Source organism: Actinoplanes subglobosus (genome assembly GCF_042650585.1).
Taxonomy (GTDB): Bacteria; Actinomycetota; Actinomycetes; order Mycobacteriales; family Micromonosporaceae; genus Actinoplanes; species Actinoplanes subglobosus.
This window is the reverse complement of record NZ_JBHSBL010000028.1, coordinates 57672-115165: the sequence shown is the minus strand read 5'-3', so window position 1 is coordinate 115165 and position 57494 is coordinate 57672. Positions and strand designations below refer to the sequence as shown.

Below are 57494 nucleotides of genomic sequence, written 5' to 3'. Positions count from 1 at the left end.
GGCCCACCCGGCAACGGCAAGAGCCACACCGTGGTGGCGGCCGCCCTCGAAGTCGTGCACAGCGGCGGTTCGGTACTGATCGCCACCCAGTCACCACACGCTGCCGAGGTCCTCGCGGCCCTGCTGGCCCGTTACCCCGGCCCCGAACCGGTGCTCTTCGGCGACACCACCAGCCGAGACCGCCTGGCAACCTGGCTGTCGGCGGGCGCCGACGAGGGCGTCAACTCCCGGCAATTGCGCGCCGACCGGCAGGCGGTCGAGCAAAACCTTCATCGTGTACGCGCGATCCGCACCGAAATCCGCGATCTCCTCCACACCGAACAGCTCGCAGCCACACTCCCCGCCTTCGAGCCGCTGCTGGCCGCCCTCACCACGGACGTACCCGGAGCCTTCGACGACACCGTCGACCTCCCCGAAGCCATCCGCCTGCTCGGCCCACCCCTACCCATCACCCACTTCCCAGCCATCCCTACCTCTCCCACGCCTTCCGCCTTTCCCACCACTCCCGCCTTTCCCTTGACCCCCGCGGCTTCCGCCTCCCCTGGCGACCGCATCTCCCCCACCACTTCGACCTCCCCCGCCGACCCCACCGGTTCCGCCTTCCCTGACCACCCCACCTCCCCCACCACGTCGACCTCCCCCACCGGTTCCGCCTTCCCTGACGACCGCACCTCCCCCACCACTTCGGCCTCCCCCGCCGACCCCACCTTCCCCACCGGTTCCGCCTTCCCTGACCACCCCACCTCCCCCACCACCCTGACCTTCCCTCCCGCGCTGCCGACTCCGGAGTTCACGCACGGTGGTGTTTCGGCTGGTTCGGCGGTCGATGGAGATGGGGGATCGGAAGCCAGGTATGCCGGATTCGCCGGTTTTGCTGGACGGTGGCGTCGGTGGCGGGCGGGCGTGCGGGCGAAACGGGGCCGGCGGATGTTGGGGGTTCGTCCGGGCGTACCACTGGGCCGGGTTTGGGAAGCTGTCGCTGCAGCGACCGCGCAGCGGGCAGCGGCCCGTCTCGCCGTGACCGGCGGTGGTGATCTTGACCGGTGGTGGAGCGCCCTGCATCAGGCCGAGGGCGCGTTGCGGGCATGCGCCGGGACCGCGATGCGGCATGCGAGCCGCAGCGAGAAAAGGTGGGACGCCGACGGCCGGCGGGCTGCGGCCGCACTGGCCACAGCCCTGCGGGCGGGTCGCAGCCGACGGCGGGAACTGCTCGCGCGGATGGACGCGGCGCCACTGGTCCGGGCGCTGCCACTGTGGATCGGCACTGTCGCCGACGTGGAGGATCTGCTGCCCGCCGCGCCCGGAATGTTCGATCTGGTGGTCATCGACGAGGCGTCTCACGTCGACCAGATCAGGGCGGCGCCGGTACTGGCCCGTGCCCGGCGTGCGCTGGTCGTCGGGGACCCACGGCAGCTGCGGTTCGTGTCGTTCGTCAGCGATGCCGGGGTGAGTGAGGTCCTCGACCGGCACGGGGCCGACGATCGTCTCGACGTACGCCGGGTCAGCACCTTCGACCTGGCCGCCTCGGCCGCACCGACGACCTGGCTGAACGAGCACTACCGCAGCGTGCCGCACTTGATCGGGTTCTCGGCGCGGCGGTTCTACGGCGGCCGGATCACGACGATGACCCGTACCCCGGCCGCCGATGCCGCCGACGCGATCGACGTCGTACCGGTCGGGGACGCGACGGTGAAGGACGGTGTCAACGCCGCCGAGGTAGCCGCCGCGATCGGCGTCGTCGAAGGCCTGGCCGCGGCTGGTTTCCGCAGCATCGGGGTGATCACTCCGTTCCGTGCGCAGGCCGAGGCCCTCGAGTCCGCGCTGGTCGCGGCCTTCCCGGTGGAACGCATCGAGGAGTTGGGCCTGCGTGTCGGCACGGTTCACTCCTTCCAGGGCAGCGAGGCCGACGCGGTCGTGGTGTCGCTCGGCCTGGTCGACGGCGATGCGGCTGGCCGGCGCCGGTTCGTCACCGATCCGCAGCTGTTCAACGTGATGATCACGCGGGCTCGTCACCGTCTGGTCCTCCTCTCCTCGCTGACCACCGCGGACGGCCTGGTCGGTGACTATCTGACCTATGCCGAAGGACCGGCCGGGGCATCCCGGGACGATGTGCCGCCGACCGGTTGGGCGGCGAGGCTGACCACCGAACTGTCACGACTGAACGTCCCGGTCCGCCCCTCCTACGCCGTCGGTTCGTGGCGTCTCGACCTGTGCGCGGGCCCGGCCGACAGCGCCGTCGGCGTCCTGTGTGGCGTCCACCCCGCCGGCCCGAACGCGCATCTGGCCCGCCAGTCGGCCCTGCACCGAGCCGGTTGGCGCCTGGTGGACGCGTTCCCGAGCCGCTGGGACGGCGACCCCCGCCGGGCTGCCCTGGAGATCGCCGCACTGGTCTCCCCCACCGCCGCCAACTGATCCACCCGCCCCGCCCCGCCCCGGCCCCGGCTCTGGCCCTGGCCCGGCCCGGTCCCGGCTCTGGCCCTGGCCCGGCTCTGGCCCCGCTCTGGCCCGGCCCGGTCCCGGCCCGGTCCCGGCTCTGGCCCGGCCCGGTCTCGGACAACGGTGCATTACGGTGGGGCATGAGGGCCTCCGCAGGTTCGGGGTAGGACGTCGCAATCCACACCGAACCCGAAGGCCCTCACCTATTCAAGATCTCCCGTCCCCAACCTCCGTGGTCAGAACATCTAGCCCGGCCCGGTCCCGGCTCTGGCCCTTGGCCCGGCTCTGGCCCTTGGCCCGGTCGCCCGGCGCGGCCGGGGCCGCCGATCCGCGATCCGGCTGGTCGTCACAGCCCGGCCGCCATCCACCGGCGATCCGTCTAATCATCAAGGCCGGGCCGCCGCACACCGCCGATCCGGCTGGAGCTTTCGCCGACAGGGGTCCTTCGGTCGTGGCGCCAGGGCCGACATCGGCCGTGCGGGAGTTCCGGCCGCACGCGGCACTGCGGTTCGGACGCGGGCGCCGGCGCCGCGCGACGGGGGCCGGTTGGGGGCTCGGGTCAGGGCCTGGGTGGTCGGTGGTCGAGGATGCGGGCGATGTCGGTGACGGCGGGCAGCCGGACGGTGAATGTGGTGCCGAGGCCTGGCTCGCTCGTCGCGGTGACGTCGCCGCCCTGGTCGGCGACGATGCGGCGGACGATGGTCAGGCCCAGGCCCGAGCCGCCGGTGGCGCGCTGGCGGGCCGGGTCGGCGCGCCAGAAGCGGTCGAAGACTCGGGCGACCTCGTCGGCGTTCATGCCGACGCCCGTGTCGTGGACGGTCAGGATCGCGTCGGGGCCGTCGCGGCTGACGCTCAGCTCGACGCGGCCGCCGGCGTCGGTGTAGCGGATCGCGTTGCTCATCAGGTTACCGACGACCTGGCGCATCCGGTCCGGGTCGGCGCACACCTCGACGGGCTCGGGAGCGTCCACCACCACGTCGATGCCGGCGTTGCCGGCGACCACACGATGCGCGGTGGCGGCCATCTCGGTCAACTCGGACAGGTCCAGCGGCACCGGGTCGTAGCCCAGCTCACCGGCCTCGGCCAGCGCCAGAACCTGAAGATCGTCAAGGATGCGGCGCTGGAGCAGGGTCTCCTCGTGCAGTGACGCGAACAGCTCGGGTGACGGCTCGATCACCCCGTCGGCCAGGCCCTCCAGATAGCCACGCAGGTTCGACAGCGGGGTCCGCAGCTCGTGGGCGACATCGGCGACCAGTCGACGCTGCCGCTCCTCGCTGCGTTGCAGTGCCTCGGCCATCGCGTTGAACGCCCCGGACAGGCGGGCCAGCTCGTCCTCGCCGCGGGTCGGCACCCGCACGTCCAGACGGCCGGCAGCCAGCTGCAGCGACGCGCCGGTGAGCAGCCGCACCGGCCGGCTCACCCGCCGGGCGATGCCGGCCGTGCCGAGGGCGGCGAGCAGCAGCAGGGCGGCGACGCCGAGGAGCGCCGGTTGCTGGAGAACGTCCAGGTCCTGGTCCTGCCGGGCACCGAAGTAGATCTCCACGGGCGAGACCGACGGGCTCGACACCGCCCGCTGGAACCCGAGGAGCAGGCACTTGTCATACCCGGACCCGGTGAGCTCGCAGTCGCCCATCCCGGCCCACGCCTCGTCGCGCCACGTCACGTCGCGGCGGACCGCGGTGATCGCGTCACCGACACATTTCGGCACCGCCTTGATGCGCTCGTCGTCGAGGTAGGGCGGCCGCTCCGTGGTCAGCGTGGGCGCCCAGTCACCCACGTCGGCCATGCACCGCACCGCGATCAGCGCCGCGCGGTACTGCGCGGCCTGGATCAGCGCCCGCATCGACGGCGTCTCCGTCGCGGCTGCCGGCGCGAACAGATCCTCCGGCAGCTCGGGACGTCTCAGCACCGCGATCGGCCGGACACCGGACGCCTCCTTGCCCGCGGCCGTCAGTTTCGACTCGATCAGCGCACCGGCCTTGTGGGCGGCCAGCTGGACCGCCATGTCCAGCGCCGGGACCGGCTCGACGTTGCTGGGAAGCAGCTGGACCGGCCCGGCCGCCCGCTGCTCCAGGTTGTCGGAGTCGGTCAGCACGTCGCCGTCGTGGGTCTCCACCCGGATGTGCAGGCCGGTCCGGTCGGAGAGGTCGCCGACCACCGCGTCGATCCCGGCCCACTGACCGTTGAGCACCCCGAACAGCCGGATCGCGTCGACGATCTCGGCCTCGTGACGGTCCCGTGCCTCGGCGACCCTGGTCAACTCGCGGGAGGCCAGGCTCAACGTCAGCCACGCCGTCGCGCCGATCGCCGAACCGGCGACGACCAGCACCAGCAGGAAGATCCTCAGTCGGAAACTCACGGCTCGGCCATCCGGTAGCCGCGGCCGTAGACGGTCTGCACGTATCGCGGATCGGCCGGGTTGACCTCGATCTTGCGGCGCAGGTTGACGACGTGGGCGTCGACGGTGCGCTCGGACACCTCGTTCTCGAAGCCGAACGTCTTGTCGAGGATCTGGCCGCGGGTGAACACCCGGCCCGGTTCACGCGCCAGCAGTTCCAGGATGCCGAACTCCTTGGCCGTCAGCCGGACCGGGGCGCCGTCCACCCGTACCTCGAATCGGGGTGCGTCGACCTCGAGCCCGCCGACCCGCAGGATCTCGGAACCCTCGTTGCCGCGCGTGCGGCGAAGCAGCGCGCGGATCCGCGCGGTGAGCTCGCGCGGGCTGACCGGTTTGCTCAGGTAGTCGTCGGCGCCGATGTCCAGGCCCAGCAGCATGTCGTTCTCCGCCGAACGGGCGGTGACCAGCAGGATCGCGACGTTGGCGAGAGCCGCGTCGGCATCGGCACGCAGGATCCGGCAGACGTCGAGGCCGTCGACCTCCGGCATCATCCAGTCGAGGACGACCAGGTCCGGACGGCGCGCCCGGGTCTGCTCCAGAGCGGCCCGGCCGTCGCCCACGGTCAGCACCTGATGCCCCTCCCGTTCCAGGTAGAGGCGGATCAGCTGCGCGTGCTTCGGGTCGTCGTCGGCAACGAGGATGCGGGCGGTCACGGGTCGAATTCTGTCCCAGCCTGTCCAGGCCGACAAAAAATGCGAGAAACCGATGAAGATCAGATCCCGGATTCGTGCCGCGCACATTCTCGGCATCTTCCGCACAGGTTCTTCACAGGTCGAGGCCTACGGTCGCCTCCTCGAATCGTTGAGGAGGATCTTTCGATGTGTGGCCTGAGCGCTTTTGTCAGCAGCCGCCCCGACCCGGGGCCGCTGGACGCCACGTTCCGCGAGGCCTTCGCCGCCGCTCTGGCGACCCTGCACCACCGTGGTCCGGACGACACCCAGATCGAGTATGGCGACGGGTTCGCGTTCGGCTTCAAGCGCCTCGCGATCATCGACCGGGAGCACTCGGTCCAGCCGCTGCACTACGGCGACCGGTGGACCGTCGTCTTCAACGGTGAGATCTACAACTACCGGGAGCTGCGGGCCGAGCTGATCCGCGAGCACAACGCCGCCTTCGCCACCGAGGGCGACAGCGAGGTGCTGGCCGCGGCGTTCCACTACTGGGGCGAGGCGGCGCTGCCCCGGCTGCGCGGCATGTTCGCCTTCGTGGCGTACGACCACCGCACCGGCACCCTCCACGCGGCCCGCGACGCCTTCGGGATCAAGCCGCTCTACATGCTGGAGACCGCCGACGGGCTGTATCTGGGCAGCGAGCGCAAGGCACTCGACCCGTTCGCGGCCCCGGCCGGCGCAGCCCTGGAGACCGAGTCACTGGCGCACTACCTGACGTTCCAGTTCGTGCCCGACCCGATGACCCTGCACCGGCACATCCGCCGGCTGCCGCCGGGCCACCGCATCATCTGGACGCCGGGTGGCGGAGTGCGGATGCACCGCTGGTTCCGTCCGTCGCTGCGGCCGCTGCGGGTCCAGCCGGAGGCCGCCTACCAGGCGATCCAGGACGCGCTGACCGCCAGCGTCCGCAAGCACATGCACGCCGAGGTTCCGGTCGGGACGTTCCTGTCCAGCGGTGTCGACTCCTCCGCGATCGCCGCGCTGGCCGCCCGGGAGAAACCGGACCTGCACGCCTTCACCGCCGGGTTCGCCGCACAGGGCTACTCGGAGATCGAGATCGCCCAGGACACCGCCGACCAGCTCGGCATCCGGCTCACGCCGACCGTCGTCACCGACGAGGACGTGCTGACCCACCTGCCGCGGATCGTTCAGCTGCTCGACGACCCGGTGGCCGACCCGTCGCTGATCCCGCTGTTCTTCCTGGCCCAGACCGCGTCCCGGTTCGTCACCGTCGTGCTGTCCGGTGAGGGTTCCGACGAGTTGTTCGGCGGCTACACCATCTACCGGGAGCCACTGTCGCTCGACCGGGTCGACCGGCTGCCCCCGGGCATGAAGCGCGGCCTGAAGCACCTGGCCGAGGTGCTGCCCGAGGGGGTCAAGGGCCGGTCGTTCCTCGAGCGCGGCACCACACCGATCGAGCAGCGGTACTACGGCAACGCGCGGATCTTCGACCCGGACGAGAAGGCCCGGGTCATGCGGTTCACGTCGCAGCCGCACACGGCGATCACCGCGCATCTGTACGCGGAGACCGCCGACGTCGACCACGTCGCATCGATGCAGTATGTGGATCTGCACACCTGGCTGCCCGGCGACATCCTGGTCAAGGCCGACCGGATGTCGATGGCGCACAGCCTGGAGCTGCGGGTGCCGTTCCTCGACCAGCAGGTCTATGCGGCTGCCGCCGGCCTGCCGACCGATCTGAAGCTGCCGCCCGGCGTCACCACCACCAAGCACGCGCTGCGTGAGGCGATGAAGGGCATCGTGCCCGAGTCGGTGCGTTCGGCCAAGAAGCTGGGCTTCCCGACCCCGACCCGGCTGTGGCTGCGTGGCCCGATCGGTGACTGGGTGGACCACCTGCTGTCCACCTCCCAGGCCGGTGACCTGCTCGACCTGGAGTATGTGCGGGGGCTGCTCGCCGAGCACCGGGCCGGCGGCGCCGACCGGTCGCGCAAGGTGTGGACGGTGGCGATGTTCTGTCTGTGGCACGCGATCGCCGTGGAGAAGTCGATCGTGGTCGACAGCCCACTGCCCAGCCGGGTCGTGCCGGCTCAGCGTCACGAGCCAGGCCTGTTCCAGATCGCCGGCTGATCGCCGTGACCCGGTGCGGCGGCCCCCAGCCGGCCGCCATCCGGCGTCACGTCGCGCCGGGTCACGGTTCAGCCCGGACCTGCTCTCGGCCTCGGTAAAGGTCTCGGCCTCGGTTGCAGGAGGACCGGCCGGGGCCACGGTTTCCGGCAAACCGGTCCGTGTCCTGGTCTCGCGTGAGACCGGCCAGGTCTTGATCTCGCGTGGAACCGGCCAGGTCTTGATCTCGCGTGGAACCGGCCAGGTCTTGATATCGCGTGGGACCGGCCAGGTCTTGATATCGCGTGGGACCGGCCAGGTCTTGATATCGCGTGGGACCGGCCAGGTCTTGATATCGCGTGGGACCGGCCAGGTCTTGCTGTGGCGGGGGCCAGGTCGAAGGGTGGCATTTCGGGCTCATTCGTCTGGGTCGCCGTTTCAAGGACCGGCCCGGTGGCGGGGAGTCGACGGCCGCGCAGCCCTCCCCGCCGCCGGGTCAAGTAGTGGTGTTTCCCTCGTGGTGCCGGGTCCGCGGCCGCCACCCTGGTGCTCCCCCGGCAAACGGGTGGCGGCCGCGGATCCGGCATGATCGGCGTGTGACCGCTCTCCGACTGGCCATGATCGACGCGGCGGCTGATTCCCGGTCCGCGGCCTGGGACGTCGTCTGGCACGAGACGATCGACCAGGGTGAGGCGGTGATGGGCAGTGAGACACTGCTGCCGTGGCTGGCGACGGTCTGCGCCGGGTTCTCGATCAGAGAGCGGGAGAAGGCCCTGGTGCTGGCCGGGCTGATCGCGGTCGACACGGTCGATCCTGAGCGGGGGCGTTACGCGGGCGAGATCGCCGTGCTGCGGGCGCTGACCGTCGAGAATCTGGTGGCGGGGGCTTCGGACGAGCGGATGTTCGTCTACCTCCAGCAGGCGGTTCTCGGGTTCGATGGGGATGACACGTGGGGTCGGCGGCTCGACCTGATCAACGACGGTGAGGCCGGCGTCGAATGTCCCTCGTGTGAGGCGGAGCTGCTGTAGTCGCTGGACCCGGCCGACTCCGAGATCGAGCCGGACCTGTCGCCGGATCTTGCGTCACATCTGCACGCCGAGGCGATGGCGGCCGGGTTTCCCGAGGTGGCGGCCGCGATCGGCTTGTTGTTCGGGCGCTTCCGCTGCCCGGACTGCGACACCGACCTTCGGATCGCGGAACGGGTGGCCGCATGAACGCCGACCAACCCACCGGCGGCGCGGCCCAGCCCGCGGACCCGAACGAGCTCGGCGGCCCGGGCCGGAAAGCGAGACCGGAATGGGACACGAGCCCGGAACAGGACACGAGACCGGAACAGGACACGAGACCGGAACAGGACACGAGACCGGAACAGGACACGAGACCGGAACAGGACACGAGACCGGAACAGGACACGAGACCGGCGTGGTGGCACGGACTTCGGCGGTCGGCGGCGGCGCGGGGGCCGGTGGATGCGTGGCTTCAGCCTCGGGTCGGGCTTCGGTGGGAGGTCGCTGAGCAACCCGTTGACGGGCCGGTAGCGAAACTCGGCGGGCAGCCGTACTGGCTGGAGGAACCGTTCTGGCCGGTTTCGGCGTGGCTCCGGACGCCTATGGTGTTCATCGGGCAGTTCCCGCTTCCGGGGGCGGAACCGCGGATGGCCTATCTGTTCATCGCCGACGATCCGGACGGTGTCGGGCTGACGATGGAGCCCGAAGAGGGTGACAACCTGCTCCTCGTGCAGCCGGGCGGGCGGCTACCGGCGTTCTCCCGTGGGCTGCCGCAGCGGACCGGGCCGTCGCTGTGGCGCCGCGGTGAGCGGTGGACCGACCGTGTGCCGGTCGAGTTGCGGGTGCGCGCGACGGAGCACGTGGACGAGGACTGTTACAGCTGGGCCGGTGGGCGGCCACGTGGCTGGCAGTCGGACTTCGTCGAGATGCTCGATGAGCGGTGGCGGTTCTTCTTTCAGATCGACGGGGCCGAGGGAGTCGGTGGGGATGCCTATGCGCTCAACTTCGGCGGCGGAACCGGGTACGCGTTCCTGAGCAGTGACGAGCGGGAAGGCCGGTTCTTCTGGGACTGCGTCTGAGCCTGCAGCAGGGCGGTATGACGTGGTAGAACGTAGGCGGCCGGCCGGGCAAGATCCGTGACGGGCCTCGTGGTCCGCCATCGTGTGGACGGTCGTGGTCTCCGCCCCGGCGCAACACCGACGTAGAGATGGGTGACATCCCGCCGGTTTCCGCGGAATCCTGCCCGGCCGCCAGCGATGAGTTCGGTGGGCGGCGGCGGTCCATCACATCATGGGGATCTCTGCGGTTCGGTTCGCGGTCGGTCCGGCGATCACGCGCACCGACATCCCGGCCCTGTGTGCCCAGCTGGCCGATCTGCTCGGCGGACACGGCGAAGACGGACACGGCGAAGACGGACACGGCGAAGACGGACGAAGTGGGAACGGACACGGCGAAGACGGACGGAGCGGTAACGGACACGACGGTGACGGCGGCAGGCACGGTGACGGCGGCAGGCACGGTGACGGCGGACACGACGGCGGCAGGCACGGTGGCGGCGGACACGACGGCGGCAGGCACGACGGTGACCTGGTCGAATGCGATGTCGGCGGCCTGTGTCAGGTGGATGTGGTGGCGGTCGAGGCGGTGGCCCGGCTGCGTCTGACGGCCCGCCGCCACGGCCGGCACCTGGTGGTCGTCGGTGCCGGGCCGGACCTGATGTTGCTGTTCGCCCTGCTGGGCCTCACCGAACTGCTCGTACCCGGGTCGGACACCGACGATCCGTGACAGGTGAAGCCGGGGCCGGAATCGAGCAGGTCAGCCCAGCGACTCGGCCGGTGGCAGGTGGGGCGGCAGGCCGAACAGCGGGAACAGGCGGGCGGTGTCGAGGAAGTTGTTGACGCCCGCGATACGGCCATCGGTGATCTCCAGGACGATCAGGGCCCACGGGTCGTGGCCGGTGCCGGTGAGGCTCGCACGGTACTGACCGAAGGCGGGCAGGCCGCTCGCGACGACCGGGATCAGGCGCGAACCCTCGCAACCGCTGCCGGTGCCGGACATCCACGCCGTGATGTCGTCGTGGCCACGCAGCCACAACGCCAGCGGCGGCATCGACACGGTGGCGTCCTCGTGCAGAAGTGTGGTGAGGGCGCGCAGGTCGTACGCCTCGAAGGCTTTGACATAGCGGGCGAGAAGCTCGCGCTGATCGGCATCGAGAGGCCGGAAGGTGTCGCCCGCCGAAGGCGTGGCGGCCGCGAGGGTGGCGCGGGCCCGTTGGAGGGCGCTGTTGACGCTGGCCACCGACGTGTCGAGCAGGTCGGCGACCTCCTGGGCCGACCAGGCCAGCACCTCCCGCAGGATCAGCACCGACCGCTGCCGCGACGGCAGATGCTGGAGCGCGGCGACGAACGCGAGGCGGATCGACTCGCGTTCGGCGATCAGGTTGGCCGGGTCGGAACCCTCGGGCAGGACACGCTCGTCGGGGACCGGGCCGACCCAGATCTTCTCCGGGTGCACGGCGCCGGGGTCGGTGGCGTGCCCGGACGAGGCGGGGCCGAGGTCCATCGGCCGGATCCGCCGCTGGGCGCTGTCGACCATGTTGAGGCACACGTTGGTGGCGATCCGGTAGATCCACGACCGCAGTGACGAGCGGCCCTCGAAACTGTCATGGCCGCGCCAGGCCCGGATCATGGTCTCCTGCACGGCGTCCTCGGCCTCGAAAGCCGACCCGAGCATCCGGTAGCAGTAGCCGATCAGCTCGGGCCGGAAGCGCTCCAGCTGGGCTTCTATGGGTGGGCCGGTCACCGCGTCAGTCACGCGCCCGAACCTACCCCGGATTTTTCACCACGGCAGCGATGAGTTTCCGGTACGCCCCGGGTCTACCCGATGTAAGCAATGAGGAAGATGCGCGAGGGAGCCGACATGAGCTATGCCGAGGTCAACGGGATCAACCTGTACTACGAAACGCACGGCACCGGCCGGCCGCTGATCCTGCTGCACGGCGGGCTCGGCTCGGGTGAGATGTTCGCCGCGTCGCTGGCCACGTTCGCCGGGAACCACCAGGTTTTCCTGGTCGACCTGCAGGGCCACGGGCGGACCGCGGACATCGACCGGGCGATCGACTACCACCTGATAGCCGACGACATCGCGGCGCTGATCGACCACCTGGGTCTGGACCGGCCGGACGTGGTCGGGTTCTCCCTGGGCGGCGGTGTCGGCCTGCAGCTGGCGATCCGGCACCCGGAGAAGGTCGGCAGGCTGGTGTCGGCGTCGGCCGGGATCCGGCGTGACGCCTTCTTCCCGGATCTGCTCGCCCAGCAGGCGCAGGTGGGCGCGGCGGCCGCCGAGTTCATGAAGGACACCCCGATGTACGAGCTGTACCAGCGGGTGGCGCCGCGGCCGGAGGACTTCCCGCGGCTGCTCGACAAGATCGGCGAGACGATGCGCAAGGACTTCGACCACACCGAGGACGTGCGGGGCCTGCGCGTGCCCACCCTGATCATGGGCGCTGACGCCGACATGGTGCCGCCGAGCCACTTCGTGGAGATCTTCAACCTGCTCGACGGTGGTCTGCGGGACGGCGGCTGGGGTGGCGAGGGCCGGCCGAAGGGCGGGCACGCCCTGGCGATCCTGCCGGGCACCACCCATTACGACATCATCGACTCGCCGCTGTTCGCCGCGACCGCCCTGGCCTTCCTAACCGAGAAGGCCTGAGCCGAGAGCGGCGTCGAGGGTGCCGGTGAACTCGCCGGCCGGAATCCGGGCGGTGTGGACCCGGTCCCGGTCCGGGTGGTCGGGCCGCCAGAAGCTGAAGAGCAGCACCAGGTTGTCGCCACCGTCGAGATAGGCGTAGAGGATCACACCGTCGGTCGTCGGGCCCCACTGCATCAGCCAGCACTCCTCCCGGGATCCGGTCTGATCGTCGTGGAGCCGTTGGAACGCCTCGGCCGGCTCCAGGCCCGGGTAGGGGTTCGGCGGCAGCGCCCTGCGGCGCATCTGGTCGGCCGACGTGCGGATCGAGAACCTGAACGACGGCAGGTAGGCGATGTTGTCGTCGTAGGTCAGCAGCTGGCCTCCGGCCCACAGATCGACGGCCCGCAGGTCCGGCGCATGCCAGAACGGCCCGGCCTCGACGGCGAAGGTGGCCCGGTCACCGAACAGCGGCCGCAAGTCTTCGGTCATGCCGTCAGATCGTGCCGCACGGATGATCCGGCCGCGACCGCGGCGGCCGCTCCCTCCGGATGTCCCAGGTCATGCCGGGATCATGCCGGAGGGGTACGACAAGAATCGTCAGCCGACGTAGTCACGCAGGTGCTGGGCGGTCAGCGTGTCCGACTTGGCGACCAGCTCACCGGGGGTGCCGGTGAAGACGACGGTGCCGCCGTCGTGGCCGGCGCCCGGGCCCAGGTCGATGATCCAGTCGGCGTGGGCCATGACGGCCAGGTGGTGTTCGATGACGACGACCGTGTTGCCGGTGTCGACGAGCCGGTCGAGCAGGGCCAGCAGCTGGTCGACGTCGGCCAGGTGCAGGCCGCTGGTCGGCTCGTCGAGCAGGTAGGTGGCGACGCCGCTGCCCATGTGGACGGCGAGTTTGAGGCGCTGCCGCTCGCCGCCGGACAGGGTGTTGAGGGGCTGGCCGAGGGTGATGTAGCCGAGCCCGACCGCGTTGAGGCGTTCCAGGATCGCGCGGGCCGCCTTCTCGGTGAAGAAGCCGAGCGCCTCGCTGACCGGCATGGCCAGGACCTCGCTGATGTCGCGGTCGCGCAGCTTGTACTCCAGGACCTGGGCGGTGAAGCGTTTGCCTTCGCACTCCTCGCAGACCCCGGCGACACCGGCCATCATCGCGAGGTCGACGTAGACCAGGCCGATGCCTTTGCAGTGCGGGCAGGCGCCTTCGGAGTTGGCACTGAACAGGGCGGCTTTGACGCCGTTGGCTTTGGCGAAGGCGGTACGCACGGCGTCGAGCAGTCCCGTGTAGGTGGCCGGATTGCTGCGCCGAGAACCGCGGATCGCCGACTGGTCGACGACGATCACCCCGTCACGCTGCGGCAGCGATCCGTGGATGAGCGAGCTCTTGCCCGAGCCGGCGACACCGGTGACGACGGTCAGCACCCCGGTCGGCACGTCGACCGAGACGTCGCGCAGATTGTGGGTGGACGCATTCCGAATGGGAATTTGTCCGGTATGCGACCTAACCGTGGCTTTCAGCTCGACGCGGTGCCCCAGGTAACGCCCGGTCAGTGTGCCCGACGCACGCAACGCGGGCACGTCCCCCTCGAACTGGATCCGCCCGCCCCCGGGCCCCGCCCCGGGACCGATGTCCACCACGTGATCGGCGATCGCGATGGTCTCCGGCTTGTGCTCGACGACCAGGACCGTGTTGCCCTTGTCCCGCAGCCGCACGAGCAGGCCGTTCATCCGCTGGATGTCGTGCGGATGCAACCCGACGGTGGGCTCGTCGAAGACGTAGGTGATGTCGGTCAGGCTCGACCCGAGGTGCCGGACCATCTTGACCCGCTGCGCCTCCCCACCGGACAGCGTCGCCGACTCCCGGTCCAGCGACAGATAGCCCAGACCGATCTCGACCAGCGAGTCCAGGGTCTGCCGCAGGTTCGCCACCACCGGGCCGACCGATGGCGCCGTGATCCCGGCCAGGACCGCCGCCAGATCGCTGACCTGCATGGCCGAGCACTCGGCGATGTTCCGGCCGTCGATCGTCGACTCCAGCACGGCCGGTTTCAGCCGCGTTCCCCCGCAGCCGGGGCATTTCGCGAACGTGGCCGCCCGGTCGATGAACGCCCGGATGTGGGGCTGTACCGACTCACGTTCCTTCGTCAGGTACATCCGCTGCACCTTCACGACCAGTCCCTCGTACGTCGTGTTGATGCCGTTGACCTTGATCTTGATCGACGGTTTGTAGAGGAAGTCGTCGAGCTCCGCCGCGGTGAAATCGCGCACCGGCTTGTCCGGATCGAACAGCCCCGACTCGGCGAAACCGCGCACATACCAGCCGTCGACGCTGAAGTTCGGAACCGTGATCGCACCCTCGTTGATCGACTTCGACCGGTCGACGAGCTGGTCGAGGTCGAGGCTGGAGACCTTGCCGAGGCCCTCGCAACCCGGGCACATGCCTTCGGCGTTGAACGAGTAGGCCAGCGCGCTGCCCGCACTCGGCGACCCGAGACGACTGAAAATGATCCGGAGCATGGTGTACGCGTCCGTGGCCGTCCCGAGGGTGGACCGGGCGTTCGCGCCCATCCGCTCCTGGTCGACGACGATCGCGGCGCTCAGATTGTGCAGGGCGTCCACGTCCGGCCGGGCCGGACTGCCCATGAACGACTGGAGGAACGCCGAATACGTCTCGTTGATCATGCGCTGCGACTCGGCGGCGATGGTGCCGAACACCAGCGACGACTTGCCGGAACCGGAGACCCCGGTGAAGACGGTCAATCGCCGTTTCGGGATGTCGAGCGAGACGTCCTGAAGATTGTTCTCCCGGGCCCCGCGGACCTGGATGACATCGTGGCTGTCAGCGATGTGGGTCACGAACAGACAGTAGCCACGATTGCGGTCAGAACAGGACCGCTATCCGGCCCGGCGCCGGGCCCGGCGGGCCGCCAGCTCATCGTTCTCATCCGGGGCGGCAGCGGCGCCGACCGGCTGCGGACCCGAGACGGGCTCCGCCGGCAGATGCGACAGCGAACCCTGGATCTCCTTGAACGCCCCGCCGATCGCGATGCCGAACACGCCCTGACCACCCTGGAGCAGGTCGACGACCTCCTCCGGCGAGCGGCACTCGTAGACCGTCGTGCCGTCGGATATCAGCGTGATCTCCGCCAGATCGTCCACCCCGCGCGACCGCAGCGTCTCGATCGCCCGGCGAATGTTCTGCAACGACACCCCGGCGTCCAGCAACCGCTTCACGACCTTGAGGACCACGAGGTCACGAAACGAATAGAGCCGCTGCGTCCCCGACCCCGAAGCGTCACGGACACTCGGCACGACCAGCGTCGTCCTCGCCCAGTAGTCGAGCTGCCGATAGCTGATCCCGACCGCCTGACAGGCGGTGACCCCGCGGTACCCCAGCTCGCCGTCCTCGCCGACGAGAGGGCCTTCAAGAGGTTGCTCGTGCACGCGACTACCTCCCCGCGCCCATGATCAAGATCTAGGCGGTGTGCCGGTTCACCTGGACTTCACGAGCGTATATCTCAATCACAGCCGAAACATGGAGGTAACCGCTCGACACGCCGCGCACGGACGAACGGCGCCGGTCGATGTCAGCCGGCGAAATCCTCGGGCCGCACCTGGTCGAGGAACTCGCGGAACTTCTCCACCTCGTCCTCCTGCTCGTCGGGGATCACGATCCCCGCCTCGGTGAGAACCTGCTCGGCACAGCGGATCGGCGCACCCACCCGCAACGCCAGCGCGATCGAGTCACTCGGCCGCGCCGACACCCGCAGATTGTCACCGATCAGCAGATCGGCGTAGAAGACATTGTCCTTCAGCTCGGTGATCTCGACCGCCTTCAACGGCGCCTTCAGCGCCGCCAGGATGTCGCGCAGCAGGTCATGGGTCAACGGCCGGGCCGGCTTGACCCCCTGCTGCTCATAGGCGATCGCCGTCGCCTCGACCGCACCGATCCAGATCGGGAGGTAACGGTCACCGTCGACCTCCCGCAACAACACGATCGGCTGGTTGCTGGGCAGCTCCACCCGGACCCCGACCACGCTCAGCTCACGCACCGCCGCCTCCGTGTCGTCATCGTCTCGGCTGCCGCGCAGCCGCCCTAACCTGCACGGTACACGCACACCACGGGTGTCCGATCCGCGCGGCAGCGGGTTCAGCGACCCAACTCACCCCGTAGACCCGAACGAACCAGCGCGGCATGCAGCCGCTGCGAAAGCGCCTGCAGCTCACGTGCGGTCTCGGCGGCACGCGCCCGCGCCGCCGGGTCCTGCTGACGTGCCAGCGGCGCCAGCAACTGTGTGAACAGGCCCACCTCACGGTCCGCGGCATTGCGGAAAGCACGCAGGTGACGAACCTCCAGCCCGTAATGGGTGAGACCCACCACGGCCTCCACGATGATCACCTGGTCAGCGTCATACCAGCCCGGCGGACGCGCCGTCACCAGACCGATCTGCTCCAGCTCGGCCAGCAACGCCTCATCGACACCGGTCCGCTCGACCAGATCCGCATGCGGGATCCGCGAGTCCGCCGGATCCTTGGCCTGAGACGCCCCCACCGCCACCAACGTGGGCCGCTGCGGAACCACCGGCTCCTTCTCCATCCGGTCCAACTGCTCCCGGATCACCCGCAAGGGGAGGTACTGATCGCGCTGCGCGGTCAGTACGAACCGCAACCGGGCCACATCGTTCCACGAATACTTCCGGTACCCGGAGGCGGTGCGTTGCGGGTCGACCAGACCCTCCGCCTCCAGGAACCGCAATTTCGAGATCGTGGTGTCGGGGAACTCGGTGCGCAGATGGGCCAGCACCTCCCCGATGCTCATCAGCGCACCCTCACGCCCGTCCTGAGGGCGCGAAGCCCCCGGGTCACGCGCCGCCGCCCCCGACGCCGTCACGCCCGGCCCTCGCCCTCCGGCCGCGGACCGGCGATGAACACCAGACGGAACTTGCCGATCTGGACCTCGTCGCCATTGCTGAGCGTCGCCGCTTCAACCCTTTCCCGGTTCACATACGTACCGTTCAGCGAGCCGACGTCGCGAACAGTGAACGTCCCGCTGTCGCGGTGGAACTCGGCGTGGCGGCGCGACACCGTCACATCGTCGAGGAAGATGTCACTGTCCGGGTGCCGGCCACTGGTCGTCACATCGTGATCGAGGAGGAAGCGGGCGCCGGCGTTGGGCCCACGGCGCACCACCAGCAGAGCCATCCCCGGGGGGAGCGAGCCGGCCATCCGGCTCGGAACCACGTCCGTCTCGGGTCCCTCCAGCACCTCGTCAAGGGCGCCAAGGTTCAGCGTGGACGTGACGTCGAGCGGGGGGAACTCGTCGTCTGGGCGCGTCATCGGACCACCTCACGGATCAGTTGGTCGTCGCCTCCCAGCGAGGCCAGCAACGTTGCGGCCCCGCCGGGGCCATTTCGGCCCGACGCACGACTATCGGTTTCAAAGGAATAACAGTTCTTCGTGTGCTCCGCGAGCCTAGTCAGCGCCAATATCGCTGGGCAACCGGACTCGCGGAAGAACGAATGGACGGGCATGAAATGCCCGAGGGCGTCAGCTTTCGGTCAGAGCCCGGTACGCCGCCGCATCCAGCAGGGCCGCCACCGACGCCGGATCGTCCGGCGCGATCTCCACCAGCCACCCGGCCGCATACGGCTCGCCGTTGATGATCTCCGGCTCATCGGCCAGCGTGGCGTTCTTCGCCACCACCGTGCCGGAAATCGGCGCGTAGATCTCCGAGACGCTCTTGGTCGACTCGATCTCACCGAGCGAGTCGCCCGCCTGCACCACCGTGCCCTCATCGGGCAACTGCACGTAGACGATGTCACCCAGCGCGTCCTGCGCGAAATGGGTGATACCCACCCGCACGGGCCCACTGCCGTCACCGGCGACCCACTCGTGCTCCGCGGTATACCGCAGATCCTCAGGAATCAACGCTTCCTCCGTTAATCACGACACCGGACGTGCGTACCGCAAGGCTGCTGCCTTACGCACCGCGGTCACCTCGACCAGGGAACGCGAGTCCATGGTCACGCTACCGCCGCCACTCTTCGCCGACGCCACCACCCCGCCCGGGATCTGCAGCGCCGTACTCATCGTGCTCGCCGGGCCGATCACCAGAAGATGGAACGGACCGGTCAACTCCTCACCGTCCGCGATGATCCCACCACCCGACGCGTCGACGAAGAAGCTCGACGCGACAAGCCGCACCGCCACGTCGTTCGCCCCGTTGAGCTGCATCACCTCACCACCGGCGCCCCGCAGCTCCTGCACCGTGTTCAGCACGTCCGACGCATCCACATTGCTCAGCGTGATGTCCAGACCCGGGCCACGACCCCGCTCCGTCCCCGCCAGCAGACCCAGATCCTGACTGCGCCGCTCAGCCTCCGCCAGAGCCGCCTCACGGCCTCCGACCTCGGAGTTCAACTCCTGTTTACTCTGCTCCAGCGCCTGGATCTGCGACAGCAGACGACTGTCCTCCGACTCCAGATCACTCAGGATCCGGACCAGGTCCTCCTGCCGTGTCGCCGCCAGCCCGTCATCGGAGTTGTTGCTGCGCAACTGCACCACCAGCGTGAAACCGAGCAGCGCCAGCAACACCCAGATCAACGTCCCGGCCGGAGCCGGCCGCCGGATCCGGGGGCGATCAAGATCACTTCCGGAAATCGACAGATCGGGTGACTCACCCGTCCGAGGCGCCACACCCCCGAGATCAAGATCACCATGGGGTACGGCCGGAGCAGCGCCGTCCTCAGCCTGCTCCACCCCGCCGCCCGCCACCACGGTATCGGCGACCGACCCAGGCTCTCCCCCGGCCCGCCCCGCATCGACCTCAGGCACCGGTCTCCCGCTCGCCGCGCCGCCGGCCACTCTGCTTTCCAGCCCAGCGCCCGCGCCGCCGGCCACGCCGCTCTCCGATCCGGCGCCCGCGCCGCCGGCCACCCTGCTCTCCAGCCCAGCGCCCGCGCCGCCGGCCACGCCGCTCTCCGGCTCGGCGGCCAGGTCCCGGCCCGCCAGCGGAACGGTCGGCTCCTCGTCGGCCTCCGGCCCCACCGTCGGTCCGCGGCCGGACAGCGAGACGGTCGGCTCCTCCTCGGCGGCCGGCCGGATGCTGTCGTCAGGATCGGTCATCACGCGTCCTATGCCCGGAAGAGGTGACGTCGGATCGCCGCGACGTTACCGAAGATCCGCACGCCGAGCACGACCACGACACCCGTCGACAGCTGACCGCCCACACCCAACTGGTCACCGACATACACGATCAGGCCGGACACCAGCACGTTCGAGATGAACGACACCACGAACTGCTTGTCGTCGAAGATCCCGTCCAGCTTGGCGCGCACCCCGCCGAACACCGCGTCCAGCGCCGCCACCACCGCGATCGGCAGATAGGGCACCAGTTCCGGCGGCACGGACGGCTCGAACAGGATGCCCAGCAGGACACCGACGAGCAGGGCGAGTACGGCGATCATCGGCCGCCTTCCGTCACTGACGAATCCGGCACAGGCGACCCCGCACCGGACGAAACGTTCGCGGAACCCGACGGAGCGGGCGCAACACTCGGCTCGGCGGACCGCAGCTTCAAGCCGGTCGCCGCCTCCAGCGTCACGTCATCGGCCTCAGCGGAATCGAACGAGATCCCGAACCGCGCCGACAACGTGTCGAAGAACTGACCCGCATAACCCGCACGGAAATCGTCAGCCAGATCATCCGGCCCGATCGCGACGATCTCGTACGGCGACCCGACCGGCCGGATGTCCACCAGGATCGCCTCACCGGCCTGCCGGATCCGCGACGTCGCCGTCAGGCGCTGCCCGTTGATCGTGATCGCCTCGGCGCCGGACTCCCACAACGCGTTCGCCGCCAGCTGCAGATCGGTGTCCTTCACCTGCGCCTCGGTCCGCCGCTCCCCGGTCACCGCGTCCACCGACGTCGGCCCGTCCGCCAGCGTGATCCGCGCCCCCGAGCCACGCACCCGCGCCAGGCCGGTGACGGCCTCCAGGTCACGCAGCCGCGCCACCGCCTCGCCACCCAGCTCCCGGTCCCGCAGCGCCGCCACCTCCTCGGTCAGCCGCTCCACCCGCTGCTGCAGCTCCTCGGTGTGCTCCCGCCGGTTCTGCACCTGGCCGATCAGCTCGTCACGCGCCTGGGTCCGCGCCGGCTCCTCCGCCATCGTCTGCCGGTAGGCCACCACCAGCAGAAACCCGATCACCGCCAGCGTCAGCGCCGCCGACACGCCCGCCACGCGCCGCCGCGCACCGGACCGCGGGCCCTCTTTCGCCCGCCGCGCGGCCGCATCGGCATATCCCGGGTCGAGCGGATTCTGGAACAACTCGGTCAGGAAGTCCGGAGCGTAGGTCCGCTTCCCCGAATTACCGTCCGGATCGGGCGGGCCACCGATGCTGCCCAGCCCCTCCCACGACCCACTCGGCTCCCGAAGGGCCCGGACCGCCGGCTCGCCACCCGAAGGCCGCCGGCTCGTCCCGCCATCGGCCGGGTGGTCGCTCACGACGAGCCCTCACGGTCGGCGCGCAGCACACGCACCGCCTGGACCACGTAGAGGGCGGCCGCACACCAGTACAACCCGAGGGCCCACCAGGACAGGCCCCAGCCGACCGGCCCGACCCACCACTCGATCGACGGCGCCGCCTTGGCCAGCAGGATCAGCGGGAACGACGCCAGCAGCAGGAACGTCCCGGTCTTGCCGACGTAGTGAACCGGCGGAGGCCCGTAACCGTGGCGGCGCAGAATCAGCAGCACCACCCCGAGAACCGCCTCACGCAGCAGCAACGCCCCGGTGAGCCACAGTGGGATCACCTCACGCACGGTGAACCCGAGCAGCGTCGCCACGATGTAGAGCCGGTCGGCGAACGGGTCCAGCAGCTCCCCGAGCCGGCTCACCGAATTCATCCGGCGGGCGACATAGCCGTCCACCCAGTCGGTGGAGCCGCCGATCATCAGCACGATCACCGCGGCGATGTCGTTCTCCACGCCGAGGAGCAGGTAGAGGAAGAGCGGCACACCGAGCAGCCGCAGGAAGCTGATCGCGTTGGGCAGGGTCCAGATCCGATTCGAGGACTCGATGGACGGCGCAGGTTGCTGCGACATCACGACTTCCTCTCCCCCTCGGCCGAGGCCCCCGCCCGGCTCATCCGCAAGCCGGGTCCGGCTGCCGCCGCCTCCCCGGGCGGTGGTGCGCAGACGTTCCCGGTCGCTCGCCGAGCAACTATAACCAGCCGCGCCGCCCCACCTGACGCGCAGTCACACGGGCCACACCCGGTAATGCATCCTAGGAGGCTAGCCTCCAGAATTCGCCACCGGCCGGCGGGCCGGAATCAGTGCTGGCGGCGGCCCCGGCGGGCCCGGACGTAGTCGTCGATCACGTAGCGGCCCAGCTCGGCCGGGTCGGGGCTGAAGACCCGGCCGCCGTTGCGGTGGGCCACTGCCGCGACGAAACGCTGGAGGCCCGGGTCCTCGCCGAGCATGAAGACGTTCAAGGTGGCGCCGAACCTGGTCAGCAGGTCCACCTCGTGGATCGTCGCCTGGACCGTCTCGGGCAGCGGTGGCCACCAGAACACCGCCTCGCCGTCGGGCTCCAGATGGGAGGTGGGTTCGCCGTCGGTCACCACCAGGATCACCGGCTCGGCACCGGGATGGCGGCGGACGTGGCGGGCGGCCAGTTTCAGGGCGTGCTGGAGGTTGGTGCCCTTCTCGATCGTGGGCTCGATGGCGGCCAGCTCGCCCTGGGAGAGCGTCTGGGCATACCGGCCGAAGCCGATGATCTGCAGGGCGTCCTGTGGGTACTTGGTGGCGACCAGGTGGGACAGGGCCAGGGCGGTCTGCTTCATCGGGCCCCAGCGGCCGTCCGCGTACATCGAGTAGGAAAGGTCCACACAGAGCGCGACCGCCGCCGAGGCACGGCGCTCGGTTTCGGCCACCTCGAAGTCGTCGGGCTCCAGCCGTACCGGAAGAGTGGCGGAACCACCGGCGGCCCGGCGCCGGACCGCGTTGCCGATGGTGCGGACCACGTCGAGGGGTTGATCGTCGCCGAACTCCCATCGGCGGGAGGAGCCGATCAGGTCGCCGGCCGCCCCGGCGTCGCGCATGTCGTGCTGGCCGCGCTTACCGGCGACGTCGTGGAAGATCGCGGACAGGGCGGTGCTGCCGAGGCGGCGCAGAGCCTTCGGGGAGAGGGTCAGGCCGTCGGCGTCAAGGTGCACCCAGCCCTGACGGCGTAGTTCGCGTTCGAGGTCGCGCAGGCGGCGCAGGTCGTCGGCGGCACCCCGGCCGAGCTGGCGTTCGACGGCCTCCACGTCGACGTCGTCGAGGGTGGCACCGGGGTGGTCCTGGCCGAGCTGGTCGATCAGCTCGTCGAGGTCGGCGATCTCCCCGAGCGCGGCGGCGGCGTCGCCGTACCCGAGGTCGGCCGGGCCGCGCATGCGTTCGCCCCGGCCCCAGTTCAGGTTCGGGCGGAGGGAGCGCAGGTTGTCGGTGAGCTCGGCGAGCTGCCCGGGAAGAGGGCCGTCGCCGAGCGCCTGAGCCATGAGTTGTTGCAGCTCCTCGCGCTGTTGCGGGCTGAGGGAGCGCATCAGCCGTTCGGCGGCGGCAGCCTGCCGGGCCAGGGAGTCGATCAGCTCGTCGACGTTGCGCGGATCGTCGGGGAAGAAGCGGCCGTGGCGCTCCATGAAGTCGCGGAACGCGTCGTCGGTGTCCTCGCCGCGGGCGTGCCGGCCGAGCAGGTCGTTCAGATCCCGCAACATATCCGATATTTCAGTCATGTCGCCCTGTTGCAGCGCCTGCTTCATGCCGGCGAACCGCTGCGAGACCACCTCCTCCCGCAACCCGGCGAGGATCTGCTGATAGATGTCCCGCGCCTCGTCCGAGGACCACTGATAATCCGACAGGTCGGAAACGGCTTGAGAGACCGAGCGGGGCAGATTGTCGAGCATCGCCTCGTGGAACCGGGCCGTGTCGTCGTCGCGGGCCGCCAGGGCGTCACGCTCGGCGGCCAGCGCCTGGTCGAGCATCTGCCGCGCCCGGGTGACCGCACCGTCCAGGTTGCCGCGCCGCAGCGCCTCCCGCCGCAGCCGGCGGGCCCGCTCCCGTAGCGCGTCCAGCCCGGCGCCGTCGCGGGGGCCGCGCCGGATCAGGTCACGCAGCGCGTCGCGGAGGCTGTCGCCGGCGAGCACCCGTTCCCCCATCTCGTCGACGGCGGCCCGCACGTCGTAGGGCGGCGCCAGCGGATCGGGCCCGTCGCGCCAGGCCCCGTACCGGAAGACATTCCCGCTCACGGCGACACCCGGCGAGCAGCGACGGCGGACACGGTGGGAAGTGACATCGGCCGCTCAGCTCCCGTAGAGAGTGCGGCCGTCGTCGGTCAGCTCCTTGGCCAGCCTGCGGGTCAGGTGCAGGCCCTCCAGAGCGAACTCGATGCCCGAGGCCGCCTGCCCCGGGCTCGGCGCGTCACCGAGGCCGAGACGGTCGAGGACCTTGGCCAGGCCCGGGACCGTACCGATCTGGGCGAGCAACTCCTCCGCGCTGACCAGGTCACCGGTCTGGATGATGGCGCCCTCGGCGACCAGGTCGGTGAAGCCGGACAGGTCGAGGCCGGCCAGGCGGGCCCGGAACGTCTCGGCGGTGGCGACGCGCAGCAGGTGGCCGAGGATCTCGGTCTCCCGCCCCTCCTCGCCGCTCTCGAACTCGACCTTGCCCCGCAGCGTCGACGTCACCGACACGGTGTCGCAGACGCGGGCGACGGCCTCACGCTCACCGCGCAGGCCGGCCCGGCGCAGCGCGGACGCGGCGACGGTCTCGGCGGCGGCGATCGCGAAACGGGCGGACACCCCGGAACGGGCGTCGACCGACGGCGACTCCCGGACACCGCGCGTGTAGCGGGCCAGGACCTCGACCAGGAAGTCCGGCAGCTGGGCGACGAGCGCCGCCTCCTGCTGGATGAGCGCCGTCTCCAGGGCGAGGTCGACCGGGTAGTGGGTCCGGATCTCGGCGCCGAAGCGGTCCTTGAGCGGGGTGATGATGCGGCCCCGGTTCGTATAGTCCTCCGGGTTGGCCGACGCGACGAGCAGCAGGTCGAGCGGCAGGCGCAGCTGGTAGCCGCGGACCTGGATGTCGCGCTCCTCCAGCACGTTGAGCAGCGACACCTGGATGCGCTCGGCGAGGTCGGGCAGCTCGTTGACGGCGAAGATGCCCCGGTTGGTGCGCGGCACGAGACCGAAGTGGATGGTCTCCGGATCGCCCAGGGCACGGCCCTCGGCCACCTTGATCGGGTCGACGTCGCCGATCAGGTCGCCGACGCTGGTGTCGGGGGTGGCCAGTTTCTCCCCGTAGCGCTCGGACCGGTGCAGCCACCCGATCGGCAGCTGGTCACCGGCCTCGGCGGCGCGACGGCGGGAGGCCGGGGTGAGCGGGTGGTAGGGGTGCTCGTGCAGCTCGGAGCCCTCGATGTAGGGCGTCCACTCGTCGAGCAGGCCCACGAGCGCGCGGATGAGCCGGGTCTTGCCCTGGCCGCGCTCGCCGAGCAGCACCATGTCGTGGCCGGCCAGCAGCGCGCGCTCGACCTCGGGCAGCACGGTGTCCTCATAGCCGACGATGCCGGGGAACCGTGGCTCACCGGAGCCGAGCCGGGTCAGGAGGTTGTCACGCAGCTCCTCCTTGACCGTCCGGAACTCGTGGCCGGTGGCACGCAACTCACCCAGCGTGCGGGGCAGATCGGCGGGCGGGACGGGTGTGATCGCGATGGGCGCCTCTGTCACCGCACGAACGCTACCCCTCCCCTGTGACAAACCACGACTGTGCGGGCGGACACATCCAGGGCCGCGCGATTGGCTCTGGTCGCGGTCCCGGCCGCGCGGCACGCTTCCCGGCATGACGACCGACATTCAGAGGTACGCCGCATTCGCTCACGATCCGGCCGGAGGCAATCCGGCCGGGGTGGTACTCGACGCGAGTGCCCTGGACGACGCCGCCATGCAGGCGATCGCGGCCGACGTCGGCTACTCGGAGACAGCGTTCGTTACCTCGCGTGACGGCGACCGTTTCCGGGTGCGCTACTTCAGCCCGCTGGCCGAGATCCCGTTCTGCGGTCACGCGACCGTCGCGACGGCGGTGGCTCTGGGCCCGGGCGAGCACCTGTTCGCCACCAACGCCGGCGACGTGCCGGTGGTCGTCGACGAGGCCGGGACGGCGACGCTGACCAGCGTGGATCCGCACGTCGCCGACCTGGGGGCGGACGATCTGGCGGCCCTGCTGGGTGCGCTGCGCTGGAGCACCGGTGACCTGGACCCGCTTCTTCCGCCGAAGGTGGGTTTCGGTGGCGCGTACCATCCGATTCTCGTCGTGAAGAGCCGTGAGCGGCTCGCGGATCTGGACTACGACGTGCCCGCCCTGAAGGCTTTGATGACCGAGCGTGACTGGACCACGGTGCAGCTGGCGTTCCGGGCGGCGGAGGACGAGTTCGATGTGCGGAACCCGTTCCCGATCGGCGGGGTGTACGAGGATCCGGCGACCGGCGCGGCCGCGGCGGCGTTCGGCGGCTACCTGCGCGAGCTGGGCCTGGTGGCGCCGGACGCGACGATCACGCTGCGGCAGGGCGACGACATGGGCCGGCCGAGCCGCATCACCGTCCGTCTCGATCCGGAGATCAAGGGGGTCCGGGTCAGCGGCGCGGCCGTCCCGATCAGCTGAGGCGGGCGGTCAGGTACGACGCGCCGGGCTGGACCCCGACGACCGTGCCCGACGGGTAGCGCAGCGTGTGGTCCCGGTCGGTGGAGATCAGCACCACGCCGATCCGGTGGCCGGCCGCGAACACGTGGTCGGTGCTCTGCAGCGCGAACCGGAACGTGTAGGGCTTCCCGGCGGTGATCGGCGTGGTCCGCGACGGCGAGATCCGGTTCCGCACGTCGATCCAGCCCCGGGTGACGACCTCGTAGTCGGACGGCGCCGTCACGTACTCCCGTTTGGCGAAGCACCCGGGGTCGCCCTCGATGCCGGGCCCGACGCAGTCCTGTTCGGCGAGGCTGCGCACGCGCACGAACCGGTCCGCGGTGCCGTAGTCGACGAGCAGCGCCGTCAGATACGGCGAGTCACCGGCGACGTCGGCCCGGATGCTGACCTCCGGTGTCCCGGAGAGCCGCACGTCGGTGGGGAGCGGCGCGGTCAGGTGGGCGAACCGGTTCGCGTCGGCGGTGTCCGGGGCCGCGGCCAGGGACTCGGCGGTACGGGAGGTGTCGTCCACGAAGGTCTGCCGGGGCCCGGAACCGAGCCGGAGCGTGGTGTCGCGGCCCTCGATCGGCCAGGACGGCGACGTCACCCACCGGTGGGGTGCGACCTCGACGTCGGCGGCCGGCTCCCGCATGATCCCGGTGTCGATCCGGTAGAGCCACTGGTCGAACCAGCGGTGCAGGGTGTCGAGCCACACGTCCCGGCGGATGTTGAACGGGTCGGTGTGCCCGGCCTGGTGCAGCCAGATCTTGCGGGGCACGTGGTGCCGGCCGAGCGCGTCCCACCACTGTCCGGCGTGCAGGGTGCGCACGTTGAAGTCGTGCAGCCCGTGCACCAGCAGCACACTGGCCCGGACCTTGTCCGCGTCGTCCAGGTAGTTCCGCTCGTCCCAGTACCGGCTGTAGTCGCCGGTCTCCCGGTCCTGCTCCCGCTCCAGCCGGGCCATCTCGCCGGCGCAGACCTCCGGATCGGCACGGGTGAGGACGGCCTTGGCCAGGATGTCGGTGTCCTCGCCCTGGAAACCGCCGGGCGCGACGACCCCGCCGTTGGCCCGGTAGTAGTCGTACCAGCTGCTGATCGCCGCGATGGGCACGATCGTCTCCAGGCCGCGCACGCCGGTCGCGGCGACCGCGTTCGGCAGGGTGCCGTTGTAGGAGACGCCGATCATGCCGGTCCGGCCGGTCGTCCAGCCGGCCCGCACCGGGGCGCCGGCGGCGTCGAAGCCGGGTGCCCGCCCGTTCAGCCAGTCGATGACCGCCTTCATGCCGAGGGTCTCGTTGCGGCCACCGGAGGTGGGGCAGCCGTCCGAGCCGCCACTGCCGAGACTGTCGGCGAAGATCACGGCGTAGCCACGGGGCACGAAGTAGTTGTCGAGGTAACCCGCGAAGGTGATGGTGTCGGCGCGGTTCACCGCCGACGAGAGGGCCGCCGTACCGCCGTCGCGGTCGACGTCGTCGTGGTTCGGGATGTCGTTGAGTCCCGCGTAGTACGGGCTGGGCTGGAAGATCACCGGCACCCTCGTCGTGGTGTCGGGCCGGATGATCCGCACGGCGACCCGGTCGGGACGGCCGTCGAAGTCGCTGTCGACCGGGGTCTGGACCCAGACCTGCTCCCGGATCGCGCTGGCGTAGTCGTGGACCGGCTGGGTCCCGGTCGCGGCGTGGGCCGGTGCCGCGGCGATGACCGCGGACCCGGCGAGAACCATGAGAACCGTGAGGCTCCTGGCGAGCAGTCGCATCGGCACAACCTATCGCCAAACGTCGATGTCAGGGGGTGCACCTAGACTCGGACCCGATGAGCGCCACACTGATCGCCCGGCAACTCACGGCGGGCCACGGGGACCGCACCCTCTTCACCGAGCTCGACCTGGTCGTCGCGCCGGGTGATGTGATCGGCCTGGTCGGGGTGAACGGCGCGGGCAAGACGACGCTGCTGCGTACCCTCGCCGGGGTGATCCCGCTGGAGAGCGGGGGCGTCTCGCTGAGCCCTCCCACCGCCAACGTCGGTTATCTCCCGCAGGAGCGGGAGCGCCGGCCGGGTGAGAGCGTCCGCGACTTCCTCGGCCGCCGCACCGGGGTCACCGCCGCGCAGGCCGCGATGGACGCCGCGGCCGACGAGCTGAGCCGGGAGGTGCCGGGCGCCGACGACCGCTACGCCGCCGCGCTGGACCGCTGGCTCGACCTGGGTGGTGCCGACCTGGAGGAGCGGATCGCCGAGGCCGATCTCGGGTTCGCGCTGGAGCTGCCGATGACCGCCCTGTCCGGCGGCCAGGCGGCCCGCGCGGGGATGGCGTCGCTGCTGCTCAGCCGCTACGACGTCTATCTGCTCGACGAGCCGACCAACGACCTCGACCTGGACGGGCTGGCCCGTCTCGAGGCGTTCGTGACCGGGCTGCGGGCCGGGGCGGTGCTGGTCAGCCACGACCGTGAGTTCCTCACCCGCACGGTGACGAGGGTTCTGGAGCTCGATCTGGCACAGAGCCAGGTCAACCTCTACGGCGGCGGCTACGCCTCCTACCTGGAGGAGCGCGACCGGGCCCGCCGGCACGCCCGCGAGGAGTTCGAGGAGTATGCGGACCGGAAGGAGGACCTCCTCGAGCGGGCCCGCATGCAGCGTGCCTGGGCCGACAAGGGCGTGCGCAACGCCCGCCGCAAGGCCACCGACAACGACAAGATCGCCAAGGCGTTCCGGGCCGACTCCAGCGAGAAACAGGCGGCGAAGGCGCGGCAGACCGACCGGATGATCGAGCGGCTGGAGGTGGTCGAGGAGCCCCGCAAGGAGTGGGAGCTGCGCATGGAGATCGCCACCGCGCCCCGCTCCGGCGCGGTCGTGGCCACGCTGCGCGACGCGGTGGTGCACCGGGGCGACTTCACGCTGGGCCCGGTGACGCTGCAGATCGACTGGGCCGACCGGGTGGCGATCACCGGCGCCAACGGTTCCGGCAAGTCCACGCTGCTCGCGGCCCTGCTCGGCCGTCTCCCCCTCGACGCGGGCGCGCAGCATCTCGGCCCCGGCGTGGTGGTCGGCGAGGTCGACCAGGCGCGTGGGCTGTTCCTCGGCGGCGAGCCGCTGGTCCGGGCCTTCGGCGCCGCGGTCCCCGACTGGCCGGACGCGGACGTGCGGACCCTGCTGGCCAAGTTCGGCCTCCGGTCCGCGCACGTGCTGCGCCCGGCCGTCACCCTCTCCCCCGGTGAGCGCACCCGTGCCGCGCTCGCGCTGCTCCAGGCCCGCGGGGTCAACCTGCTGGTCCTCGACGAGCCGACCAACCACCTCGACCTGCCGGCGATCGAGCAGCTGGAGTCGGCACTGACCTCCTACACCGGCACGCTGCTGCTGGTCACCCACGACCGCCGGATGCTCGAGGCGGTCGCCACCGGCCGCCGCCTCGAGGTCGCCGGCGGCCGGGTCACGGGCTGACTTTCGGCAGCTTCCCGACGGCGGCCCGCGCGGCGGCCTCCAGGTCTGCGATCTTGGGGGCCGCTTCGGACATCAGCAGGGCCGTGACGTGCGATTTCCCGGCGGCGGCGGCCAGGATGCGGCCGTTGACGGTCAGATTCATGGTGGGCACGGTCATCACGAAACTCACGGCCGCCGAGGCGTCACCGATCTTCGGAGCCGGGGTGTACGGGGTGAGCGCGAACTTGAGCTCCATGGGCAGCTGCCCCGACGCCCTGGTGAACGACGTGCAGCCGGGCAGCACCGAGGCGAGTTTCGTCACCGCCGCACGGGCCGCCGCGGCGCCCGGCTCGGCGAGGGTCTCGACGAGCAGTTCCTCCTCGGCGGGCCCTCGCACGTACTCCCGGTAGACGGTTCCGGCCGGGACGCCGGTGACCGCCCGTCCGCAGGCCGCGACCTCGGCCGGGATCCGCGCGAACAGGTCGTCGACGCCGCTGGTCTGCGGGGTGAACCCGGTCGGCACCTCGGTGGCGGTGAGCAGCGCCGTGGTGAGCGGATCGGGCTCGTCCGGTGGGGGCGGCTGGGTGCTGGGGCTGGGGCTGGGTGCGACGGTGGGCGGTCCGCCGGGTGGGTTCGCGAGTCCGGCGGCGGGCACGGCGAGCACTGCGGTGAACGTGACGGCGGCCGTGAGTGTGATGATTCGGGGCACGGCTCAAGCTATCCCCACAATTGCCCCTTTCGGGACAGAACGGGAGATTAACCGGCTGTGGTGAACGGACTGCTCAGCGGGCCCTCGTTCGCGGACCGGTCCAACCCGCTGACGCAGTAGGTGGCGGGGCCGGCCGGAGGCTTCGGGTCGGTCACGGCGGTGCCCGCCCGGCCCGTCGCCACCAGGGCGGAGGCACCCTTGCCGGTACGGTAGAGGGCCCAGCTCGTGCCACCGCCGTCGGCGACCGTCAGGGTGACCGCGCCGGTATCGGTCCTGGTCGCCGCGGTGATCCGGGGCGCGGCCGGCGGCGCCGCCGGGAGTCGCTGGATGCGTGGCGGCAGCGCCGGCGTCGCGTAGTGCTTCGCCCGGTAGCGGGTCGCCGAGCCGAGCTTGTCGCTGCGGACCGACGCGGCACTGTAGTGGACCTGCCCCTGCACGCCGAACTTCTCGTTCAACGCCATCTGCTTGTCGATCTCGGCCGGATCGCTCCAGTCGCCCTTCTCCCCGACCCGGTAGTCGCCGATGCCGATGTAGAGCTGCACACCGGTGCCCTTGACCGTTTTCGCCCACCAGGGCAGCACCTTGGCGTAGTCCGCCTTGTCGAACCCGATCGTCCAGTAGAGCTGCGGCACGATGTAGTCGAGCCAGCCCTCCCGCACCCACGTGCGGGTATCGGCGTAGATCGCGCTGTAGCTCTCCAGACCGTTGGTGTCGGAGCCCTCGCCGCCGTTGCGCCAGATGCCGAACGGGCTGATCCCGAACTTCACCCACGGCTTGATCTGGGCGATCCGCTCCTTCATCTCGCGGACCAGGGTGTTCACGTTGTCGCGGCGCCAGTCGGCGCGGGACTTCCCGGCGCCGTACTTCGCATACGACGCGTCGTCGGGGAACGGCTGGCCCTTGCCGTCACCCGGGTACGGATAGAAGAAGTCGTCGAAGTGGACGCCGTCGACGTCGTACTTCGTGACCGCCTCCAGCATCGCGTCCTCGACGAACCTGCGCGCCTCCGGATTGCCCGGGTCGTAGTAGAAGCGGCCCTTCGCACCCTTCGGATGCTCGATCCGCCACTCCGGGTGCAGCACCAGTGGATGGTTCGCCGGCAGCTTGGTCAGGTCGGTGCCGGCGCCGGACGGCGCGAACTGGGTGCCCCGGTACGGATTGAACCAGGCGTGGAACTCCAGGTTGCGCTTGTGGGCCTCGTCGACCATGAACGCCATCGGGTCCCAGCCCGGGTCCGCGCCGTCCAGCCGGCCGGTCAGCCAGTTGGACCACGGCGCGTAGTCGGACTTCCAGAACGCGTCGCCACTCGGGCGCACATGCACGAAGATCGCGTTGTGGTTCTGCGCGACGGCCAGGTCCAGCCACCTCAGGTACTCGGAACGGACCTGCTCCTGCGGCAGCCCCGGCTTGCTGGGCCAGTCGATGTTGTAGACCGTGGTGAGCCACATGCCGCGCAACTCGCGCGGCGCCGACACCGGCACGGCGCCGCACGACCCGGTCACGGTGCGGGTGGGCGCCTCGGCCACTGCCACCGTGTCACCGGACCGTGCGGGCGGCTCGTAGAAGGCGGCCCGCACCAAGCCGATCCCCAGGACCGCCGCCGTGAACAGGACCACCGACAGGAGCATCGCCACCCGCACCGGTGGGCGGCGCAGCAGACTCACAGCACCGACCGGTAGATCTCTAGGGTGTCCTCGGCGATCCGTGACCAGCTGAACCTCTCCACGGCGCGGCGGCGGCCGGCCTCACCCATCCGCTTCGCCAGCTCCGGGTCGTTCAGGACCCGGGTCAGGGTCGCGGCCAGGTCGGCGACGAACCTCTCCGGGTCGACGGGCGTACCCGTACCGTCCTGCACCTGCTCGATCGGCACCAGCAGGCCGGTCTCGCCGTCGGCGACCACCTCGGGGATGCCGCCGGTCGCGGTGGCGACCACCGCGGTCTCGCAGGCCATCGCCTCCAGGTTGACGATGCCCATCGGCTCGTAGACCGACGGGCAGACGAAGACCGTGGCGTGCGTGAGGACCTGGATGACCTCCTGCTTGGGCAGCATCTCCTGCACCCAGATCACGCCCCGCGGGTCACGCTTCTCCCGCAGCTCCCGGGCCAGCGTCTCGACCTCGGCGGCGATCTCCGGAGTGTCCGGCGCACCGGCCAGCAGGATGATCTGCGCCTCGGCGGGCAGCTCCTGGCAGGCCCGCATCAGATAGGGCAGGCCTTTCTGCCGGGTGATCCGGCCGACGAACACCACGCTCGGCCGGTCACGGTCGATGCCGAGCCGGTCGACCACGTCGGTGCCGTGATCGGGCTGGTAGAGCTCGGTGTCGATGCCGTTGTAGACGACGTGGATGCGGTCCGGGTCGACCGACGGGTACGCCCGGAGCACGTCACGCCGCATCCCGCCGGAGACCGCGATGATCGCGTCGGCGCCCTCGATCGCGGTCCGCTCGCAGAACGACGAGAGCGCGTAGCCGCCGCCGAGCTGCTCCGCCTTCCACGGGCGCAGCGGCTCCAGGCTGTGCGTGGTCACCACGTGCGGGACGCCGTGCAGCAGTTTCGCCGTGTGACCGGCGAAATTGGCATACCAGGTGTGACTGTGCACCACGTCGGTGCCCTCGCAGCCCTGGGCGATCGCCAGGTTGACACCCATGGTGCGCAGCGCGGCGTTGGCCTGGGCGAGCTCGGCCGGCTCGGGGTAGGCCGTCACGCCCGGCTCGTCCCGCGGCGCGCCGAAGCAGTGCACCCGGACGTCGGCGAGCCCGCGCAGGTCACGGGCCAGATATTCCAGGTGGACCCCGGCGCCGCCGTAGACCTCCGGCGGGTACTCACGGGAGATCAGATCGGCGCGCAGTCGGGAGTCCGTCACGACTGGAGCTTAGCCGCCCCTCCTCAGGTCGGCCCGTGCCGGTGACGATGGGTGCGGTCGTGAGACGGCTCGACGACTGGCTGTGGTCCGGCTTCCTGCTCGGGGGCGTCGCGGTGACCGCGGGCGCCCTGACGCTGCCCCAGCCGGGCAGTGAATGGCTGCTGGCCGCCCTGGAGGCGTGCGCCGCGCTGGCCGTCGTGGCCGGGATCCGGCGCTACCGGCCGGAGGGCGCGCTGTTCTGGTGGCTGATGGCGGGCGGCCTGTTCTGTTTCGCCCTGACCCACCTGGCCGGCCCGCGCGGCCCCGGCCCGGTGCTCGACCAGGTCATGCTCGGAGCCGCCTTCCTGCTGGTCACGGCGGCGACGGTGGTACGGGTGAGGGCGTGCTCGCAACCCGCGCACCGCCGGGCCAACCTGCTCGACGGCGCGATGGTGCTGCTCGGCGTGATGGCCGGCGCCTGGTCCCTGGTGATCGGCCCGGTTCTCGCCGAACGCTGGCACCACCCGACACCCGCCGCGGTGTTCGGCCTCTTCACGATCCTGACACTGCTGCGGGTCGCGGCGGCCGCGGTGCTGCTTCTGGCCGGCGACCCGCGCAACCGGGCCCACCAGATGGTCGTGGCCAGCACCTTCATGCTGTTCGCGGCAGACGCGTCGTACGCCGCCTCGGACCGCCCGCCGACCGTCTGGCACATCCTGGTCTGGATGACCGGCCACCTGATGATCGCGTCGGCCGCCCTGCACCCGTCGATGGCCCGGGCCGAGCGCGGGCGCAACCCGGAGACCCTGTCCCGGACCCGGCTCGCCCTGTTCGCCGCGGTGACCGCGTTCTACCCGCTGATGACCGGGCTCAACGCCCTGCCGATCATGAGGGCGGGCCCGCCGCCGGACCAGCCGCCGCCCGGGGAGAGCGGCCTGCACATGTTCATGCTGCCGATGCTGCTCGGCGTCGGTGTCAGCGTGCTGCTGGTGCTGCGGATGGGCATGCTCGGCAACCTGGCCGAGCGCCGGGCCCGGGCGCTGGACGTGGCCCTGCGCGCGCAGGAGGCGCTGCGGGCCGAACTGGAGCACCGGGCCACCCACGACCCGCTGACCGGTCTCGGCAACCGGGCCGCGCTCACCGAGGCGCTCACCGAGGCCGTCTCCCGGCCGCCGGGCGAGCGGGGCTGGCTGCTGCTGCTCGACCTGGACGGGTTCAAGGAGGTCAACGACACCCTGGGCCACCCGGTCGGCGACGAGCTGCTGGTGGCGCTGGGTACCGGGTTCCGGCGTACCGTCCCGGACGGCCTGGTCGCCCGGCTCGGCGGTGACGAGTTCGCGGTGATCGTCGACGGCGGCGCGCTGGACACCGCGGACGCGCTCCTGCACGCCGCCGCCCTCGACCACCTGCTCGCCGGGCAGCCGGTGCGGGTCACCGCCAGCATCGGGGTGCTCGCCCTCGACGACGTGCACACGTGTGCCGAGGCGCTGCGCGACGCCGACGTGGCCCTCTACGCCGCGAAGGCCGCGGGCCGTGGTTGCTATCGGGTTCACACTCCGGAAAGCGACCGGGCCGGCACCCGTACCGCAACCGGCGTCGGGTGACATGGCGACGTGCACATCCACCGCTTCCCGGCCTGGCAGCTCACCCTCGTGGGTGGCTCCGTCGCCGTGCTCGCCCTGCACGCGTCGGGCGGCCCGTACGGCTGGCTGATCCTCCAGGCCGCCGGCACGGCGGTCCTGTTCCGGGCCGCCCGCCGGCACCGGTGCGGCTGGTGGCTGTTCTCCCTGGCGAGCGCCTCCGGGACGCTCGCGTCGCTGTGGTGGACGGTCCGGGGCGGCGAGCCGGCGAACACCCCGATGGGCCTGACCCTGGCCGTCCAGTACGCCCTGCACGCGGCCGCGGCCGTCCAGTTCAGCCGGCTCCGCAGGCCGGGCGGCGCGGCCGAGGCCGGCGCGGTGGTGCTGGCCCTGGCCATGCTGGCCTGGTCGTTCATCGTCCTGCCCTACCTCGGCCGGCCCGGTTACCGGATGGTCGACGACGCGCTGGCGGTGCTCTACGCGGTCCTCGACCTGATGATCCTGGCGACCGCGCTGCGTGCCGCGGCCGGCGCCCGGCGGGTTCCCGGACTGCTCGTCGCCGGCGGCGGCATGCTGATGATCACCGCGCACCTGGTCTACGCCGCGACCGCCGCCGAGGGCACCCGGCCGTTCCTGCCCGGCGGGCTGCCGCACCTGGTCCTGCAGTTCTGGTGGGTGCTGATCGTCGCGGCCGCCCTGCACCCGCGGGCCGCGCAGGACCTGGCCGCCGACCCGGCGCCCGGCCGGATCACTCTGATCGTGATGTACGCCGCGGCGGTGGCCAGCCCGCTGCTGCCGGCGATCGCCAACCCGTCCGCGGTGATCATCGTCCCGGCGCTGCTGACCGCCGCCCTCTGCGGTCTCCTGCTGCTGCGGATCGTGGTGCTGGCCCGGCTCGCCCAGCGGCGGGCCCAGCAGGCCCGCGCGGCCCTCGACGAGCAGCAGGTGCTGCAGCGACGGCTGGCCTACCGGGCCGGGCACGACGCGCTGACCGGGCTGGCCAACCGCGACCTGCTCATGGAGCACCTGGGCCGGGCCGCCGCCGGGGACCGCCCGTACGCGCTGATCCTGTGCGCGCTCGACGGCTTCAAGGAGATCAACGACACCTACGGCCACCACGTCGGCGACACCGTGCTGCGCCAGGTCGCCGGGCGGCTGCTGCTGTTCGCGCCCGAGGTGGAGCTGGTGGCCCGGCTGGGCGGCGACGAGTTCGGTTTCCTGATCACGGCCGGCACCGACGCCACCGGCCTGGCCGGGCGGGTCGTGACGGCGGTGTCCGCCGCGCCGTACGCCGTCGACGAGCGCCGCATCCACCTGACCGCACGGGCCGGGCTGGCCGACGGGGTGCCCGGCAACGACGCCGTCCTCGGTGACGCCGACCTGGCCCTGCGCGCGGCCAAGCAGGCCGGTGGTGCCCGTACCGCCCGATTCGACGAGTCGCTGCGCGCCGAGCAGTCGGAGCGGACCCGGATCGCCGCCGGGCTCCGGCAGGCACTCGCCGACGGCACGCTGTTCATGCACTACCAGCCGGTCGTCGACGCCGCCACCGGCCGGGCCACCGGGGTGGAGGCGCTGATGCGCTGGCGCCGCGACGGCGAGCTGGTGCCGCCGGGCGTGTTCATCCCGGTCGCCGAGCAGACCGGCCTGATCGGGGCGATCGGCACCCGGGCGCTGTGGCTGGCGTGCGGGCAGGCCGCCGCCTGGCACCGCGAGCACGGCATCTACCTGACCGTCAACGTCTCCACCCACCAGCTGCGCGACCCCGGCTTCACCGCGACGGTGCTGGAGATCCTCGCCGACACCGGCCTGCCCGCCGCCGCCCTGGTGCTGGAGATCACCGAATCGGTCCTCATCGACGCCGCCGACACCCCGGTCCTCGGTGAGCTGCGCGCGAACGGCATCCGGATCGCGATCGACGACTTCGGCACCGGGTACTCGTCACTGGCGTACCTGCACGCGCTGCCGGTCGACATCCTGAAGATCGACCAGTCGTTCATCCGCCGCCACCAGGACCCGCCGCGGCCTCAGGACGTGAGCCTGACCAGGGCGATCCTGGAACTGGCCCGCAGCCAGGACCTGCTCGCGGTGGCCGAGGGGGTGGAGACCCCGGGGCAGGCCGAGCTGCTGCGGGATCTGGGATGCCCGCTCGCGCAGGGCTATCATTTCGGGCGCCCGGCCGATGCCGACACGATCGACACGCTGATGCGGGAGCATACTTTGAAGGCCGCGGTCTGACCGGTAAGAAGGTTGCAGCACCAGCAAGATATTTCGAACCGCCCTTTCGGGTGGCGCGGGGGCGGCCGGAATATTAGCGTCCTCCCCATGGCAGTCAAGGTGCTTGCGATCGTTCTGGCTGGTGGGGAAGGCAAGCGCCTGATGCCGTTGACGGCTGACCGGGCCAAACCCGGCGTGCCCTTCGGCGGCATCTATCGCATGATCGACTTCGTGCTGTCGAACCTCGCGAATGCGGGTTATCTCAAGATCGTCGTCCTGACGCAGTACAAGTCGCACTCCCTCGACCGGCACATCTCCAAGACGTGGCGCATGTCGACGCTGCTCGGCAACTACGTCACCCCGGTCCCGGCCCAGCAGCGGCTCGGCCCGCGCTGGTTCGCCGGCTCCGCCGACGCGATCTACCAGAGCCTCAACCTGATCAACGACGAGTCGCCCGACTACGTGATCGTGTTCGGCGCCGACCACATCTACCGCATGGACCCGAAGCAGATGGTCAACGACCACATCGCCTCGGGCGCCGCGGTGACCGTCGCCGGCATCCGCCAGCCGCTGTCGCTCGCCGACCAGTTCGGCGTGATCGACGTCGGCCCCGACGGCAAGAAGATCAAGGCGTTCCGGGAGAAGCCGAAGGACGCGGTCGGCCTGCCCGACTCCCCCGGCGAGGTCTACGCGTCGATGGGCAACTACGTCTTCACCACCCGGGCCCTGTGCGAGGCCGTCTCCGCCGACGCGCAAAATCCGGACAGCAAGCACGACATGGGCGGCAACATCATCCCGATGCTGGTGGAGAAGGGTGAGGCCAACGTCTACGACTTCCGCGACAACGACGTGCCCGGCGCCACCGACCGGGACCGTGGCTACTGGCGCGACGTGGGGACGCTCGACTCCTTCTACGAGGCGCACACCGACCTGATCGCCACGCTGCCGATCTTCAATCTCTACAACCACGACTGGCCGATCTTCACCAACTACGGCTCGTGGCCGCCGGCCAAGTTCGTCCACGGCTACGACGACCGCCAGGGCCGGGCCATCGACTCGATGATCTCCCCCGGCGTGGTCGTCTCCGGCGCCCTCGTGGAACGCTCGGTCATCTCCCCCAACGTGCGGGTCAATTCGTGGGCGCACGTGGACGGCGCGGTGATCATGGAGGGTGTATCGGTCGGCCGGCGCGCGGTCATCCGCAACGCCATCATCGACAAGAACGTGGTGGTCCCCGAGGGTGCCCAGATCGGCGTCGACCTCGACCGCGACCGCAAGCTCTACACCGTCAGCGACAACGGCATCGTCGTGATCGGCAAGGGCCAGAGAGTAGAGCTCTAACCCCTTCTTCCGGTACGGCTACGCCGGCCCCGGGCGCACCTGTCGCGTACCGGGGCCACCCCGCGACGCAGGTGGCCCCTCGCGGTCCCGGCGCGACCGCCGGGGCTGAGGGCGGCCCACCACCGTCAACCCACCGGCGCCCCCGCCGATAGGCGATGTGCCGTCATCGTGGGAACGTAAGGGGTGCCAGGACATGCCGAACCGTGGGCTGATTCCCGCCGCGCTCGTCGTCCTGGCGCTCGTCGCCGGTGGTGCGGGCTGGTGGAGCACGAGGACCGGCGACATGCTGCGGGTCGACGAGCCGGGCCTGACCGCGGCCGTCCGCGCCGCGACCGTCGTCGAGCGGGCTCCCAGCGACTTCCTTCCCGATCTGCGGTCGCGGAATCCACCCGATCCGGCGGCCGTCCGGGTGCTCGTCGCGGAGATCGAGGACTGGCCCCGCGTGTACGAGGCTCTCGACGCCCTGGACGCCGCGGACCTGACGTTCGAGGAGCGGTCCTTCCGCAAGCCGCTGCGCCTGTCCGTGGGCGAGTACCACACCGCGCACAGCGCGATGGCCGAGCTGATCGTCCGGCCCACCGGCGTGGCCGGGGTGCCCGCCTCCAACGAGTTGCACATGGCCCACAAGCGCCGGATCGACGACATCCGGGAGATGGCCGGCCGCCTGAGGGAGTCCCTCGAGGCACGAAGCGCCCAGGCACGCACCGGCGCCGGAACCGCCCGCCTCACCAGCCGCGTGGCCTTCACGGCAGCCGCGGCCCTCGTCCTGCTGGCCGCGGCACTGGCGTTCCGCCGCCCGCGACGGTCAGCGCCGGTCCCGGAGGAACCGGGACGGTGAGACGCCGAACCACTCGCTCCGACCCGCGTGGTGACGTGGTCCGATCCGCACCACACGTCACCGCACGAACCTCCCCCACCCCGCGTGGTGACGTGCGGTCCGATCCGCACCACACGTCACCGCGCGGATGCGGACGCCGGCGGGGGAGGCGTTCGGTCAGAGCAGGGTCGCGGTCCGCAGGATCGCCGGCTCGGTCCATTCGACGTGGATGTCGGCGTCCGGGCCGATGACCCTCGCTCTGCCCCCGGCCCGGAGCAGGAGGAAGCCGTCGGCGGCCGGCCGGATCTGCACCTGCTTCCCACCGGCCCCGGCCGGCAACTCCACGTCGCGGCCGGACCCGGTGTCGACCAGACGGAACCCGGACCGGATCAGGTCGGGGTCGCTGTTCTGCATGCCGACGATCACCCGCAGGCCGTCGTCGGTGACACCCTGCACACTGAAACCACCGGTCGGGCTCTCGTCGCGGTGCGCGACCCGGCGCTCCTCGGAGCCGTCCGGCCGGGCCACCACGATGTCCCCGCCGTCCCGGTAGGCGACCCGGCTGCCCGCCGGTGACCAGGCCAGATAGCCGGTGACATGCCGGAACGCGGTCGCGCTGGTCGCGCCGGTGACGGTGTCGACGAGCACCCGAGGCCCGGCGTTGCCCTGCCGGATCAGCAGCTGCCGCCCGCCGGGCATCCACACCGGGCTGTTGCCGCCGGTGCAGGCCACACCGGTGATCACGGTCCTCCGGTGGCCGCCGTCCGGCTCGGCCACGACGAGATCACCGGTGGCGCCACCGCCGTCGGCGACCACCCAGGCGATCCGGGTGCCCTCCGGCGTGACGGTCAGGCCGCAGGTGTCGCCGGCCGGCGTGAACAGGGTGGTGACGGTGTCGAGGTCCCGCAGCAGCTGGAGGCGCCCGTCCGCGGCGAGGAAGAACAGCCGTTCCGGCAGGGTCACGGCCGGGCCGGTCTGCACCAGGCTCGGCAGCGGCGCCGGCGGGGACGACGGCGCGGCCACCTCGACCGGTGTGTCCCGGGACGGTCCGGGGAGCCCCGCCCAGGCGACGCCGGAGGCGATCACCAGCACGGCGGCGGCCGCCGACCCGGCGAGCAGAGCCCGTCGCCGGACGGTGGCCCGCCGCGAGGACGCCAGCACCCGGTCCCGCATGTCCACCGGGGCCATCACCTCGTCGGCCAGATCGGCCAGGTGCTCGGGGAGGTTGATCATGACAGGGCTCCGTTCCGGGTCTCCACGTCGGCGAGTTCGGGGGCGATGGCCCGCAGCCGGGCCAGGGCTTTCGCGGTCTGGCTCTTCACCGTGCCGACCGTGACGCCGAGCAGGTCGGCGACCTCACGTTCGGTGCAGTCCTCGAAGAACCGGAGCACCAGCACGGCCCGCTGCCGGGCGCTCAGCCTCAGCAGCGCGGCCCGCATGACCAGGCGCAGGCTGACCGCCCCGGCATGGTCGTCACCACCGGACCGGTCCGGCATGACCTCGGGCATCACCTCCGCCACCCGGCGCCGCCGCCACCAGGACACCTGCAGGTGGTACATGGTGCGCCGGGCGTAGGCCTCGGCGTTGCCGGTGTCGGCCAGCCGCTTCCACGACTGGTGGGTGCGGGTCAGCGCCGACTGGACGAGGTCCTCGGCGAGTTGCTGGTCACCGGTGAGCAGATAGGCCGAACGCAGCAGCGCGTGCGTCCGGGTACGGACGAAGGAATCGAAGTCGTCATCAGCGGCTCCCACCCGGGAGTCCCCCGTTCGTCGATGGCGTTCTCGGTCGCGGAGTCCCGGCCCGACGGCATCGAGCACATCCTGTGGCATCGAAGGTCCTCGTGGTCGATGGCGGAGGGCACCGGCAGCCCGCATGTCTCGCCACCCAAGACGCTCGACCAGGCACGGATGGTTGCCGTCGATCCGTGGTGGATTCGGGAGCCTCCGGTCGTACCCCTAAAGACGGTCCCGGAGGGTCTGCGACGGTGACACGCCGAACCGGTCGCGGTAGGCGCCCGCGAAGCGGCCGAGATGGGTGAAACCCCAGCGGTAGGCGACCTCGCTCACGCCGGCCCGGCCCGGATCGGAGCGGGAGAGCTCGGCGTGCACCCCGTCGAGGCGCAGGCGGCGCAGGTAGGTCAGCGGCGGCATGCCGACGTGCTGGCGGAACGACTCCTGGAGGACGCGGACGCCGACGCCGGCCAGGCCGGCCAGGTCGTGGATCGTCCAGTGCCGGGCCGGCTCGGTGTGCATGGCGTCGAGGGCACGTTTGACCGTGCGGGGGCGGTGCGGGCCCTGGAGGCCGGCCGGTTCCTCGCCGTAGGGATGCTCGACGGTCAGCGCGAGGCCGCTGACCACCATGTCGCGCCAGCGCGCGGCCATCCGGGGGCGGCTGGCCAGGGCGTCGGGAGCACGCAGCTCACTGAGCAGCAGGCGGGTGAGGGCGGCCCAGGTCCGGCCGGGGCCGTCGACCAGGTCGAAGGTGGCGCCGAGCGGCAGCGGGGAGACGACCCGGTGATCGAGCGCGGCGTCGACCTCGCGCTCGAGGGCGGCCCGGTCGACCTTGACGCTGAGCAGACGGCAGCTGCCGGGCCAGTCGAGCTCGATGCCGCCGGTGGGGCGGTAGACGACGGCGCGGGTGGCGTCGGCCAGGGTCACCGCGCCGCGGTGCCGGGAGCGGACCGCGCCGCTGAGCGGGACCAGCACGTGGTACGCCGTCTCCAGCGCGCCGATGGTGATGCGGATGTCCGTCCCGTACCCGACCTCGCCGAGGGTGATCGGGCCCAGGGTGACCACGTCGGCGGCGAAACGCATCCGGCCGGGGTCACCGACCGGATCGATCCGCAGTGGTCCGTAGTAGAGCTTGCGGCAGAACTCCCGGGCCTCGTCCATGTCGGAGGTGCGCAGGCCGACATGGACCGGGACGTCCGCGCCCGGCGATGCCGGGCCCGGGAGCCGACCACCTGCCATGGCGTCCAGACTAGACCGCCAGTGGAGTCCTTCCGGGGACGAGATTCGCCGGCCAGGTGACCTCGGCGACCGCGCCGCCCTGGACTTCCACCTGCGTGAACGGCGTGTCGTCGTCCTGCCAGACCACGTAACGGCCTTCCGGAAGACTGTCGATGACCACGCAGAAGGTGACACCGGACCGGACGTATCGGGCACGGACCGCCGCGTGGGTCCGGTGCCCGGTGTCCTCGACCGGCGACACCTCGATCTCGTGGCCGTGCAACGTGGCCGGCGTGTGGATGATCAGCGCGCCGATCGTGCCGCCGATGTTCAGCATCACCGTGCCCTGCCCGGACGGGGCGTAGGTGTGGTGGTGATGGTGGTGGTCGCCATGTCCGAGGCTCATGCCGTACTCCCTCGTGGGTCGTATCAGGACGGGTTGTTGAAACCGTCGAAGGGGGTGGGCAGGAAGGGGAACTTCTTGAGCAGCGAGGCGCTGACGTCCTTGATGCTCAGGCCCTGCTCGACGAGCCCGGATGCGGCGTCGGCCTTGAAGTCCTTGTTGACCAGCGGCAGCGTCGCGCCGGCCACCGCCTTGATCGAGATCGACACGACGTCGTCAGCGATACGCCGACCGTTCGGGAACCCGGCGATGTCGCCTCCGACGACACCGAACTTGTTCTCCTTCTCCGCCGGCGGGATGGCCGTGTTGAGCCGCAGCATGTCGGCCTGGAGCGTGCCGGTGTTGTTCTGGAAGCCCTCGATGATGCCGTCCGGGATACCGGTCAGCAGGATCGCCAGCAGGTCGGCGCGGGCTTCCTTGGTCTTGTTGAACTCCGCCAGGTTGTCGAAGAGACCCGGGTAGAGAACCGGCAGGAGCGCTCCCAGTTCGGGCGTGGCGACGAACTCGGCGAACCGCTTGTCCTCGCTCGGCGGCAGGCTGTTCCACTTGTCCTTCTGCGCCATCGGCACGATGACCTCGTTGAACAGCGGGTTACCCAGGCGGGAGACCTGCACCTGCGGGCCGACCACGACGTCGCCGCCGCCCTTGTCGCCACGCACCTCGACCTGCCGGCGGCTGGCCGACGTCCACACGCCGATCACGGCGCCGGCGTCCTTGGCCCGGACCCGCTTCTTGCCGTCGCGGCGGACCATGTCCAGCGGGATCTGGATGGCGATGCTGTGCACGTTGGTCTTGTCGGTGGCGTTGACCGCCTTGCCGGCGTAGTTGAACAGCTGCTGGCCGACCAGGTGCTTGTCCTGGAACGGGCGCAGGGTGCCGAGGTCGAAGATCGAGCCCAGGTCGACGAAGAAGGCGTCGGCACGCTGGCCGGCGAAGACCTTCTCGCGGCTCTTCAGCTTGTGGACGGCGTCCTCGGCGAGCTTCGCGTAGTTCGGGATCGAGATCTTGCCGACGTTGCAGGGCGGGCACGGCAGCTTGTTGGCCAGCACCGTGCTCTTGCCGTGGCTGTCGACCTTCGTCACCGAGTAGAACTGCCGGCGGTTCCAGTTCTCGTCGTCGAGCGACTTGATCTGGCCGGTGTTGTACAGGAACGTCTTGTCGTTGCGCAGCTCGGTGCGGAACCGGAACTGGTAGGTGATGTCCGGGCGGGCGTCACCGTTCGCGTCGATGTGGATCTCGTAGAGCACGTCGTCGCCGAACTCGAAGAAGTTCGGGCCGCTCGACGGCAGCTGGAGCGGCACGTAGTTGGCGATGATCGTGACCGTGTCCGGGTCGTCGGGGCTGACGAACGCGTACAGGTCGGAACTGTCGGCGACCGGGTCCTTGCTGATCTCCGGCGCTTCGCGATGGGAAGACATGTTCGGGGGGATCTCCTGTCGGGAAGAACGTTAGGTCGAAACGTCGGAAGTCAGCGGCCGGCGGCTTTGAGCAGGCTGGCCACGAGCTTCTTGTCGGTGATCGTCTTGACCTTCTCACCGGAGAAGACGTCGATCGTGCCCTTCTTGACATCACGCAGCGAGATCACGAGCGGGGCACCGTCGTCATCGCTTTCCGCCGTTCCGGCGAGGCTCAGCCCGGCCACACCGGCGGCGGAGACACCTACACCTGTAGCGGCCAGGGCCAGCACGCGGCGGCGGGACAGCCACGAGGTGCGGCCCGGTGCGCGGTAACGAACACGACTCATGCTAGGCCTTTCGTCGTTGGGGGGCCTGACAGGCAATGCATCGTCGACGCCCGTCAGTACGAGATCCAGATGCCGGCGGTTCAACAGAAAATTCAGGGAACTCTCAACGAGTTTCGCGGCGGCGCAGCCGGGAGAGGCCCGCACCGGCCGCCACCAGCGCGGCGACGGCCAGTGCGCCGCCGATGAGCCAGTGACCGAGACCGATCATTTGATCGTCGGTCGTCGTCACCCCGGCGGCGAGCTCCGGCGCGATGCTCGGCGCCTCCGTGGGTTCGACCGTGGCCGGGGGCGCCGTCGTCGGCTTCACCACCGCCGTCTCCTCGGCCACCGGGGCGGGACTGGGACTCTTCGTGACCGACGGCGTGGCGGCCGCCGGGAACACCAGATCGGAGCAGGAGTAATAGGTGTCCGGTGTACTGGAGGTCTCCCAGACCATGTAGAGGATGTGCCGCCCGGTCCGTTTCGGGAGGGTCACCTTCATCCGGTACGCCCCGCCGGTCAGCGGTGGATCCTTGATCTCGGCGAGCGGGTCCCCGAGGTCGTCCCAGCTCAGCTTCTTCAACGGGTCGTACCCCGAACGGGTGAGGAAGATCCGGAACGAGCCCCGGTGCGGGATCGTGCCCCGATAGGTGATCCTCAGGTTCTGCCCGGACTTCACCTGCGTCGACGGGAAGTCGTCGCGCGCCAGGTCGAGACCCCGGTAGAGGTCGATGCCCGCACTGCACAGCTTCCCGTCCGGGACCCGCTGCCGGTCGTCCTTCACGTCGGCCAGCCGCAGATTGTCGTAGGCGCCGAGGAACCCGTCGGTGGCCTTGAGGGCCGCCTTGCACGCCGCGGCACCCCGTTGCACCCCGTTCCCGGCGCAGGCTGCGCTGCGGCTGATCGGTGTCATCGGTGCGCCGTGCGCGCTCGCGGGCGAGGGCGCGACGGGGACGGCGGCCGCGGTGACCAGCGCGGCGGCGGCGATGCGGCGGACTGACATGAGATCTCCCGGGTACGGCAGTGCAGAGCCACCCGGGGGTACGGAGTTCAGGCACCGCTCGTTCACCGGCCACCGCGCTGTGATTGCATGGCCGAGTCAGGTAAGAAACCAGGAGGATTCATGCACAAGCCCGATGTCGGCCCCATCCCCGACGCTCCCGCCAGCGAACTGCTGATCGAGGACATCGTCACGGGCGAGGGCCAGGAGGCGAAGGCCGGCGACTTCGTCAGCGTGCACTACGTGGGTGTCGCCCAGTCCACGGGCAAGGAGTTCGACGCCTCCTACAACCGGGGCGAGGCGTTCGGTTTCCGGGTGGCCGGCCAGCAGGTCATCGCCGGCTGGGACCAGGGTGTCGCCGGGATGAAGGTCGGCGGCCGTCGCAAGCTGGTCATCCCGCCGCACCTGGGCTACGGCTCGCGGGGCGCGGCCGGCGCGATCAAGCCGAACGAGACCCTCGTCTTCGTGGTGGACCTGCTCCAGGTGCACTGAGCGGTGGACCTGCTCCAGGTGCACTGAGCGGTGGACCTGCTCCAGGTGCACTGAGTCGCCGCTCGCGGCGGCCGCGTGACGCGAAAAGGAAACGCGGCCGCCGAGAGCGAAACGAGAGAAGATCGACACCCGGCTCCGTCATGATCATGACCATGCAGCCGCTGGAGAACCCCGGAGTGACCACGGTCCGCGTCGCGCCCACGGCCGACCTGCGCCCGGACGAGCGCCTCGCCGTCCGCGAACTGCTGGACACCGCCTTCGACGGATCCTTCGACGACCACGACTGGGACCACACGCTCGGCGGGCTGCACCTGACCGTCACCCGCTCCGGCCGCCCGGTCGCGCACGGCGCCGTGGTCCAGCGCCGTCTCCTGCACGACGGCCGGTCGCTGCGCTGCGGTTACGTCGAGGCGGTCGCGGTGCACCCGCGGTGGCGCGGGCAGGGCCTGGCCGCCGCGGTGATGACCGAGGCCGAGCGGCTGATCGACGGCGGCTACGAGATGGGCGCGCTCTCCGCCTCGGAGAAGGGGCACGGCCTCTACCTGTCCCGCGGATGGGTGGTCTGGGAGGGCCCGACGGCGGTGCTCGCGCCCGGCGGCGTGATCCGCACCCCCGACGACGACGGCAGCACCCTGGTCCGCCCCGCACCGGGCCTGTCCCTCACCGGAACCCTCACCTGCGACTGGCGCGACGGCGACGTGTGGTGATCGGATGGCGGCCGGCGGACCGGCCACCATCCGTGACGCCGTCAGCCCAGCGGGGCCGCCCCGCGGTCTCCCCCGGCCGGCCGCCGCACCACAGCGGGACCGGCGCCGGGCGGATCGGCCGGGTCACGCGGATCGGGCCCGCGCCCGTTGTCACCACTCTCCTGAGCCGGGCGAGCACCCTCGGTGTCCACGCTCTCGGCCGGCTCGCCGATCGGGTTCACGCCTGCTTCTTCAGGTCGGCGCACTCCTTCTCGTCCGGCAGCAGCGGCCGGAACTTGATCTGCCACTTCTTGCCGGCCGACTCCCAGGGCGTGCGCTCGTTGCCCTTGGCCGCCGCTGCGAGCACCTCGTCCTTCGCGGTGCCGTCGACGGTCAGGCAGTTGATCCGCAGCTCCTCGTTGAGGAAGGCGCCGGGCAACTCGGCGGCCGGCCACTTGACCGGCGCGCCGGCCAGGCCGTCACCGGTGTCCTGATAGGGCGAGGCCAGCACGGCGACCCGCTCCGCCTGGTACGGCTTCGCCGCGGGACTGGCCGCGTCGGCGAACAGCTCGTGCAGTGAGCCGATGAACTCCGTCACCTTCTTGCGGGCGGCCTGCTGCGCCGCGGTGAGGGAGGTGTCGTCGGGACTGGCCTGCCCCAGGGCCATCACCTCGACGGCCTGTTCGCCACCGGCGGTGACGACACTGATCCTCGTGCTGGGGGCGTCGGCGACTCCCGGCGTACCGAAATCGGCTCCGGCCTTGACGCCGGCCGCGACGGCGCCGGCGGTCAGCTCGCGGACCTGGGCCTCGCTGAGTCTGATCTCCTGGAGGTTCGGCAGGGACGGGCCGGGATAGATCAGGGTGACCGGGCCCTCGGTGATCGCGCGGCCGTCGGCGTAGACGGTGAACTGCGGGAGCCGGGAGGGGATGGTCTCGGCCGGGACGAAGCCGCCGCGGTATTCGACACGCAGGGCGATGGTGGCCGGATCGGGGGTGGTGCTCTCGGTGACCGGAGCGGCGGAGCCCGGAGCGCCGGCCTCGCCGGCGACGCCGGGCCGGGCGCAGGCGCCCAGCAGCAGTAGGGGGACGGCGACAGCGGTCATCAGACCGCGGTTGGTGGTCATGCCCGGTACGACGACACCGGCCCCGCCGAGGTTCCGGCTTTTGCTAAGAAACCACCCGCGCCCGGCGGCCCTGGACCTCGACCACATCGCCGGGGTGCAGCTGCCGGCCGCGGCGCACGTCGACCTCGCCGTTGACCGTCACATCCCCCGAAGCGATGAGGATCTTGCCCTCGCCGCCGGTGTCGATGAGATCGGCCAGCTTGAGGAACTGGCCGAGCCGGATCATGTCGCCGTCGATGGGCACGTCACGCATGGGCTCATCATCCGCCACGAGATCTCCCGGAAATCTTCTGGGTCCGGGTTGAACCATCGGGACCGGTGATCCGAACTACATGTCGTGAGGCATCTCGGGCTGGCCCGCCGCGCGGGCGCGATGACCGCTCTGACCGCCGTCGGCGTGCTGTTCGCCGCCGGCCCGGCCATGGCGGATGTGACGGTGAACCCGGCGAGCGCGCCGCAGGGCAGTGGAGCGAACCTGAGCTTCCACGTGACCAACGAGGGCGCGGCGCCGATCACCGAGGTGACGCTGAGGATTCCGGCCGACACGCCGGTGGCCGAGGTGTACCCCCTGTCGGTGGACAAGTGGGCGCCGAAGATCACCTATCAGAAGCTGCAACAGCCACTCAGCACCATCCACGGTGGCACTCCGGCGACCGAGGCCGCCGCGGCGATCACCTGGCTCGCGGTGGACGGCACCACCATCGCGCCGGGCGGCTCCGCCGACCTGACCGTGGCGATCGGCCCCATGCCGGCGCTGAGCACGATGCGGTTCATGGTCGAGACGAAGTACGCCGATGGGAAGGCCGGCCCGGTCATGCCCGCGACGATGGCGCTGACCCCGTCGAACGGCGGTCTCCCGGTGTCGCACCACGGCGACCCGCTCGCCACCACGACGGACACCACCGCGGCCGAGGACGCCATGTTCGCCGCGCTCGTGGCCGACGCGACCGGCGGACCGTCCTGGCTCTCCGTCTCCGGCTGGATCGTGGCCGCTCTGGCGCTGCTCGGCAGCGGCTGGGTGATGCTGCGCGGCCGGCACCGGGCCACCGAGGAGGAGAAGCCGGTGGAGGACGAGAAGGAGCCGGCCGAGGAGGAGAAGGAGCCGGTCGGCGCCGGTAAGTGGAGCTACAAGGGTTAGAGACTCCCACGCAGGCCGGGCCTGCAGTTTGGGAAAACCTCACGCGGGTGGGCGTGAGGAAACGTCGTGGCGAGCGCGTGGGGCGCGGAACCACGACCGGCGGGTGGGGCCCGGGCAAGGCCCGTGATCCGCGTGCTGTGCGGGCGGGACCCGAGGGTCCCGCCCGCACGGTCATACCGCGACCACCCGCTCCGTGCGGAGCGCGTCGATGATCTCGCGTTCCACCCGGTCCGACTCGTCGTGCGGGACCTGGCAGGTGCCGGCCGCGAGGTGACCACCGCCGCCGTAGCGCAGCATCACCTCACCGATGTCGACCGGCGAGCTGCGGTCCAGGATCGACTTGCCGCAGGCGAAGACGGTGTTGAGCTTCTGCCGGCCCCAGATGATGTGCACCGACACCCGCGACTCGGGGAACAGCGCGTAGACCATGAACCGGTTGCCCGCCTCGATCACCTCCTCCTCCCGCAGGTCGACGATGATCACGTCGCCCTCCAGGTGGGAGACCCGGTGCAACTGCTCGACGAACCGGGCCGAGCAGTCGTGGAACAGCTCGGCCCGCTCGACCACGTCCGGCAGGGCGAGGATCTCGTTGACATCGTTGTGCTCGATGCACGCGTCGATGAGCTGCATCATCAGCTGGTAGTTGGAGATCCGGAAGTTGCGGAACCGGCCCAGGCCGGTGCGACTGTCCATCAGGAAGTTCAGCAGCGTCCAACCGGTCGGGCTGAGGATGTCGGTGAGCGAGTAGTCGGCCGAGTCGGCCTGGTCCACGGCACGCATCAGGTCGTCGGTCACCTTCGGGAAGCGCTCCTTGCCACCGAAGTGCTCGTAGATCACCCGGGCCGCCGACGGTGCCTCCGCGTCGATCACGTGGTTGTCCAGGCCGCCGGTATTGCGCAGGGTCTCCGAATGGTGGTGGTCGAAGACCATGTTGGCGCGCGGGTCGTACGGCACGTTGGTGAGGATGTCCCGGTCGGAGATGTCCACGACGCCGTCCTGCACGTCCTTGGGATGCACGAAGAGGATGTCGTCGATCATGTCGAGATGGCGCAGTAGCACGGCACACACGAGACCGTCGAAGTCGCTACGGGTCACGAGCCGGTACTTCACAGGGTCCCCCTCGGTTGCCAGACCTTTGAACCCAGTTTGCCACTTTTTTCGCAATGGTCCGGGCGCATCGAGCTATGGACGTGTTCACCGCCACGTTGTCCCGCTTTGCAGGAAGCGGATGAACCCTCCGAGGGTCACCGGCCGTAAGGTTCAAACGGACGGTTACGACCCGGTCGGAGGACTCGCAGACCATGGACCACGCACCTCAGCTCATCCAGGAGCGCAGCGCCCCGCCAGCCACGCTGGTGATCTTCGGCGCGTCCGGCGACCTGACCCGCCGCAAGCTGCTGCCCGCGGTGGAGAACCTGGCCCGGCACGGCCGGCTGCCCGATCAGTTCGCGCTGGTGGGTGTCGCGCGGACGCCGATGAGCGACGACCAGTTCGCCGAGAGCGCGCTCGGCGGCCGCAGTCTCGCCGAGAAACGGCAGCTCGCGGGCGGTGTCCGCTACGTGGCCGGCGGCTATGACGACCCGGACACGTTCAAGCGCCTCGCCGAGACCCTCGACGAGCTGGACGCGGTCCGTGGCACCTCGGGCAACCGGCTCTTCTACCTCTCCACTCCGGCCGGCGCCTTCGAGCCGGTCATCAACGGGCTGGCCGGCGCGGGGCTCAACCAGGCGCGCGAGGGCTCCTTCTCCCGGCTGGTCATCGAGAAGCCGTATGGGCGCGATCTGGCCACGGCGCGTGAGCTCGACGGCATCGTGCACGGCGCGTTCGAGGAGCACCAGGTCTTCCGGATCGACCATTATCTGGGCAAGGACACCGTGCAGAACGTTCTGGCCCTGCGCTTCGCCAACTCGATCTTCCAGCCCATCTGGGACCGGTCCTGGGTCGACCACGTGCAGATCACCGTGGCCGAGACCCTCGGCGTCGGCACCCGCGGCGGCTTCTACGAGGGCGCCGGCGCGATGCGTGACATCGTGCAGAACCACGTGCTCCAGGTCCTCGCGCTCGCGCTGATGGAGCCGCCCGCGTCGTTCGAGGCCGAGGGCCTGCGCAACGAGAAGGTGAAGCTGCTCCAGGCGATCCGGCTCCCCACCGACCGGGACATCGCCGACGCCGCCGTCCGCGGGCAGTACACCCGGGGTGGCACCCGTGAGGAGCTGATGGCCGGCTACCGCGAGGAGGTCGGCGTCGACCCGCTGTCGCGGACGGAGACGTATGCGGCGATGCGCCTGAACGTGGACAACTGGCGCTGGGCCGGAGTGCCCTTCTACGTGCGCACGGGCAAGCGCTTGCCGGCCCGCCTGACCGAGGTGGCGCTGCAGTTCCAGCGGCCGCCGCACCTGCCGATCCCGACCGACCAGCTGACCGGCCTCGACGCCGACGCGCTGATCCTGCGGATCCAGCCCAACGAGGGCATCTCGCTGCGCTTCGGCGCCAAGGTGCCCGGTCACTCGTTCCGGGTGCGGACGGCGAGCATGGAGTTCTCGTACGACCAGACGTTCGTCGAGGAATCCCCGGAGGCGTACGAGCGGCTCCTGCTGGACGCGCTGATCGGTGACGCGTCGCTCTTCATCCGCAGCGACGAGGTGCAGCACAGCTGGCGGATCGTCGACCCGATCATCGAGCACTGGAACAAGGACACTTCGCCGATCCCGACGTACGAGGCCGCGTCCTGGGGCCCGACCGACGCCGACCGGCTGATCGGACGCAACGGGCGCAAGTGGCGCAACGCCGCCTGAGTGGCGCAACCTGCGTGTGGTGACGGGCTCGCATAGGGTATTCATCGATCCCCGGCGAGCCCGTTCCACGCAAAGGACACACCATATGCAGGTCTCGGTCGCGCACCATCCACCGAACACGGCCGTGCTGGTCCTGCGCGGATCACTCGACATCGACACCGCGCCGGCCCTCAAGGCCAACCTGACCCGGCTCGTCGAGCGGCCCGCGCCACGCGTGATCGTCGACGTCGCCGGCCTCGACTTCTGCGACTCGATGGGCGTCGGTGTGCTGGTCACCGCGCACGGCCGGGCCGCCGAGCGGGGCGGCTGGGTCCGTCTCGCCGCCCCGTCGGGCTTCCTGCGGCGCCTCTTCGACACCCTCGGGCTCAGCGACTACCTGCCGATGTTCCCCGACGTCGCCGCCGCGCTGAAAGAGGAGTGAGGCGCTGAAAGAGGAGTGAGGCGCTGACAGCTGAGCGGCCTCAGCCACCGACCGTCTTGAGGGCGGCCACCGCGGCACCCCGGGCGCCCGCCATGTCCCGGTCCGGCACCAGGGCGAAGGTGGCCACCGCCTTCTGCTCGTCACGCAGGTCGGTGTTCTCCCGCACGGTGTTGAGGAACCACTGCCGGAAGTGCGGCGCCGCCTCGACCACACCGCCGCCCAGGAAGTAGGCCGACGGGTCGGTGAAGTTCGCCGCGATGGTGAACAGCTTGCCGATCGCCTTCGCCTGCTGGCCGAAGACGGCGAGGGCGAGCGGGTCGTCCTTCTCCCCGTAACCGCGCAGCGCCTTGGCGGCCACCGCGATCGGCTCCTCGGCGAGCGGGTGGTCCGGGAAACGGGTCAGCCAGTACGGCAGCAGGTTGTTCTTGATGCCGGTCAGCGAGGCGATGCTCTCCACGTCGCCGGCGAACCCGCAGTTGCACTGCGGGACGGGCTGGCCGTCCTCGAGGACACCGTGCAGCGGGATCTGCACGTGACCCAGTTCGCCGGCCATCCCGGCGGCGCCGCGGACCACCTGCCCGGCCTCGACGACACCGCCGCCCAGGCCGGTGCCGACGATCGCCGACACCGACGAGTGCGCCGCCGCGTCGGCACCGAAGTGCTGGTGGTGCGCGTAGAGGGCGGCCGCGTTGCCGTCGTTGTTGTAGACCACCGGCATGCCGAGCCGGGTCTCCAGAGCGCCCCGGATGTCGAAGCCGTGCCACGACACCTGGTTGAAGTTGGTCGCGCCCTTCGACGAGATCACCCCGTGCGCGCTGGCCGGGCCCGGGGTGTCCAGACCGACGGCACGGACCAGGGACAGCGGTGTCCGGGTCAGCTCCAGGATGTTGCCGAAGGCGTCGGCGAGTGCTTCGACGGCCGACTCGGGGCCCTCGAGCACCCGGCTCGGGTTCTCCACGAGGTCATTCACGAGGAATTGCCCCGTCGCGTCGAGCACGGTGGCGTTGTTGCAGGTGCCGCCGTTGTCGAGCCCGACGACGACCCAGGAGGACGGGGTACGTACGGTTTCAGCCTGATCCACGGTCTTGAGACTAAGTCAGCACCCCGTTTCCGGTCACGGGTGCGCCCGGATTGCGGGTGCGTTAGTCACGGTTGCAGCGGCGACGCGACCCGCGATCCGGGCCGAACCGTCTGGCATGACCAAGCCGACCCGCCGTACCGTGCTCGCCGGTTCCGTCGCCACCGCCGCCCTCACCGTGACCGGACTCGCCGCCGAGGTGCCCGCAGCCGCTCTGGCCGCGCCCGCGCCCGCCGCCTCCGCCCTGGCCCGGACCCTGGGCAACGACCCGATCGCCCACCTGCTGCGCCGCGCCACCTTCGGGGCCACCCCCGAGGCGCTGGCCGAGGCCCGGCGGCTGGGCGTCAGCGGCTGGCTGGACCGGCAGCTCGACCCGGCGCGGATCAGCGACTCCCGGTGCGACGCGGTCCTGAAGCGGCTGCCGATGGCCGGCGCCGACCCGGTCACCGTACGCGCCAAGTTGAAGAAGGACTCGTACGACGCGTTCAAGCAGCTCGGCCGGGCCGCGATCGCCCGCGCCGCGTGGAGCGAGCGGCAGCTGTTCGAGCAGGCCGTCGCGTTCTGGGCGAACCACCTGCACGTGACCGCCCCGTCCAGCGGCATCTGGGACACCCGCGCCGACTACGACACCACGGTCATCCGCAAGCACGCGCTCGGCAGGTTCGCCGACATGCTCAAGGCCAGCGCCCGGCACCCGGCCATGCTGACCTACCTCGACCAGCGGTCGTCGACCAAGGCTCACCCCAACGAGAACTACGCCCGTGAGCTGATGGAGCTGCACACCGTCGGCGTCGGCCGGTTCTCCGAGGCCGACGTTCTGGCCGCGGCCCGCCTGCTGACCGGCATGACGGTGGGTAAGTCGTCGCGGGCGTACGTCTACGACGCCTCGCTGCACGCCACCGGCGCCGTCGACATCCTCGGTTTCCGGCACGCCAACGCCGCCACCGACGGCGAGGCCGCCGCGTTCGCGTTCATCGACCACCTGGCCCGCCGCCCGGAGACGGCCGAGCGGATCGCCCGCAAGCTCTGCGTCCGCTTCGTCGCCGACGAGGCCCCGGCGTCGCTGGTCGCCAAGCTGAAGAAGGTCTATCTGGACGGCGACACCGCGATCGCGCCGGTGCTGCGGACGCTGTTCCTCTCGCCGGAGTTCGCCGCCTCGGTCGGCCAGAAGGCGCGCACCCCGTTCGAGGACACCGTCGCGGCGGTACGGGCACTCGGGCTGGGCCCGGACGCCTCCGGCGTGAAGTCGCTCGACGCGCTCTACAACCACCTGGTGCAGTCCGGGAACGCGCCGTTCCGCTGGAGCACCCCGGACGGCTTCCCGGACGTGGCCGTGTCCTGGGCGTCGCCGGCGGCGTTCCTGCTCCGCTGCAACCTGCACCTGAACCTGGCCGCCGGCTGGTACCCGAGCCAGCTGGCCCGCCCCGCCGACCTGCTGAAGTCCCTGGTCCCGGTGTTGCCGGCCACCTACGGCGCGCTCGTCGACGCGCTGGCCCTGCGGCTGGCCGGCGCGAAACTGCCGGCCGCGCACACCGCCGCCGTGCTCAGTGTCGCCGGGAAGGTGCCGACGAGTCCTCTGACCGCCAATGACAAGTCGCTGAAGGGCGCCGCGCCGTACCTCATCGCCCTTGTCCTTGACTCGCCGTCCTTCCAGCTGAGGTGATTCTTCATGAGCACGCTGCTCTGCTGTGACGAGAACGAGAAGCTGCAACTCACCCGCCGGGGTGTCCTGGGCCGCGGGCTGGCCGTCGGCGCCGGTGCCGCGCTGACCGGCCTGGCCGGCGAGGCGCTCAGCACCAGCCTGGCCTTCGCCGCCGGCACGTACACCGGGGACACCCTGGTCGTGGTGTCGCTGCGCGGCGGATTCGACGGGCTGTCGGCGTTCGCGCCGATCGGGGACACCGCCTACTACCAGGCACGGCCCGGGATCGCCGTACCCAAATCGAAGGTCATCGGCGGTGACGGCGGGATGTTCGGCCTGCACCCGGCCCTGGCGCCGCTGCTGCCGCAGTGGAAGGCCGGCAAGCTCGCCGCCGTGCACGCGATCGGCCAGCCGGACCCGACCCGGTCGCACTTCGCCGCCATGGAGGCGATGGAGAACGCCGCGCCCGGCACCTCGATCCGCAGCGGCTGGCTCGACCGGATGCTCGGCCTCACCGGCGCGTCCGGGCCGGTCGCCGCCGTGTCGATGGGCGACGCGATGCCGGCCCGCCTGATGGCCGGACCGTCGGCCGACGTGTCGATGAAGGCCCTGGCGGACTTCACGCTGGCCGCCGACGGCAAGCGGCCGATGGCCGCGGCGCTGCGGGCGATGTACTCCGATGCGCCCACCGTGCTCGCCGGCCCGGCCCTGGCCGCCGACCGGGCGCTGGCCGCCACGGCCGCGGTGAAGGGCGGCTACAGCCCGGCCAACGGTGCCGTCTACCCCGACTCGGACCTGGGCGGCGCGCTGCGCGACGTGGCCCGGCTGATCAAGGCGGGATCCGGGCTGGTCACCGCCGCCGTCGACTGCGGGGACTGGGACATGCACCAGGGGCTCGGCCCGGCCGTCGCGGGCGAGCGGATGTACGACAACCTGCTCGGGCTCTCCCAGGCGCTGGCCGCGTTCGTCACCGACCTGGGCGAGCAGGGCATGAAGAAGGTGACCGTGCTGACGATCAGCGAGTTCGGCCGCCGGGTGAAGGAGAACGGCTCCCGCGGGGCCGACCACGGTCACGGCAACGCCATGATGCTGCTCGGCGGCGGGATCCGCGGCGGCAAGGTGTACGGCGACTGGCCCGGCCTCGATCCGCGGGCGCTGGTCGCGGGTGACCTGGCGGCGACCACCGACTACCGGTCGGTGATCGGCGAGGTGCTGCAGAAGCGGTGCGGCCTGGGCGCCCTGGACACCGTCTTCCCCGGTGTCCGCCCGTCGTCGTTCGGCCTGGCCGCCGCCCGCTGAGCGGTAGGAGCGGGCACGGCGTCAGGCACGCGCCCGCTCCAACACCTCGTCGGCCGTCGGTGGGCTCTTCGGATGATGGCTGAGACACAAAGGCGTCCGCAGTTTCGCGAACGGCTGGCCTTCCAGCGCCACGTAGAATTCACCGGTCCGCAGCTGGGAGATGTCCGGCACGTCACCGCCCTTCGCCCTCGCCATCTCCCGTGCCGCCTCGATCTGCACGGGTGCGTTCATCAGCCCATAGCACTGAGTAGCGGCGTTCCCGGGGATCTGGTTGTGCAGGCCCTTCGGCGACTGGGTGGCGAAGACCAGTCCGAGCCCGTACTTGCGTGCCTGCGAGGCGAGCGACAACGTGCTCCGGGTGCATGCGGTCATGGCACCGGACGGTGCCAGGGTCTGCGCCTCGTCCATGACGAAGAGCCCGCCCAGCGGACGCTCCCCGGCTGGGTTCTTCTTGACCCAGGCGAAGAGCGCCATCTGCAGCTGGTTGACGAAACTCTGCCGTTGTTCCTCTGAGGGCAGACCAATCATGCTGATCACCGACACCCGGGCCCGCCGGCCCTCCCGGGGGCGCAGCAGCTCGCCGGGGTCAATCGCCTGGCCGATACCGCCGAAGAGGGGGTCGATAACCATGGCCGCGGTCAGCGCCTGGCCCAGTTCGGCCGACACCTTCGTCGCCTGTTCGCCGAAACTCGTAGCGTAGGGCGGTAGGTCGTCCAACATGCCGATGAACCCGCGGAGTGTTGTCTCCTGGTTCCGGCGGGCGTAGTGGATCAGGGCCTCCTTCAGGATCGCTCGGCCCTGCTCAGCCTTGCGGGTCCGGCCGTCGACCTTCGCCCGGGGCGCAAGCGTGGCCAGCGCCGCTTCGATGGCCATCTCGAACTCGTCCGGATCGTCACGCAGATCGTGGAACGCGGGCAGCGGCTGGAAACTGATCGGCCGGCCGGACGCACGGCGTGGTGTGAAGACCACAACGTCGGTGTTCTCGATGTAGTCACGGGCCTTCGTCTCGTCGGCCGGGGCCCATGCGGTCGGCGGCTCGGGCCAGGCATCCCCCATCCGGGCGAGGTCGTTGTTCGGGTCGAGCACGATCGAGGAGACGCCCCGCAGGGCACACTCCTCAACGATCCGGCGCAGCAGAACGGTCTTCCCGGAACCTGAACCGGCAAAGATCGCGATGTGTTTACGCAGCGCTTCGAGCTCGACCACGGCGGGGACGGCATGGTCCACTGTTTCGCCGAGCGTGAAGTGCGGGCCAGCGGGCACCTCCGGTGCGGCCACCGACCGGCCGGCCGGCGGGGCGGGCACCGGTGGCGGCTCGGGTGCTCCCTCGGCCATGCCGGTAAGTCCTTCTCGCAGGAACCCGACGGCGTGGGCCGGCTGGCGTGCCACGAGCCAGGCCACCCAGAGGTCGTCCGTCCCCTTGGCGAGGAGATCCCGAAGGGCCCATAGGGTCCGCAGATCATCCTCACTCACCGTGAGCCTCCGGCCACCGGCCGCCTCGAACGCCGCCACGGCCTCCAGATTCTTCGGAGTGGCCGGCCACGGCGTGTTCCGGAGCAGGAAGAGTTTGCGCTGAGGCACTCCGGACGCAAGGCCTGACTCGGTGCAGGACGTGCGGATGCGGTTCAGTACCGCGGTCGCGTGATGTCCGGGGGAGATCCCACGGAAACCCCAATGGGCCTCTTCCTCCGTCACCTCGTCGATGATCCGGCGCAGGCGGCCGTGCAGGGCTGGTTTGGTGCTCGGCGGTGGATCCTGCTCGAAGTGCCGACCGGCATCACCGAGTTCGGTGATCCAGGCTTCCAAGCCGGCCGCGATGAGCCCCGGCAGCCGGGTGTCCTCGGACTCCT

Annotated in this window: 52 protein-coding genes (2 of these 52 cut by a window edge); 19 read left to right on the top strand and 33 right to left on the bottom strand. The window is 70.7% G+C overall.

Features of this window, described 5'->3' with window-relative positions; genetic code table 11:
- On the top strand, positions 1-2412 hold the 3' portion of the coding sequence (locus tag ACFO0C_RS41020; protein WP_378072227.1) for an AAA domain-containing protein. The gene continues 1017 nt to the left of window position 1, outside the view; 2412 of the gene's 3429 nt are visible here — the last part of the coding sequence; its start codon lies beyond the left edge, outside the window; its stop codon occupies positions 2410-2412.
- Between the two features lie 583 nt (positions 2413-2995).
- On the opposite strand, the gene ACFO0C_RS41015 is transcribed toward ACFO0C_RS41020, so the two are convergent.
- Positions 2996-4795, bottom strand: coding sequence for a sensor histidine kinase (locus ACFO0C_RS41015; RefSeq protein ID WP_378072225.1), 1800 nt, complete (start codon positions 4793-4795; stop codon positions 2996-2998).
- Complete coding sequence (locus tag ACFO0C_RS41010; RefSeq protein ID WP_378072635.1) at positions 4792-5496, bottom strand: response regulator transcription factor; 705 nt, start codon at positions 5494-5496, stop codon at positions 4792-4794. Before ACFO0C_RS41010 ends, ACFO0C_RS41015 begins: the two co-directional genes overlap by 4 nt.
- A 156-nt stretch (positions 5497-5652) precedes the next feature.
- On the opposite strand from ACFO0C_RS41010, the gene asnB reads away from it, so the two are divergent.
- The 4 genes from asnB (at position 5653) to ACFO0C_RS40990 (ending at position 10361) form a co-directional block, all read left to right on the top strand.
- Positions 5653-7593 (top strand): asparagine synthase (glutamine-hydrolyzing), encoded by a 1941-nt coding sequence (gene asnB / locus ACFO0C_RS41005; protein ID WP_378072224.1) that lies wholly within the window; start codon positions 5653-5655, stop codon positions 7591-7593.
- Between the two features lie 572 nt (positions 7594-8165).
- Positions 8166-8597 (top strand): hypothetical protein, encoded by a 432-nt coding sequence (locus ACFO0C_RS41000; protein ID WP_378072223.1) that lies wholly within the window; start codon positions 8166-8168, stop codon positions 8595-8597.
- 626 nt (positions 8598-9223) lie between these two features.
- A complete protein-coding gene (locus ACFO0C_RS40995; protein WP_378072222.1) occupies positions 9224-9655 on the top strand; it encodes a hypothetical protein in 432 nt (143 codons plus the stop codon).
- A 211-nt stretch (positions 9656-9866) separates the two neighbouring features.
- Entirely contained in the window at positions 9867-10361 is a 495-nt protein-coding gene (locus ACFO0C_RS40990) for an STAS domain-containing protein (RefSeq protein ID WP_378072221.1), read from the top strand.
- A 30-nt stretch (positions 10362-10391) separates the two neighbouring features.
- Here ACFO0C_RS40990 and ACFO0C_RS40985 read toward each other — a convergent pair whose 3' ends face one another.
- The gene (locus ACFO0C_RS40985) at positions 10392-11390 is read right to left on the bottom strand and encodes a sigma-70 family RNA polymerase sigma factor (RefSeq protein WP_378072220.1); all 999 of its coding nucleotides are present in this window, start codon (positions 11388-11390) and stop codon (positions 10392-10394) included.
- Positions 11391-11495: 105 nt separating this feature from the next.
- Here ACFO0C_RS40985 and ACFO0C_RS40980 point away from each other — a divergent pair, with 105 nt between their 5' ends.
- Positions 11496-12287 carry an alpha/beta fold hydrolase gene (locus tag ACFO0C_RS40980; RefSeq protein WP_378072219.1) on the top strand — a complete coding sequence of 264 codons (792 nt, stop codon included), beginning with the start codon at positions 11496-11498 and terminating at the stop codon, positions 12285-12287.
- Here ACFO0C_RS40980 and ACFO0C_RS40975 read toward each other — a convergent pair.
- From ACFO0C_RS40975 to ACFO0C_RS40915, 13 genes are all read right to left on the bottom strand, one after another.
- Entirely contained in the window at positions 12270-12755 is a 486-nt protein-coding gene (locus tag ACFO0C_RS40975) for a hypothetical protein (RefSeq protein WP_378072218.1), read from the bottom strand. The genes ACFO0C_RS40980 and ACFO0C_RS40975 overlap by 18 nt on opposite strands.
- Positions 12756-12863: 108 nt before the next feature.
- Positions 12864-15119 carry an ATP-binding cassette domain-containing protein gene (locus ACFO0C_RS40970; RefSeq protein ID WP_378072217.1) on the bottom strand — a complete coding sequence of 752 codons (2256 nt, stop codon included), beginning with the start codon at positions 15117-15119 and terminating at the stop codon, positions 12864-12866.
- Between the two features lie 39 nt (positions 15120-15158).
- Positions 15159-15707: a MerR family transcriptional regulator gene (locus ACFO0C_RS40965; protein ID WP_360324922.1), complete on the bottom strand. Its 549-nt coding sequence runs from the start codon at positions 15705-15707 to the stop codon at positions 15159-15161.
- 143 nt (positions 15708-15850) lie between these two features.
- Positions 15851-16315 carry a bifunctional nuclease family protein gene (locus ACFO0C_RS40960; protein WP_043532252.1) on the bottom strand — a complete coding sequence of 155 codons (465 nt, stop codon included), beginning with the start codon at positions 16313-16315 and terminating at the stop codon, positions 15851-15853.
- A gap of 98 nt (positions 16316-16413) precedes the next feature.
- Positions 16414-17082 (bottom strand): transcriptional regulator FtsR, encoded by a 669-nt coding sequence (gene ftsR, locus ACFO0C_RS40955; protein ID WP_378072216.1) that lies wholly within the window; start codon positions 17080-17082, stop codon positions 16414-16416.
- A 68-nt stretch (positions 17083-17150) separates the two neighbouring features.
- Positions 17151-17600: an oxoglutarate dehydrogenase inhibitor Odhl gene (gene odhI, locus ACFO0C_RS40950; RefSeq protein ID WP_360324916.1), complete on the bottom strand. Its 450-nt coding sequence runs from the start codon at positions 17598-17600 to the stop codon at positions 17151-17153.
- Positions 17601-17810: 210 nt separating this feature from the next.
- Positions 17811-18191 (bottom strand): glycine cleavage system protein GcvH, encoded by a 381-nt coding sequence (gcvH, locus tag ACFO0C_RS40945; protein ID WP_378072214.1) that lies wholly within the window; start codon positions 18189-18191, stop codon positions 17811-17813.
- Between the two features lie 15 nt (positions 18192-18206).
- The gene (locus ACFO0C_RS40940; RefSeq protein ID WP_378072213.1) at positions 18207-19388 is read right to left on the bottom strand and encodes a DUF881 domain-containing protein; all 1182 of its coding nucleotides are present in this window, start codon (positions 19386-19388) and stop codon (positions 18207-18209) included.
- Positions 19389-19396: 8 nt separating this feature from the next.
- A complete protein-coding gene (locus ACFO0C_RS40935; RefSeq protein ID WP_093611661.1) occupies positions 19397-19729 on the bottom strand; it encodes a small basic family protein in 333 nt (110 codons plus the stop codon).
- Positions 19726-20766 carry a DUF881 domain-containing protein gene (locus tag ACFO0C_RS40930; protein WP_378072212.1) on the bottom strand — a complete coding sequence of 347 codons (1041 nt, stop codon included), beginning with the start codon at positions 20764-20766 and terminating at the stop codon, positions 19726-19728. Before ACFO0C_RS40930 ends, ACFO0C_RS40935 begins: the two co-directional genes overlap by 4 nt.
- Positions 20763-21365, bottom strand: a complete 603-nt coding sequence (locus ACFO0C_RS40925; RefSeq protein ID WP_378072211.1) for a CDP-alcohol phosphatidyltransferase family protein — start codon at positions 21363-21365, stop codon at positions 20763-20765. Before ACFO0C_RS40925 ends, ACFO0C_RS40930 begins: the two co-directional genes overlap by 4 nt.
- 227 nt (positions 21366-21592) lie before the next feature.
- Positions 21593-23548 carry a VWA domain-containing protein gene (locus tag ACFO0C_RS40920; RefSeq protein ID WP_378072210.1) on the bottom strand — a complete coding sequence of 652 codons (1956 nt, stop codon included), beginning with the start codon at positions 23546-23548 and terminating at the stop codon, positions 21593-21595.
- A 54-nt stretch (positions 23549-23602) separates the two neighbouring features.
- Complete coding sequence (locus ACFO0C_RS40915; protein ID WP_378072209.1) at positions 23603-25027, bottom strand: sigma 54-interacting transcriptional regulator; 1425 nt, start codon at positions 25025-25027, stop codon at positions 23603-23605.
- A gap of 112 nt (positions 25028-25139) precedes the next feature.
- Between ACFO0C_RS40915 and ACFO0C_RS40910 the strand changes: the two genes are divergently transcribed.
- Entirely contained in the window at positions 25140-25958 is an 819-nt protein-coding gene (locus ACFO0C_RS40910) for a PhzF family phenazine biosynthesis protein (protein WP_378072208.1), read from the top strand.
- Here the strand turns inward: ACFO0C_RS40910 and ACFO0C_RS40905 are convergent.
- Positions 25951-27732, bottom strand: coding sequence for a Xaa-Pro dipeptidyl-peptidase (locus ACFO0C_RS40905; protein WP_378072207.1), 1782 nt, complete (start codon positions 27730-27732; stop codon positions 25951-25953). The genes ACFO0C_RS40910 and ACFO0C_RS40905 overlap by 8 nt on opposite strands.
- Positions 27733-27788: 56 nt before the next feature.
- Here ACFO0C_RS40905 and ACFO0C_RS40900 point away from each other — a divergent pair, with 56 nt between their 5' ends.
- Complete coding sequence (locus ACFO0C_RS40900) at positions 27789-29411, top strand: ABC-F family ATP-binding cassette domain-containing protein (protein WP_378072206.1); 1623 nt, start codon at positions 27789-27791, stop codon at positions 29409-29411.
- Here the strand turns inward: ACFO0C_RS40900 and ACFO0C_RS40895 are convergent.
- From ACFO0C_RS40895 to glgA, 3 genes are read right to left on the bottom strand one after another with little or no spacing between them, the layout of a single operon-like run.
- On the bottom strand, positions 29401-30099 hold the full coding sequence (locus tag ACFO0C_RS40895) for a hypothetical protein (RefSeq protein ID WP_378072205.1): 699 nt from the start codon (positions 30097-30099) through the stop codon (positions 29401-29403). The two genes, ACFO0C_RS40900 and ACFO0C_RS40895, sit on opposite strands and share 11 nt — an antisense overlap.
- 47 nt (positions 30100-30146) lie before the next feature.
- Positions 30147-31763: a glycoside hydrolase family 10 protein gene (locus ACFO0C_RS40890; protein WP_449191811.1), complete on the bottom strand. Its 1617-nt coding sequence runs from the start codon at positions 31761-31763 to the stop codon at positions 30147-30149.
- Positions 31760-32962 carry a glycogen synthase gene (gene glgA / locus ACFO0C_RS40885; RefSeq protein ID WP_378072204.1) on the bottom strand — a complete coding sequence of 401 codons (1203 nt, stop codon included), beginning with the start codon at positions 32960-32962 and terminating at the stop codon, positions 31760-31762. Before glgA ends, ACFO0C_RS40890 begins: the two co-directional genes overlap by 4 nt.
- A 59-nt stretch (positions 32963-33021) precedes the next feature.
- On the opposite strand from glgA, the gene ACFO0C_RS40880 reads away from it, so the two are divergent.
- From ACFO0C_RS40880 to ACFO0C_RS40865, 4 genes are all read left to right on the top strand, one after another.
- Positions 33022-34545 (top strand): diguanylate cyclase domain-containing protein, encoded by a 1524-nt coding sequence (locus ACFO0C_RS40880; RefSeq protein WP_378072203.1) that lies wholly within the window; start codon positions 33022-33024, stop codon positions 34543-34545.
- A gap of 9 nt (positions 34546-34554) precedes the next feature.
- Positions 34555-36756, top strand: a complete 2202-nt coding sequence (locus ACFO0C_RS40875; protein WP_378072202.1) for a putative bifunctional diguanylate cyclase/phosphodiesterase — start codon at positions 34555-34557, stop codon at positions 36754-36756.
- A gap of 87 nt (positions 36757-36843) precedes the next feature.
- The gene (gene glgC / locus ACFO0C_RS40870) at positions 36844-38076 is read left to right on the top strand and encodes a glucose-1-phosphate adenylyltransferase (protein WP_378072201.1); all 1233 of its coding nucleotides are present in this window, start codon (positions 36844-36846) and stop codon (positions 38074-38076) included.
- A 193-nt stretch (positions 38077-38269) separates the two neighbouring features.
- Complete coding sequence (locus tag ACFO0C_RS40865) at positions 38270-38914, top strand: hypothetical protein (RefSeq protein WP_378072200.1); 645 nt, start codon at positions 38270-38272, stop codon at positions 38912-38914.
- Positions 38915-39070: 156 nt separating this feature from the next.
- Here ACFO0C_RS40865 and ACFO0C_RS40860 read toward each other — a convergent pair whose 3' ends face one another.
- The 7 genes from ACFO0C_RS40860 to ACFO0C_RS40830 all read right to left on the bottom strand — a co-directional run bounded on the left by ACFO0C_RS40860 (position 39071) and on the right by ACFO0C_RS40830 (position 44970).
- Positions 39071-40126: a TolB family protein gene (locus ACFO0C_RS40860; protein WP_378072199.1), complete on the bottom strand. Its 1056-nt coding sequence runs from the start codon at positions 40124-40126 to the stop codon at positions 39071-39073.
- Complete coding sequence (locus ACFO0C_RS40855; protein WP_378072198.1) at positions 40123-40644, bottom strand: SigE family RNA polymerase sigma factor; 522 nt, start codon at positions 40642-40644, stop codon at positions 40123-40125. The genes ACFO0C_RS40860 and ACFO0C_RS40855 overlap by 4 nt, the downstream gene beginning before the upstream one ends.
- Before the next feature lie 204 nt (positions 40645-40848).
- Entirely contained in the window at positions 40849-41862 is a 1014-nt protein-coding gene (locus ACFO0C_RS40850; RefSeq protein WP_378072197.1) for an AraC family transcriptional regulator, read from the bottom strand.
- A gap of 10 nt (positions 41863-41872) precedes the next feature.
- The gene (locus ACFO0C_RS40845; RefSeq protein WP_378072196.1) at positions 41873-42247 is read right to left on the bottom strand and encodes a phospholipase; all 375 of its coding nucleotides are present in this window, start codon (positions 42245-42247) and stop codon (positions 41873-41875) included.
- A gap of 23 nt (positions 42248-42270) precedes the next feature.
- Positions 42271-43662: a DUF4331 domain-containing protein gene (locus ACFO0C_RS40840; RefSeq protein ID WP_378072195.1), complete on the bottom strand. Its 1392-nt coding sequence runs from the start codon at positions 43660-43662 to the stop codon at positions 42271-42273.
- A gap of 50 nt (positions 43663-43712) precedes the next feature.
- A complete protein-coding gene (locus ACFO0C_RS40835) occupies positions 43713-43988 on the bottom strand; it encodes a hypothetical protein (protein ID WP_378072194.1) in 276 nt (91 codons plus the stop codon).
- Between the two features lie 103 nt (positions 43989-44091).
- Positions 44092-44970, bottom strand: a complete 879-nt coding sequence (locus tag ACFO0C_RS40830) for a lytic polysaccharide monooxygenase (RefSeq protein WP_378072193.1) — start codon at positions 44968-44970, stop codon at positions 44092-44094.
- A 120-nt stretch (positions 44971-45090) separates the two neighbouring features.
- On the opposite strand from ACFO0C_RS40830, the gene ACFO0C_RS40825 reads away from it, so the two are divergent.
- Both ACFO0C_RS40825 and ACFO0C_RS40820 read left to right on the top strand, forming a co-directional pair.
- A complete protein-coding gene (locus tag ACFO0C_RS40825) occupies positions 45091-45459 on the top strand; it encodes an FKBP-type peptidyl-prolyl cis-trans isomerase (RefSeq protein WP_378072192.1) in 369 nt (122 codons plus the stop codon).
- Between the two features lie 146 nt (positions 45460-45605).
- Positions 45606-46166 (top strand): GNAT family N-acetyltransferase, encoded by a 561-nt coding sequence (locus tag ACFO0C_RS40820; RefSeq protein WP_378072191.1) that lies wholly within the window; start codon positions 45606-45608, stop codon positions 46164-46166.
- A gap of 41 nt (positions 46167-46207) precedes the next feature.
- On the opposite strand, the gene ACFO0C_RS40815 is transcribed toward ACFO0C_RS40820, so the two are convergent.
- Genes ACFO0C_RS40815 through ACFO0C_RS40805 form a run of 3 tightly spaced genes read right to left on the bottom strand, consistent with a single transcriptional unit; the run spans position 46208 to position 47524 of the window.
- Positions 46208-46387 carry a hypothetical protein gene (locus ACFO0C_RS40815; protein ID WP_378072190.1) on the bottom strand — a complete coding sequence of 60 codons (180 nt, stop codon included), beginning with the start codon at positions 46385-46387 and terminating at the stop codon, positions 46208-46210.
- Positions 46384-47271 carry a hypothetical protein gene (locus ACFO0C_RS40810; protein ID WP_378072189.1) on the bottom strand — a complete coding sequence of 296 codons (888 nt, stop codon included), beginning with the start codon at positions 47269-47271 and terminating at the stop codon, positions 46384-46386. Before ACFO0C_RS40810 ends, ACFO0C_RS40815 begins: the two co-directional genes overlap by 4 nt.
- 43 nt (positions 47272-47314) lie before the next feature.
- A complete protein-coding gene (locus ACFO0C_RS40805) occupies positions 47315-47524 on the bottom strand; it encodes an RNA-binding S4 domain-containing protein (protein WP_360324861.1) in 210 nt (69 codons plus the stop codon).
- Positions 47525-47608: 84 nt separating this feature from the next.
- Here ACFO0C_RS40805 and ACFO0C_RS40800 point away from each other — a divergent pair, with 84 nt between their 5' ends.
- Entirely contained in the window at positions 47609-48409 is an 801-nt protein-coding gene (locus ACFO0C_RS40800) for a DUF1775 domain-containing protein (RefSeq protein WP_378072188.1), read from the top strand.
- Positions 48410-48580: 171 nt separating this feature from the next.
- Here the strand turns inward: ACFO0C_RS40800 and ACFO0C_RS40795 are convergent, their stop codons facing one another.
- Positions 48581-49519: an exopolyphosphatase gene (locus ACFO0C_RS40795; RefSeq protein WP_378072187.1), complete on the bottom strand. Its 939-nt coding sequence runs from the start codon at positions 49517-49519 to the stop codon at positions 48581-48583.
- A gap of 191 nt (positions 49520-49710) precedes the next feature.
- Here ACFO0C_RS40795 and zwf point away from each other — a divergent pair, with 191 nt between their 5' ends.
- Positions 49711-51204: a glucose-6-phosphate dehydrogenase gene (zwf, locus tag ACFO0C_RS40790; protein WP_378072186.1), complete on the top strand. Its 1494-nt coding sequence runs from the start codon at positions 49711-49713 to the stop codon at positions 51202-51204.
- 85 nt (positions 51205-51289) lie between these two features.
- Entirely contained in the window at positions 51290-51625 is a 336-nt protein-coding gene (locus ACFO0C_RS40785; protein WP_378072185.1) for an STAS domain-containing protein, read from the top strand.
- Positions 51626-51665: 40 nt separating this feature from the next.
- Here ACFO0C_RS40785 and ACFO0C_RS40780 read toward each other — a convergent pair whose 3' ends face one another.
- The gene (locus ACFO0C_RS40780) at positions 51666-52706 is read right to left on the bottom strand and encodes an ROK family protein (protein ID WP_378072184.1); all 1041 of its coding nucleotides are present in this window, start codon (positions 52704-52706) and stop codon (positions 51666-51668) included.
- A gap of 115 nt (positions 52707-52821) precedes the next feature.
- On the opposite strand from ACFO0C_RS40780, the gene ACFO0C_RS40775 reads away from it, so the two are divergent.
- Together ACFO0C_RS40775 and ACFO0C_RS40770 are read left to right on the top strand one after the other, a co-directional pair.
- Positions 52822-54366 carry a DUF1800 domain-containing protein gene (locus ACFO0C_RS40775; RefSeq protein WP_378072183.1) on the top strand — a complete coding sequence of 515 codons (1545 nt, stop codon included), beginning with the start codon at positions 52822-52824 and terminating at the stop codon, positions 54364-54366.
- 6 nt (positions 54367-54372) lie between these two features.
- Positions 54373-55644, top strand: coding sequence for a DUF1501 domain-containing protein (locus tag ACFO0C_RS40770; RefSeq protein ID WP_378072182.1), 1272 nt, complete (start codon positions 54373-54375; stop codon positions 55642-55644).
- Positions 55645-55665: 21 nt separating this feature from the next.
- On the opposite strand, the gene ACFO0C_RS40765 is transcribed toward ACFO0C_RS40770, so the two are convergent.
- Positions 55666-57494: the 3' portion of a helicase HerA domain-containing protein gene (locus ACFO0C_RS40765; RefSeq protein WP_378072181.1), read on the bottom strand. It continues 1306 nt past the right edge of the window; 1829 of the gene's 3135 nt are visible here — the last part of the coding sequence; its start codon lies off the right edge, out of view; the stop codon is at positions 55666-55668.

What these genes read in the sequence shown, in the direction of transcription:
- asnB (WP_378072224.1), top strand. Translation starts at nt 5,653, where the DNA reads ATGTGTGGCCTGAGCGCTTTTGTCAGCAGCCGCCCCGACCCGGGGCCG.
- ACFO0C_RS40995 (WP_378072222.1), top strand. Translation starts at nt 9,224, where the DNA reads ATGGCCTATCTGTTCATCGCCGACGATCCGGACGGTGTCGGGCTGACG.
- ACFO0C_RS40990 (WP_378072221.1), top strand. Translation starts at nt 9,867, where the DNA reads ATGGGGATCTCTGCGGTTCGGTTCGCGGTCGGTCCGGCGATCACGCGC.
- ACFO0C_RS40980 (WP_378072219.1), top strand. Translation starts at nt 11,496, where the DNA reads ATGAGCTATGCCGAGGTCAACGGGATCAACCTGTACTACGAAACGCAC.
- ACFO0C_RS40975 (WP_378072218.1), bottom strand. Translation starts at nt 12,755, where the DNA reads ATGACCGAAGACTTGCGGCCGCTGTTCGGTGACCGGGCCACCTTCGCC.
- ftsR (WP_378072216.1), bottom strand. Translation starts at nt 17,082, where the DNA reads ATGAGCATCGGGGAGGTGCTGGCCCATCTGCGCACCGAGTTCCCCGAC.
- odhI (WP_360324916.1), bottom strand. Translation starts at nt 17,600, where the DNA reads ATGACGCGCCCAGACGACGAGTTCCCCCCGCTCGACGTCACGTCCACG.
- ACFO0C_RS40940 (WP_378072213.1), bottom strand. Translation starts at nt 19,388, where the DNA reads ATGACCGATCCTGACGACAGCATCCGGCCGGCCGCCGAGGAGGAGCCG.
- ACFO0C_RS40935 (WP_093611661.1), bottom strand. Translation starts at nt 19,729, where the DNA reads ATGATCGCCGTACTCGCCCTGCTCGTCGGTGTCCTGCTGGGCATCCTG.
- ACFO0C_RS40925 (WP_378072211.1), bottom strand. Translation starts at nt 21,365, where the DNA reads ATGTCGCAGCAACCTGCGCCGTCCATCGAGTCCTCGAATCGGATCTGG.
- ACFO0C_RS40910 (WP_378072208.1), top strand. Translation starts at nt 25,140, where the DNA reads ATGACGACCGACATTCAGAGGTACGCCGCATTCGCTCACGATCCGGCC.
- ACFO0C_RS40905 (WP_378072207.1), bottom strand. Translation starts at nt 27,732, where the DNA reads ATGCGACTGCTCGCCAGGAGCCTCACGGTTCTCATGGTTCTCGCCGGG.
- ACFO0C_RS40900 (WP_378072206.1), top strand. Translation starts at nt 27,789, where the DNA reads ATGAGCGCCACACTGATCGCCCGGCAACTCACGGCGGGCCACGGGGAC.
- glgC (WP_378072201.1), top strand. Translation starts at nt 36,844, where the DNA reads ATGGCAGTCAAGGTGCTTGCGATCGTTCTGGCTGGTGGGGAAGGCAAG.
- ACFO0C_RS40865 (WP_378072200.1), top strand. Translation starts at nt 38,270, where the DNA reads ATGCCGAACCGTGGGCTGATTCCCGCCGCGCTCGTCGTCCTGGCGCTC.
- ACFO0C_RS40860 (WP_378072199.1), bottom strand. Translation starts at nt 40,126, where the DNA reads ATGATCAACCTCCCCGAGCACCTGGCCGATCTGGCCGACGAGGTGATG.
- ACFO0C_RS40850 (WP_378072197.1), bottom strand. Translation starts at nt 41,862, where the DNA reads ATGGCAGGTGGTCGGCTCCCGGGCCCGGCATCGCCGGGCGCGGACGTC.
- ACFO0C_RS40845 (WP_378072196.1), bottom strand. Translation starts at nt 42,247, where the DNA reads ATGAGCCTCGGACATGGCGACCACCACCATCACCACCACACCTACGCC.
- ACFO0C_RS40840 (WP_378072195.1), bottom strand. Translation starts at nt 43,662, where the DNA reads ATGTCTTCCCATCGCGAAGCGCCGGAGATCAGCAAGGACCCGGTCGCC.
- ACFO0C_RS40835 (WP_378072194.1), bottom strand. Translation starts at nt 43,988, where the DNA reads ATGAGTCGTGTTCGTTACCGCGCACCGGGCCGCACCTCGTGGCTGTCC.
- ACFO0C_RS40830 (WP_378072193.1), bottom strand. Translation starts at nt 44,970, where the DNA reads ATGTCAGTCCGCCGCATCGCCGCCGCCGCGCTGGTCACCGCGGCCGCC.
- ACFO0C_RS40825 (WP_378072192.1), top strand. Translation starts at nt 45,091, where the DNA reads ATGCACAAGCCCGATGTCGGCCCCATCCCCGACGCTCCCGCCAGCGAA.
- ACFO0C_RS40820 (WP_378072191.1), top strand. Translation starts at nt 45,606, where the DNA reads ATGACCATGCAGCCGCTGGAGAACCCCGGAGTGACCACGGTCCGCGTC.
- ACFO0C_RS40810 (WP_378072189.1), bottom strand. Translation starts at nt 47,271, where the DNA reads ATGACCACCAACCGCGGTCTGATGACCGCTGTCGCCGTCCCCCTACTG.
- ACFO0C_RS40805 (WP_360324861.1), bottom strand. Translation starts at nt 47,524, where the DNA reads ATGCGTGACGTGCCCATCGACGGCGACATGATCCGGCTCGGCCAGTTC.
- zwf (WP_378072186.1), top strand. Translation starts at nt 49,711, where the DNA reads ATGGACCACGCACCTCAGCTCATCCAGGAGCGCAGCGCCCCGCCAGCC.
- ACFO0C_RS40785 (WP_378072185.1), top strand. Translation starts at nt 51,290, where the DNA reads ATGCAGGTCTCGGTCGCGCACCATCCACCGAACACGGCCGTGCTGGTC.
- ACFO0C_RS40775 (WP_378072183.1), top strand. Translation starts at nt 52,822, where the DNA reads ATGACCAAGCCGACCCGCCGTACCGTGCTCGCCGGTTCCGTCGCCACC.
- ACFO0C_RS40770 (WP_378072182.1), top strand. Translation starts at nt 54,373, where the DNA reads ATGAGCACGCTGCTCTGCTGTGACGAGAACGAGAAGCTGCAACTCACC.